The organism is Thermonema rossianum DSM 10300 (genome assembly GCF_000426825.1).
GTDB lineage: Bacteria > Bacteroidota > Bacteroidia > Cytophagales > Thermonemataceae > Thermonema > Thermonema rossianum.
The window spans coordinates 1-57,671 of sequence record NZ_AUGC01000004.1 but is presented as its reverse complement, the minus strand read 5'-3'; the positions used below and the strand labels follow the sequence as shown (position 1 = coordinate 57,671).

Annotated in this window: 48 protein-coding genes (1 of these 48 running past the window's edge); 31 read left to right on the top strand and 17 right to left on the bottom strand. The window is 48.6% G+C overall.

Annotated elements, in window-relative coordinates; genetic code table 11:
- Window positions 1–50: the 5' end (the start) of a hybrid sensor histidine kinase/response regulator gene (locus K384_RS02565; RefSeq protein ID WP_038029133.1), read on the bottom strand. It extends 1,150 nt beyond the left edge of the window; 50 of the gene's 1,200 nt are visible here — the first part of the coding sequence; the start codon lies at window positions 48–50; the stop codon falls past the left edge of the window.
- Between the two features lie 63 nt (window positions 51–113).
- The gene (locus K384_RS02560; RefSeq protein WP_038029132.1) at window positions 114–1,505 is read right to left on the bottom strand and encodes an amidohydrolase family protein; all 1,392 of its coding nucleotides are present in this window, start codon (window positions 1,503–1,505) and stop codon (window positions 114–116) included.
- A 157-nt stretch (window positions 1,506–1,662) separates the two neighbouring features.
- Here K384_RS02560 and K384_RS02555 point away from each other — a divergent pair, with 157 nt between their 5' ends.
- Entirely contained in the window at window positions 1,663–2,088 is a 426-nt protein-coding gene (locus K384_RS02555; protein WP_038029131.1) for a Fur family transcriptional regulator, read from the top strand.
- Here the strand turns inward: K384_RS02555 and K384_RS02550 are convergent.
- Complete coding sequence (locus tag K384_RS02550; protein ID WP_169737600.1) at window positions 2,070–3,143, bottom strand: glycosyltransferase; 1,074 nt, start codon at window positions 3,141–3,143, stop codon at window positions 2,070–2,072. The genes K384_RS02555 and K384_RS02550 overlap by 19 nt on opposite strands.
- Before the next feature lie 104 nt (window positions 3,144–3,247).
- On the opposite strand from K384_RS02550, the gene K384_RS02545 reads away from it, so the two are divergent.
- The 3 genes from K384_RS02545 (at window position 3,248) to K384_RS02535 (ending at window position 5,385) form a co-directional block, all read left to right on the top strand.
- Window positions 3,248–3,994, top strand: coding sequence for a glycosyltransferase family 2 protein (locus tag K384_RS02545; RefSeq protein WP_038029129.1), 747 nt, complete (start codon window positions 3,248–3,250; stop codon window positions 3,992–3,994).
- A 30-nt stretch (window positions 3,995–4,024) separates the two neighbouring features.
- The gene (locus tag K384_RS02540; protein ID WP_157630025.1) at window positions 4,025–4,270 is read left to right on the top strand and encodes a hypothetical protein; all 246 of its coding nucleotides are present in this window, start codon (window positions 4,025–4,027) and stop codon (window positions 4,268–4,270) included.
- A 164-nt stretch (window positions 4,271–4,434) separates the two neighbouring features.
- On the top strand, window positions 4,435–5,385 hold the full coding sequence (locus tag K384_RS02535; RefSeq protein ID WP_157630024.1) for a glycosyltransferase family protein: 951 nt from the start codon (window positions 4,435–4,437) through the stop codon (window positions 5,383–5,385).
- On the opposite strand, the gene K384_RS02530 is transcribed toward K384_RS02535, so the two are convergent.
- Window positions 5,382–6,461, bottom strand: coding sequence for a VWA domain-containing protein (locus tag K384_RS02530; RefSeq protein WP_051633046.1), 1,080 nt, complete (start codon window positions 6,459–6,461; stop codon window positions 5,382–5,384). The two genes, K384_RS02535 and K384_RS02530, sit on opposite strands and share 4 nt — an antisense overlap.
- Window positions 6,424–7,368 carry a hypothetical protein gene (locus tag K384_RS02525; RefSeq protein WP_038029123.1) on the bottom strand — a complete coding sequence of 315 codons (945 nt, stop codon included), beginning with the start codon at window positions 7,366–7,368 and terminating at the stop codon, window positions 6,424–6,426. The genes K384_RS02530 and K384_RS02525 overlap by 38 nt, the downstream gene beginning before the upstream one ends.
- 171 nt (window positions 7,369–7,539) lie before the next feature.
- On the opposite strand from K384_RS02525, the gene K384_RS02520 reads away from it, so the two are divergent.
- On the top strand, window positions 7,540–7,872 hold the full coding sequence (locus tag K384_RS02520; RefSeq protein WP_038029121.1) for a hypothetical protein: 333 nt from the start codon (window positions 7,540–7,542) through the stop codon (window positions 7,870–7,872).
- Between the two features lie 285 nt (window positions 7,873–8,157).
- On the opposite strand, the gene metF is transcribed toward K384_RS02520, so the two are convergent.
- Window positions 8,158–9,111 (bottom strand): methylenetetrahydrofolate reductase [NAD(P)H], encoded by a 954-nt coding sequence (gene metF / locus K384_RS02515; RefSeq protein ID WP_038029119.1) that lies wholly within the window; start codon window positions 9,109–9,111, stop codon window positions 8,158–8,160.
- Window positions 9,112–9,220: 109 nt separating this feature from the next.
- On the opposite strand from metF, the gene ychF reads away from it, so the two are divergent.
- Together ychF and K384_RS02505 are read left to right on the top strand one after the other, a co-directional pair.
- Window positions 9,221–10,321 (top strand): redox-regulated ATPase YchF, encoded by a 1,101-nt coding sequence (gene ychF / locus K384_RS02510; protein WP_038029117.1) that lies wholly within the window; start codon window positions 9,221–9,223, stop codon window positions 10,319–10,321.
- A 180-nt stretch (window positions 10,322–10,501) separates the two neighbouring features.
- Window positions 10,502–11,260: a CRISPR-associated endoribonuclease Cas6 gene (locus K384_RS02505; RefSeq protein WP_051633045.1), complete on the top strand. Its 759-nt coding sequence runs from the start codon at window positions 10,502–10,504 to the stop codon at window positions 11,258–11,260.
- A gap of 479 nt (window positions 11,261–11,739) precedes the next feature.
- On the opposite strand, the gene K384_RS02500 is transcribed toward K384_RS02505, so the two are convergent.
- Both K384_RS02500 and K384_RS02495 read right to left on the bottom strand, forming a co-directional pair.
- Window positions 11,740–12,600 (bottom strand): hypothetical protein, encoded by an 861-nt coding sequence (locus K384_RS02500; protein WP_038029115.1) that lies wholly within the window; start codon window positions 12,598–12,600, stop codon window positions 11,740–11,742.
- Between the two features lie 14 nt (window positions 12,601–12,614).
- Window positions 12,615–13,151, bottom strand: coding sequence for an RNA polymerase sigma factor (locus tag K384_RS02495; protein ID WP_038029113.1), 537 nt, complete (start codon window positions 13,149–13,151; stop codon window positions 12,615–12,617).
- A 205-nt stretch (window positions 13,152–13,356) separates the two neighbouring features.
- On the opposite strand from K384_RS02495, the gene K384_RS02490 reads away from it, so the two are divergent.
- Both K384_RS02490 and K384_RS02485 read left to right on the top strand, forming a co-directional pair.
- Window positions 13,357–14,235 carry a lysophospholipid acyltransferase family protein gene (locus K384_RS02490; protein WP_051633044.1) on the top strand — a complete coding sequence of 293 codons (879 nt, stop codon included), beginning with the start codon at window positions 13,357–13,359 and terminating at the stop codon, window positions 14,233–14,235.
- A 61-nt stretch (window positions 14,236–14,296) separates the two neighbouring features.
- On the top strand, window positions 14,297–14,701 hold the full coding sequence (locus K384_RS02485; RefSeq protein WP_038029112.1) for a DUF1573 domain-containing protein: 405 nt from the start codon (window positions 14,297–14,299) through the stop codon (window positions 14,699–14,701).
- Window positions 14,702–14,718: 17 nt separating this feature from the next.
- On the opposite strand, the gene K384_RS02480 is transcribed toward K384_RS02485, so the two are convergent.
- Together K384_RS02480 and K384_RS02475 are read right to left on the bottom strand one after the other, a co-directional pair.
- Window positions 14,719–15,570: a hypothetical protein gene (locus tag K384_RS02480; protein WP_157630023.1), complete on the bottom strand. Its 852-nt coding sequence runs from the start codon at window positions 15,568–15,570 to the stop codon at window positions 14,719–14,721.
- A 9-nt stretch (window positions 15,571–15,579) separates the two neighbouring features.
- Window positions 15,580–16,788, bottom strand: a complete 1,209-nt coding sequence (locus tag K384_RS02475) for a tetratricopeptide repeat protein (RefSeq protein WP_038029107.1) — start codon at window positions 16,786–16,788, stop codon at window positions 15,580–15,582.
- A 135-nt stretch (window positions 16,789–16,923) separates the two neighbouring features.
- Between K384_RS02475 and nadE the strand changes: the two genes are divergently transcribed.
- Both nadE and K384_RS02465 read left to right on the top strand, forming a co-directional pair.
- Window positions 16,924–18,903: an NAD(+) synthase gene (nadE, locus tag K384_RS02470; RefSeq protein ID WP_038029105.1), complete on the top strand. Its 1,980-nt coding sequence runs from the start codon at window positions 16,924–16,926 to the stop codon at window positions 18,901–18,903.
- 102 nt (window positions 18,904–19,005) lie between these two features.
- Entirely contained in the window at window positions 19,006–24,309 is a 5,304-nt protein-coding gene (locus K384_RS02465; protein WP_038029104.1) for a sacsin N-terminal ATP-binding-like domain-containing protein, read from the top strand.
- Window positions 24,310–24,438: 129 nt separating this feature from the next.
- Here the strand turns inward: K384_RS02465 and K384_RS02460 are convergent, their stop codons facing one another.
- On the bottom strand, window positions 24,439–26,322 hold the full coding sequence (locus K384_RS02460; protein WP_038029103.1) for a putative porin: 1,884 nt from the start codon (window positions 26,320–26,322) through the stop codon (window positions 24,439–24,441).
- Between the two features lie 105 nt (window positions 26,323–26,427).
- Here K384_RS02460 and K384_RS13220 point away from each other — a divergent pair, with 105 nt between their 5' ends.
- Both K384_RS13220 and K384_RS02450 read left to right on the top strand, forming a co-directional pair.
- Window positions 26,428–28,887: a PAS domain S-box protein gene (locus K384_RS13220; protein ID WP_051633042.1), complete on the top strand. Its 2,460-nt coding sequence runs from the start codon at window positions 26,428–26,430 to the stop codon at window positions 28,885–28,887.
- Window positions 28,865–30,304, top strand: a complete 1,440-nt coding sequence (locus tag K384_RS02450; RefSeq protein ID WP_038029102.1) for a pyridoxal phosphate-dependent decarboxylase family protein — start codon at window positions 28,865–28,867, stop codon at window positions 30,302–30,304. Before K384_RS13220 ends, K384_RS02450 begins: the two co-directional genes overlap by 23 nt.
- On the opposite strand, the gene K384_RS02445 is transcribed toward K384_RS02450, so the two are convergent.
- From K384_RS02445 to K384_RS02420, 5 genes are all read right to left on the bottom strand, one after another.
- Window positions 30,276–30,818, bottom strand: coding sequence for a hypothetical protein (locus K384_RS02445; RefSeq protein ID WP_157630022.1), 543 nt, complete (start codon window positions 30,816–30,818; stop codon window positions 30,276–30,278). The genes K384_RS02450 and K384_RS02445 overlap by 29 nt on opposite strands.
- Window positions 30,766–31,854, bottom strand: a complete 1,089-nt coding sequence (locus K384_RS02440; protein WP_038029100.1) for a hypothetical protein — start codon at window positions 31,852–31,854, stop codon at window positions 30,766–30,768. The genes K384_RS02445 and K384_RS02440 overlap by 53 nt, the downstream gene beginning before the upstream one ends.
- Before the next feature lie 65 nt (window positions 31,855–31,919).
- A complete protein-coding gene (locus K384_RS02435; protein WP_157630021.1) occupies window positions 31,920–32,180 on the bottom strand; it encodes a hypothetical protein in 261 nt (86 codons plus the stop codon).
- Between the two features lie 157 nt (window positions 32,181–32,337).
- Window positions 32,338–33,381: a UDP-N-acetylmuramate dehydrogenase gene (gene murB / locus K384_RS02425; protein WP_038029096.1), complete on the bottom strand. Its 1,044-nt coding sequence runs from the start codon at window positions 33,379–33,381 to the stop codon at window positions 32,338–32,340.
- 11 nt (window positions 33,382–33,392) lie between these two features.
- A complete protein-coding gene (locus K384_RS02420) occupies window positions 33,393–36,062 on the bottom strand; it encodes a putative LPS assembly protein LptD (protein WP_157630020.1) in 2,670 nt (889 codons plus the stop codon).
- Window positions 36,063–36,110: 48 nt separating this feature from the next.
- On the opposite strand from K384_RS02420, the gene K384_RS02415 reads away from it, so the two are divergent.
- The 14 genes from K384_RS02415 (at window position 36,111) to K384_RS02350 (ending at window position 53,866) form a co-directional block, all read left to right on the top strand.
- Window positions 36,111–36,920, top strand: coding sequence for an N-acetylmuramoyl-L-alanine amidase family protein (locus tag K384_RS02415; RefSeq protein ID WP_038029092.1), 810 nt, complete (start codon window positions 36,111–36,113; stop codon window positions 36,918–36,920).
- 36 nt (window positions 36,921–36,956) lie between these two features.
- Window positions 36,957–37,871, top strand: a complete 915-nt coding sequence (locus K384_RS02410; RefSeq protein ID WP_051633041.1) for an MlaD family protein — start codon at window positions 36,957–36,959, stop codon at window positions 37,869–37,871.
- Between the two features lie 167 nt (window positions 37,872–38,038).
- The gene (locus K384_RS02405; RefSeq protein WP_038029090.1) at window positions 38,039–39,688 is read left to right on the top strand and encodes a peptide MFS transporter; all 1,650 of its coding nucleotides are present in this window, start codon (window positions 38,039–38,041) and stop codon (window positions 39,686–39,688) included.
- A gap of 220 nt (window positions 39,689–39,908) precedes the next feature.
- Complete coding sequence (locus K384_RS02400) at window positions 39,909–41,435, top strand: peptide MFS transporter (protein ID WP_038029088.1); 1,527 nt, start codon at window positions 39,909–39,911, stop codon at window positions 41,433–41,435.
- A 179-nt stretch (window positions 41,436–41,614) separates the two neighbouring features.
- Entirely contained in the window at window positions 41,615–41,953 is a 339-nt protein-coding gene (locus tag K384_RS02395; protein ID WP_038029086.1) for a hypothetical protein, read from the top strand.
- 118 nt (window positions 41,954–42,071) lie between these two features.
- On the top strand, window positions 42,072–43,550 hold the full coding sequence (locus tag K384_RS02390) for a hypothetical protein (RefSeq protein ID WP_038029084.1): 1,479 nt from the start codon (window positions 42,072–42,074) through the stop codon (window positions 43,548–43,550).
- 8 nt (window positions 43,551–43,558) lie between these two features.
- The gene (locus K384_RS02385; RefSeq protein ID WP_038029082.1) at window positions 43,559–44,005 is read left to right on the top strand and encodes a hypothetical protein; all 447 of its coding nucleotides are present in this window, start codon (window positions 43,559–43,561) and stop codon (window positions 44,003–44,005) included.
- Window positions 44,006–44,040: 35 nt separating this feature from the next.
- Window positions 44,041–45,510, top strand: coding sequence for a hypothetical protein (locus K384_RS02380; protein ID WP_038029081.1), 1,470 nt, complete (start codon window positions 44,041–44,043; stop codon window positions 45,508–45,510).
- A 39-nt stretch (window positions 45,511–45,549) separates the two neighbouring features.
- Window positions 45,550–48,930, top strand: coding sequence for a hypothetical protein (locus tag K384_RS02375; RefSeq protein WP_038029079.1), 3,381 nt, complete (start codon window positions 45,550–45,552; stop codon window positions 48,928–48,930).
- A 14-nt stretch (window positions 48,931–48,944) separates the two neighbouring features.
- Window positions 48,945–50,180 carry a hypothetical protein gene (locus K384_RS02370; protein WP_038029077.1) on the top strand — a complete coding sequence of 412 codons (1,236 nt, stop codon included), beginning with the start codon at window positions 48,945–48,947 and terminating at the stop codon, window positions 50,178–50,180.
- Window positions 50,181–50,210: 30 nt separating this feature from the next.
- Window positions 50,211–52,052, top strand: a complete 1,842-nt coding sequence (locus tag K384_RS02365) for a MotA/TolQ/ExbB proton channel family protein (protein WP_038029074.1) — start codon at window positions 50,211–50,213, stop codon at window positions 52,050–52,052.
- Between the two features lie 14 nt (window positions 52,053–52,066).
- Complete coding sequence (locus tag K384_RS02360; RefSeq protein WP_038029072.1) at window positions 52,067–52,714, top strand: OmpA family protein; 648 nt, start codon at window positions 52,067–52,069, stop codon at window positions 52,712–52,714.
- Entirely contained in the window at window positions 52,704–53,306 is a 603-nt protein-coding gene (locus tag K384_RS13215; RefSeq protein ID WP_051633040.1) for a retroviral-like aspartic protease family protein, read from the top strand. The genes K384_RS02360 and K384_RS13215 overlap by 11 nt, the downstream gene beginning before the upstream one ends.
- 53 nt (window positions 53,307–53,359) lie before the next feature.
- Window positions 53,360–53,866 (top strand): DUF4199 domain-containing protein, encoded by a 507-nt coding sequence (locus K384_RS02350; protein WP_038029071.1) that lies wholly within the window; start codon window positions 53,360–53,362, stop codon window positions 53,864–53,866.
- A 411-nt stretch (window positions 53,867–54,277) separates the two neighbouring features.
- Here K384_RS02350 and K384_RS02345 read toward each other — a convergent pair whose 3' ends face one another.
- Entirely contained in the window at window positions 54,278–54,697 is a 420-nt protein-coding gene (locus K384_RS02345; protein ID WP_038029069.1) for an OsmC family protein, read from the bottom strand.
- A gap of 207 nt (window positions 54,698–54,904) precedes the next feature.
- Here K384_RS02345 and K384_RS02340 point away from each other — a divergent pair, with 207 nt between their 5' ends.
- The 4 genes from K384_RS02340 to K384_RS02325 all read left to right on the top strand — a co-directional run.
- Window positions 54,905–55,630 carry a vWA domain-containing protein gene (locus tag K384_RS02340; protein WP_051633039.1) on the top strand — a complete coding sequence of 242 codons (726 nt, stop codon included), beginning with the start codon at window positions 54,905–54,907 and terminating at the stop codon, window positions 55,628–55,630.
- A gap of 354 nt (window positions 55,631–55,984) precedes the next feature.
- Window positions 55,985–56,161 (top strand): hypothetical protein, encoded by a 177-nt coding sequence (locus K384_RS13705; RefSeq protein ID WP_157630019.1) that lies wholly within the window; start codon window positions 55,985–55,987, stop codon window positions 56,159–56,161.
- A 68-nt stretch (window positions 56,162–56,229) separates the two neighbouring features.
- The gene (locus tag K384_RS02330; RefSeq protein WP_038029065.1) at window positions 56,230–57,060 is read left to right on the top strand and encodes a PP2C family serine/threonine-protein phosphatase; all 831 of its coding nucleotides are present in this window, start codon (window positions 56,230–56,232) and stop codon (window positions 57,058–57,060) included.
- A gap of 8 nt (window positions 57,061–57,068) precedes the next feature.
- A partial coding sequence (locus K384_RS02325) for a protein kinase domain-containing protein (protein WP_038029063.1) occupies window positions 57,069–57,671 on the top strand: 603 nt, incomplete at its 3' end.

The window sequence follows — 57,671 nt, the reverse complement described above, 5'->3', positions numbered from 1 at the left end:
AAATTATAGCGTTCGTCATCTACATATAATATGGTGTGGTGGTCATGCATTGCAACAAGAGCTTACGGTGCTGTAATATACGAAGTTATAAGTATAAAAGTCAATATTCTTGGTCAGTAGCGTATAGCCTGCCCGTTTTGCTTACGCAACAGGCCTCCTTCGTAGGCTACTTCCCCATTGACTACCACCAGTTCAATCCCCTTAGAAAAGCGGTTGGGGTTCGACACGGTGGCCATTCCTTCTATGGTTTCAGGGTCAAAAACGGTAATATCAGCTATTCGTCCATTTTCTATGGCGGCACGCGGCTGCAAAAGCGAAGGCGCCAACGAAGCCGGCAAAGTGGTCATTTTCGTTAGTATTTTTTCCAAAGGCATACCTATGCTCAAAGCATGGCGTATGGCGGTAGCAAAACAGCCGGCACCTCTTGGGTGCGAGTTGGCCCGTGGTTCCCTTTCTATTCCCCCATCAGAACCTATCATACAAAAATCGGTTTGCAGGGCCAAGTCCACCGTTTTATGCAGCGGCATGGTTCCTTCGGGCACAGCCACCAATACGCCAGGGGTCCGCCGCAGCTGTTCAAAGCGGGCAGGCGTCAGCCGCTCACCTGTTCCTACCACCACCAGGTCGCTGTAGTCCAGACCATAATAAGAGCGCCAACCGGGGTCAAAACGCTTAGAGTGCAAATAAGTAGCCCAATAACTATAAGGATACACACAGGTAGTAATACGCAGCCCCCGGGCGCGCGCTTGCGCAATCAGCTCCAAAGCCTCTGCCATATGGTAAGTGCCCCCTGTTGAGTGCAGGTGGGCAATATGCAGGTGCACGCCGGCATCGGCAGCCAATCGAATGGCTTCCCTTACGCCCTCCAGCTCTTTTTCAGGCGAAGAGTAACGCAAATGCAATACAAAAGGGCGCTCATAACGATGTGCCAAACGGGCATACGCCAGCACTTCATCGTAAGGGGTGGGCTGATACTCCAAGCTGTGCGATACCCCCAAAGCCCCGGCCTCCAAAGCCCGTTCTACTGCTTTTAAACGCGCCGCCACCGTAGAATATTTGTAGCGTATGCTCATGACTTTGGTCGATACGCCATAATTCACATAGTGGGGCTTCCGGCCAAAATAATCATAAAAAGCAGCGGGGTCACCACTCCCCCCATGCATTTGCAAGACGGTGGTTAAACCGTCGGTTACTTTGTATTTCTCAAAAATATGATACGTACGCTCCGGATTGGAAGAGTTGTCGCCCAGTATGTCAATAAAACCGGCACTTACCACCTTACCATGCACTTCGTAGAGTGCTTCGGAAGGCAGGACTACGTCCGATACGACCAAGCGGTTGTTTTGGTCTATCCCTACAAAAAGATTTTTAAAGCTCCCGTTATAAAATACCTTGCCCCCCACGATGCCTATTTTCAAAGCGCGGGAGCGCACCCTCACAAAAGAAGGTAAGAGCATAGAAGCCGTGCCGGCTGTAATCAATCGAAGCGCCTCTCGTCGATTCATGGAAACAGTGTTTTCAAAAAATCAGGTATATCGATAATAAAAATATACTTTTTTGCTGAATCCACAAGAAGAGCAGGCAGGCAAAACGGCATAGTGGAAGCAAAGACACAGCTTTTCAGGGAGTTAAAAACGTAAAATATTTTGTATTTTTGTTCTGATGAAAACAGTACGGCAAATATTGGCATCGCGACGATTACGGCGCACGGCAGCGCGCGAGCAGGTGCTCTTGTGTTTTTTGTCCAGTGACTTTGCCCTGTCGCAGCACGACTTGGAAGAAGCTTTGCCTTCTTTCGACCGGGTTACCCTTTACCGTACGCTCAAAACCTTTACCGAGGAGGGTATTGTGCATAAGATACCGGACGACAGCGGCATTCCACGCTATGCATTGTGCAGCAGCTGCGAACCCCACGAACATCATCACCACCATGTGCATTTCAAATGCACGCGCTGCGAGCATACCGAGTGCTTCGACCGGCTGTATGTGCCCAATATTTCGCTGCCCGAGGGCTACCGGGCAGAAGAAGTCAGTTTATTGGTGCAGGGTGTGTGCCCCCGGTGCAGCGATCATTCAAACAGCAAGTAATGCAATATTTCTTCTAACTTGTTCTCCCAAAGAAAGCACTGCCGCACCCGTTCTATGGCAGCTATCCCCATCATATGACGGCGGGCCGGGCTCCGGAGCATACGCACAGCCTCTGCAAGCTGTTCCACCTCGCCCATAGGTACTATGAAGCCGGTTTTTCCGTGCTCCACTATCTCGCCGGTACTGCCCGCATCATAAGCAATTACCGGACGCCCCTGCGCCATGGCTTCCACCAATACAAAACCAAACCCTTCCCAACGCGCCGTATGCACAAGCACATCTATTTCTTGCATAAAGAGCGCCGGTTGGGTCACAAAGCCATGCAAAAAAACCTTTTGCTGAAGGTGTTTCTGCCGGATGAGACGCTCAAGCTCAGGACGTTCCGCCCCATCGCCTGCAATATGCACTTCAACCTCCATACCGTCCTGTATCAAATACTCTGCAAGCTCCAAGAGGTCTTTGTGCCCTTTCTCCGGTGACAAGCGGCCTACACTTCCTATTTTTAAAGGTGGTTGTTCACGGTAGGTGGGGCTCTGCCACAGCCGGGCTTTGGGCACTCCGTTATGAATCACCTTTACGGGCAAGCCGGCCACACAGCTACTTTCCTCTTGAAGCAAACGGGCCGTCCAATAAGAGTTGGTGAGCAAGTGCGTGATATATTTCTTCAACAACCATTTGTTGGGCAAAGAGTCCCGCACAGGCAGGGCACTTCCACGCCGTAAGATACGCCGCCTCACCCCCGCTTTATATGCCGCTGCCCCCAGCACTTTAGCTTCGGTTGGTGTGTTGAACAGTATGCACTCTATATGGTGCGACTCAAAAAAAGTGCGCCACTTTTTCTGCTTGGAAGGGTTCAGCAAATCAGCCAAGGATACACTGCATGGCACCGTTCCCACATTGGCCTCTCTTAGCCGGGCGCTTAAGCGGCCTTCCGGATGCGTCATTACCCAAACAGCTATACGCGGGTCTTTTTGCAAAGCTACTGCCACTTCATAAAACCAATGCTCACCACCGCCCCAATTTTCTTCGGTATTGACCAGTACAATATTTTTCATGAGCATGCAGTTTCTACCCGCCCGCGGGCGGGCTCACCCAATGATCGTTTCACCGGCAAATTAGCAATTATCTGCCAAGACTTATGTATTTTTGAGCCAAAAAGATGAAGCAGGCCGTCAGCGCAGTAGTGATTACCTACAACGAAGCCGATGTAATTGAGCGCTGTTTGCAGAGCATTCAATGGTGCGACGAAATAGTAGTGGTTGATTCAGGCAGCACCGACGGAACGGTGGATATTTGCCGGAAAATGGGCGCCAAGGTAATACATCGTCCGTTCACCAATTTCGGCGAACAAAAGCGCTTCGCTGTTACTCAAGCTACGCACTCATGGATACTTTCGCTCGATGCCGATGAGTATCTGTCTGCTACTTTGCAGGCAGAGATACAAAAAGAGTTGGTTACACCACGTCACCATGGCTACTACCTGCCACGCAGCCTGGTGTTTATGGGCAAAGAGATACGCTCAGAAAGACGCAAGCCTATCTTGCGCTTGTTTGACAAACGGCACGGTAATTTTGTAAACAAAGCCGTTCACGAATATGTGGAAGTAAGCGGAAGTACAGGTTATTTGCGGGGAATACTATGGCATGAAAGTTACCGCAACCTGGAAGACTACTTTACCAAGTTCAACCGCTATACGACCCTGATGGCACAGGGGATTGTAGAGAAAGGGAAAGTAAAACCACCTGCCTATGCCCTCCTCCGCTTTGGTGTTGCTTTCATACAACAGTTTTTATTGAAAGGATGCTGGCTGAATGGCTCAGTAGGTGTCGTTTGGTCTCTCATGGCAGCCTACTACAATGCAGTAAAGTATTTAAAAGCTTATGAAATAAGCACTAAAAAGCAGTGAGCATTGTTTTTGTTCAAAACCGAGAAAAGCATGAAAGACAAAGCACATACCTATAAGCCCATAGCCTGTCATCTGCACGACCACATAGAGAGTAGCATTGTCAAAAAGCAGAGAGTGCACTTGACTTATGACGATCCTGATACAGGTAAAACAATTAGTTGCAATACTTTGCTCACCGACTGGTATGTAAAAGAGGGGGCAGAATATGTAGTCCTTGATAATCATAAGCATCTGCGGCTGGATTACCTGCGGGCATTTCATGTGATAGAGGATTGAAGCTTTTTCGCTATTTTAGCAGCCAAAAATGCCTTCTTCATCGTCTATCCTGTTTATTGAGTTCACGCCTTCGCACACTGAATGCCTGCATGCCGCCGTCGCTTATTTGAAACATCAATATCCCCCTGGCAATACACCACGAAAGGTGTGCTGTTTTTGAGCAAATGCCTGAAGTCAGCGACGTGTTCCCCTGCCACACACAGGGCGAAAAGCTGCTGCCTAACCTACACATGTTTCATGCATTGAAGCAATATATTAAAAACCAAGGCATTCAATACGTGTACTTCAACACGGCGCACGGGTCGCTGTGTCGTAACTTTAGCTATTTTTTATCAAGCACCGGTGTCCGGCAATATGGACTGTTGCATAATGGGGATAAGTTCTTGCGAAAAAGTGGCACCCAACGCATGATTAGCCGCAATATAAAGCGCTACTTTGCGCTGACAGATTACATTGCAGACACCGTGCGCCCGCACTGCCCGGTACCGGTAAGTAGTTACTATGCCACCTGCCTGCCTGCCTCCCTGCAACAACAGTTGCCTCATGTACAAAAACCTGCTCATGAACTATGGATTGCCATTCCGGGTAGCATAGAACTCAAACGCCGCTCCTATGATTCATTGATTCATTTACTCAACCGCCATGCGCTCCCTTCCCATATACGATTTTTGCTTTTGGGCAATGCTACCCACCCCAACAGCAACCTTTCACAACTGAAAGAAATGGCCAATTTTGCATTGGAGGACCACTTTCAGGTGTTTTACCACTATTTACCTTCCGATGAATACTATGCCTACTTGCAAGCTTCCGATGTTATTCTGCCTTTAATACACCCCCACACCCTTTCTGCCCGCCAATATGCAAGCACCCAAATCAGCGGTTCATTCAATATGGCATGGACTTTCCGCAAGCCACTGCTCATGCACAACATGTTTAAGCATATTGAAGACTTTCGGGATACCGCCTTTTTCTACGATGAACACAATTTAGTGGAAACACTTCGGCAACTCCCTGAGCTGCTGACTCACAAAGAAAAGCTTTACACGCTCCCTAAATGGGCATTTGACTACCAAGCGCAACACTTTTGTAAAGCTCTTTTCCACGGCAGCTTTTAGTCTGACAACCAAGAACGCCATGCCCCCAAACGCAAGGCATACCACAACAGCCAACACAGCAACGCCCATCGCAAATAAATAGCATAGTATTCTACCACTATTTTTTTTCGCTTTACTTTGATAGGCGCTTTTTCTTGCTTGTCAATTTCCCGGAATATTTGGCGGAGGGCCTGTTGGTCTTCGGCACGATAATACCGCCCCCCGGTTATACGTGCTATGGACTGCATCACAGCCGGCTCTACCGTATTGTTTACATACACTGCCTGTCCAAAGGCATCTTTACCCTTGAGTATCTGTCCTTCTTTGCCTATCAAGATGCTATAAATCTTTATCCCAAATTCTTTGGCAATCAGGGCAGCCGCTTCCGGTTCCAATGTCCCCGCCGTATTGTCGCCATCGCTCAGCACAAGCAGCACCCTGCTTTTGGTTTTTGACTCTTTAAGCCGGTTCACCCCTACTGCAATGGCAGTGCCCAAAGCGGTCCCGCGCTTTCGAATGGTAGCAAAGCTTATTTCATCGATACGCTGCACCAGCTGTTCATAGTCGGTAGTCAGAGGCGATAAGGTAAAAGCGTCGCCGGCAAACACCACCAAACCTATGGCATCGGTGTGGCGCCCACGGACAAAATCTTTGGCAAGCGCTTTCATAACGGCCAGGCGGTTGGGCGTAAAGTCTTTCAACTGCATGGAAGCCGATACATCCAAAGCCAGCACAATGCTGATGCCTTCTGTTTCCTGCTCTGTGAGCACTTGCTGCTTCTGCGGGCGTGCCAATGCCAGCAAAAAGAAAAAAGCAGCCGGCAAGATGCAAAAAGCACTCAATTTATGCATTAACCATAAAGCAGCAGCGGGCTTGTGCTCTTCCTTCCAATAGCTGTAGCCGGGCAACGAATAAACATACTTTTCTTTTCGCACGATGGCAACCACCACCGCCAACACCAATGCCACTGCTGCAAGCCACCACCACCATGCATACAGGTGCTTCCATTCTACCTGCTGCATAAACTGCGGTGTCAACCAACGCCAGAGCTTCCACCAATCATCGGAATAAAGTAAATCGGACTGCCTTAACAGCATCTTTATCTTTTTTCAGTTTATCGATCATCAACTCATATTCTTGTGCTGCCAAGCGGTGTAAAGTCATCCATGCTTGCGGCAGTTCCGGCTCGAAGTGTCCGCCGTAAATAGCCTTATCCAGGCAGTTGAGCGCCTCCTTCAGGGCTTCGTTTTGCCAGAGAGCGGCCAGTTCTGCCGATGTCAGACTTTTAAGCGCCTGCCCGCGCAGCAGCTCCATGAACTCCATCCACTGACGGCGCGCCTCTTCCATGGCGGTTAAATCAAGCGCGCGAATGGCGGCTTGCCCTTGCCCGAAAACACGTACTTCATAGTCATGCCAGCGCCTGTCCCATTGGTAAAGTAACCATAATTTAATAGCATAGCGCCGCAAAGGCACCAATAAGCGCCACAACAGCCACAAAGAAAGCAGCCCTCCCACAGCCCACCATAAGTACAATGGGCGGGCAGACAAAGCCGGCACAGGCACTTCCATTTTTAGCTCCAAAGTATCGGCTTGTGCATTGGATGGAAGCAGACTTTTGAAGTACAATATTTTAGCAGGGGGCAGAAATTGCAAAGTGTCGGGTAGTGCCAGCCCATAAACCGGAAATTGCAATTTCACTGAATCAAGACGTTCAAGCAAAGTCAGCTCATAGGTCACACTGTCTTTGACAAGCTCCCCCGCTGCCATCGAAGGCGCATAGTGTATGTTTAAAAGTGTCAAGGGGACAGCAAGGCGCCCCACACGCTGCGGAAAAAACAGCTGCATGGTGTCCGGATGGTGCACAACCAGCGAATAAAACAGTCGCTCGCCAATGCTTAATGAGTCGCTGCTTACGTAAGTGCTGAGCAGTACCTTGTTGTTTTGTGCCTGCACCACGCACAAAGACAAGCTCAAAGCGGTCAATATATGAGCTATTCGCCACATTATATCTTTGTTTCACAGAAGCAAGGTAATGAAGCCCGTGCATCATTACAAGCACCCTCGAAAGTAAACAAGCGCCCCGTTTCTTTTATAGACAGGAAAAGACCTTTTTCTGGTTTTCACCTTCAATTTTTTTTTCTACCTTTACACGCAAAAACGAAAACGTAAACAGTTATGCAAAATCTACGCTGGTTGTTTGTACTGATACTTGCACTTGGTTTACAAGCTTGCAACTTGGACCAATATAACAACTCCGATCCGGAAACCTTGACCGACCGCCGTGCCGGTGACCCTTATGTTTATGGTGACCCCGACGGTGAACCGCGTCAAGCATTGCTCGACTACCCCGACCCGGCCGATGGCGCTGCACGTGCCAAGAAAATCCGTGAGAAGCTTTATGCGCCTATGAACCCGGCAGACTTCTACCGTCAATACATTACCATTCAAAAAAATCAGAGCAGCAATCAAGCAGAAGAAAACCAAAACAAAGAAGACAAGCAATCATAAAGCTGCGCATATTCATAAAAGCAAAGGCGGGCTTTTCCAACCCGCCTTTTTTTTTGTTCTTTCCTGTGCTTTGCTTGAGCTGACAAGGAGGTAAATACCCTCGTCCTTTGTCTTGTCGGTTCTCTCTGTTCGAGCGCAGGCGAGGAACCTCTTTTCGCTTCTTGTTGCTTGTCTTGAAGAGATGGCTCACTCCACTCCGTTCCGCTCGACATGGCAAAAAAGAAGCTGGGTTTGGTGGGATTTCGCACTTCGCTTTGCGCTTCGTTCGGCACGCCTCTTACATCCCTAAAAAAGCGCTTCTGCCACTTTGCGCACCGAGTCTGCTTTACTCATGGAATAGTAATGCAGACAAGGCACTTTGTGTTGCATCAGCTCTTTGGATTGTGCAATGCACCACTCCACCCCCACTTCTTTTACTTGCGCATCGGTTTCGCACTTCTCTACTTCTTTCACCAAGTCTTCGGGCAGTTCCACATGAAATACCCGCGGTATCATGGTCAACTGCCTTTTGGAAGTCAAAGGCTTCAAACCGGGCACGATAGGCACATGAATGCCCATGGCACGGCACTTCTCCACAAACTCGAAATACTTGCGATTGTCAAAAAACATCTGTGTAACGATATAGTCAGCCCCTTTATCGACCTTCATTTTCAAATAGCGCAAGTCGCACTGCAGGTTCGGGGCTTCGTAGTGTTTTTCGGGATAGCCTGCCACACCAATGCAAAAGTCAGTAGGCACGGCGTTTTCTATTTCCTCCTCCAAATAAATACCGTGATTCATATTGACCACCTGCTCGATCAGCTCCACGGCATAGCGGTGCCCGCCCGGCTCGGGCGTAAATACTTTTTCTGTGGGAATGGGATCGCCACGCAACACCAAAATATTGTGTATGCCCAGATAGTGCAAATCAATCAATGCATTTTCGGTTTCTTCTTTGGTGAAACCGCCGCAAATCAGATGGGGCACCGGCTCTACCCCATAGCGATGCAAAATGGCCGCACAAATACCTACCGTACCGGGGCGCTTACGAATGGTCTTGCGCTCCAACAGACCATCGGGGCGCTTTTTATATACAAACTCCTCCCGGTGATAAGTCACATTGACAAACTTGGGCCGGAACTCCATCAGCTGGTCCAAAGTATTGAACAGACCTTGAATGCTTTGCCCTTTCATGGGCGGCAGCACCTCAAATGAAAACAATGTTTTGTCAGTATTGCGCAAGTACTCTACAATTTTCATAGCTGTGTCGATTATTTAAAGATGAAAAACAAAAATACAAGGCTGTGTCGAATTCACTATATTTGTGCTCCTTTTCAAAGAAAATCAAAATTTTTAAAAGCCAAGACTCATGGGATTACAATGTGGAATCGTAGGCTTACCTAATGTAGGGAAATCCACCTTATTCAATGCCTTAGCCAACAACAAAGCAGAAGCAGCCAACTACCCCTTCTGCACCATAGAGCCCAATGTGGGCATCATTACAGTACCGGACCCCCGGCTCGACACCCTCGCCGAATTGGTGAAGCCGCAGCGCGTGGTGCCTACCATCATCGAATTTGTGGACATTGCCGGCTTGGTAAAAGGTGCCAGCAAGGGCGAAGGCTTGGGCAACCAGTTTTTAGCCAACATTCGCGAAGTGGATGCCATTGCCCACGTGGTGCGTTGTTTCGACGACCCCAACATTGTGCATGTGCATGGCAAAGTGGACCCCGTAGGCGACAAAGAAGTCATAGACACCGAGCTGCAGCTCAAAGACCTTGAAACCGTAGAGAAACGCATAGCCAAGACCGAGCGTGTGGCCAAGTCGGGCGACAAAAAAGCCAAAGAAGAAATGGAAGTGCTTGCCCTGCTCAAAAGCACGCTCGAAAGCGGCAAAAATATCCGCTCTCTTAGCATTGACGACAACTTTCAGTATTTAATGAAAGAACTGCAGCTGCTCACTGCCAAGCCGGTGATGTATGTTGCCAATGTAGATGAAGACAGCCTTGCAGCAGGCACGAATGAATTTGTGGAAGCCCTCAAAGAGTCTGTAGCTCATGAAAATGCCGAAGTAGTAGTGATTTGCGCTGCTCTTGAAGCCCAGATTGCCGAATTGCAAGACCCCGAAGAACGCAAAATGTTTTTGGAAGAGTACGGACTGAAAGAGCCGGGCTTGCACCGTGTCATACGCACCGCCTATCGCCTGCTTGACCTGATTACCTACTTCACCGCCGGCGAGAAAGAAGTGCGCGCATGGACCATACGCCGGGGATGGAAAGCCCCCCAGGCAGCCGGTGTCATTCACTCCGACTTTGAGCGTGGTTTCATTCGTGCCGAAGTCATCAAGTTCGACGACTTTGTGAAATACAAAAGTGAAGCAGCCTGCAAAGAAGCCGGCAAATTGTCAATAGAAGGCAAAGACTATGTGGTAGAAGACGGCGACATCATGCACTTCCGCTTCAATGTGTAAGGCATTTTTGCTTATTTATCATGGTAAAGAAGGCATATTTTTTTGCAGCTATGCCTTCTTTTTTTATTTTTTATGAATATTCAAACGAAAGAGAAAACATTGCCGGCTTTTAGGCCGTTTTAAACAACAGTCGTTTTTACTGATATTTTTTTACATATGCGTGTAAGAATCATTTTTTCAATGCTCGGGAAAGCCATCGTGCCTTTTCACCATCAGCCGCTGATAGCGCAGATGATTGAGTTCTTGCGACAGCAGCTTCCTCCCGAAGACGCACATTATTTGCATTACCACTTTTCGAGCCTGAAAGGGCAAATCAAAATACAGAAAAATGGGCTGTTGTACCAATCCAAGCATGTCACCTTGGTATTTGCGGCGCTTTCGCCTGCATTTGTGCAAAAACTGCTGAAAGTGTTATTTGCCCAACCTAAGGTGCGTATCGGCAGTCTGTGGCTCAAACCGGAATATGTAGAAGAAGAAGTGGTACCGGAACTGCCCTTCGAATCAAAGATGCTTTGCCTATCGCCCTTGGTGCTTATTGACCCGCGGGCAGATGCTTACAATGCCAAACGCTTGATATCACCTGCCGACAACCTGTTTTCCGATTTGGTATATGAATCCACCATCCTGCGAGCCGAGGCATCGGGGCTTTACGACGAAGCCACACTCAATGAGTTTTACCGTTTTCAGGTAGTGCCTGATGAAGGATATTTGCAACGCTTGGCTGCGCAAGACAAAAAGTATGCACGCCTCTACGAGGTAACTCAAGGTAAAAGCCACTCAGACGTGCGCGGTTACAGCTTTCCTTTTACCTTATATGCCCACCCCCTGCTCAAGCGCTTTATCATGCTGACCGGCTTGGGCGCACTGCCTCACCTCGGATACGGCATGCTTGATTTGGCTTCCGGTCCCATGCCCAAACACCGCATCGATATTCATTAGAGCAAGGGGGGCAAGCCAAAGCTGCCATTTTGAACGAAGCGTAGGCATAGCCCGTCATTTCGCGCCTTACGCAGCTTGTCATTTCGAACGGAGCGTAAGCGTAGTGAGAAATCTCAATCTCATTGCACCAAGCCACAAGAAACAACATAGATTTCTCGCTTGCGCTCGAAATGACAAAAGGAAGGCAGTCGAAAGGACACGGGGCGGTCAAGCTGCCAAAAGAGAGAAGCCGTGCTGCAATAAGGAAACGCAAAGCGATGTTGTGAGTTTTCTTACTCTTCCCCAAAGGGGATAGCAGCAGCATGGTTTGTCATTTCAGACGAAGCGTAGTAAGGAATCCTCCTCCCCCCTCTCTCAAAGCCAACATAGACTTCTCGTTGACGCTCGAAATAACAATATGAGCCTATGAGCTAAAAAAACAAAAAGCCACCCGAAACAGGTGGTTTTTGCCGACTTAACTTAAAACTCATCAGATTTAGTTAAGGGGTTAAATATTTTTTGAGCATTTGAACCTTCGTAGAGTCAGTAACACGGCAATTTTCAAAGTTTTCAATGGAGTCGCCGGTTTCTTTTATCTCATAAAAATGATTGTTCACAAAGATATAGTCTTTTGCTCCATTTCCCAAGTCTATGCCTTGCAATAATTGATAGTCCACTTCTTTAAAAAGCACCAGTACTTTATTGTTGTATTGGTAGAACAGGCTTTGTTCAAAATCACGCAAAGCTTCTTCCTCCTCAGATACCTCTCTTGGTAGAGGCTGCTCAACAGGTTCCGTAATTATCTGCGTCTCTTCTTTTTGGGGAGTAAGCCGGCTTTCCATGCTTTTCTCCTCTTTTTGTTGATGCTGAACGCTTGGCTGCACTTTCTCTATTGGAGGCTCTTGTGTTGCCTGCAGCGGTACATCTGTTTTTTCACGCTCTTCTTCCGGTTTCAGCCCTTCTGTCACCGGTGCTTCATTGCTTTCTATTGAAGGCGCCGTTTGTTCCGTAACGGAAGTAGTGGGCGCAGGTGACTGCACCGGCCATTCTTCTTTTTTATGATTGCTCCATATAGCCAACCAGATGACACTTCCCAGAGCCACCACGCCAACTCCCCAACGCCACCATTGCCCGGCTGACCAGCTGAAAGTAGGCCCGTGAGGCACCGGCGTATTGTCGAGTAACCGTTTAAGTGATGCCTTGCGCTCTGCGCAGATGGCTTCTACCATCAAACGGTGCATTTCAACTTCATCACGCAGTACATGATCTCTTTGTAGTAGTTTTTCGAAGTGAGCCTTCTCCTCTGCGGGCAGGGTTCCCTGCAAATAGGCTTCGATTTGTTCTTGCCGCTGAATGTTCATAACGGAGCATTGATTTAGATTAAGTCACTTTTCTTAAAGTTGGCACGCACGATACGTTCCAGCTCTTGCATACATTTATATTTCTTGGACTTTGCCACATCAGCCGAGGCAAACCCCAGTTGTTCGGCTATTTCCTTCATATTCATCCGGTCGAAGTAGTAAAAGGTAAGCACCTTTTGGCAAGTTTCGCCTAATTGGGCAAGGCACTGACGCACCAACTCTACACGCTCTTTTTCTTCCCAATTTTGCTCTACTATGTCGTCTTTCTCTTCACTGCTCAGACGCCGCTTGCGCTCCAGCTCTTTGCGCCACAGGTTCTGGCAAACGCTATACAGAAAAGTGCTCAGCTTAGACGTGAGCACAAAATCTCCGCCCCGCACTTTCTGCCACAACACAATGAGTGCCTCCTGAAAGATATCGCGCGCTTCCTCTTCGGTACCACTGTTCTTGGTTACCATGCGCAACATCATACGGTAATGTTTTTTGTACAAATATTGAAGCGCAGATTCATCGCCATTTTTTAAACGTCTGAGAATCTCTTCATCTTTCATTTAAAAGCGTGCATTTGGTTGTACATACTCCTTCCTTTAAGAAAGGTAAACATTCATGTATGCTTTAGCAAAAAGTATTCTTAAAATAGAAGAGGCAGGCGATGAGCGTGCACGGTAAAGAGGGGCCTTGTTCATATCCGGATGCTTCTTTGGTGTGGGCATAATTAAGTAATTTAGCGCTCCGTTCAATAAAATCAAAACTTCTATGTGGTTTTTCAAGCTGCTTTCTTTACTTCCTTGGCGTGTTCTGTATGGCCTGTCCGACCTGCTGAGCTTCGTTGCATTCCGGGTGTTGCGCTACCGGGTAGAGGTTGTAAAAAATAACCTGCGCCGGGCATTTCCCGAATTGAGCGAGGCAGATATTCACCGCTTAAGCAAGCGTTTTTACCGCAACCTAAGCGATATATTGGTGGAAACACTGAAGTTGCTGCAGATGAAGGAAACGGATATTCTCAACCGGGTGCATATTCAAAACATGGAAGCCCTGCGGGAAGGCTTACGTATGCAGCGCCCGGTGGTTATTCTCACCACTCATCAAGGCAATTGGGAGTGGCTGCAACATGCCGTTCAGCTGCACTTGCCCGGCACGGCTGTCTATTTTGTATATCAACAGCTGAGCAACCCTTTTTTCGACCGTTTGATGCTGCATTTGCGCAGCCGTTTCGGGGCACAAGGCATTGAAATGAAGCAGGTTTTTCGTAAAGCCTTGATGCTGCGTCGCGAGCCTGTCATCTTGGCATTATTGGCTGACCAAAGCCCACGCCGCGACTCTTCTTTTGAATGGGTGTCGTTTTTTAATGAACCGGTGGCTTTCTTCAACGGGGGTGCCAAGTTGGCTACCAAGCTGCAAAGCCCGGTAGTGCTGGGCATCAGCTATCGCGAGAAACGGGGACATTACCGCTTGGAATTCAGCACATTGAGCCAGCCGCCCTATGATGCAGAAGCTGCATCAAGCATCACACAAGCCTATGCCAAGGCGTTGGAAGATAGCCTGCAACGGCAAGCAGACAACTGGCTGTGGTCTCACAAACGTTGGAAGCTGTCGCCACCGGCAGAGATGACACGCACAAGTTCTATGGAATAGTTTTTGTAAGTTCTTTGTTGTAAGTTTGTAAAGCATGTTTCACCATAAACAACAAGAGGCCATGTATAAGAAGGCATTTTTACTCTTTTTCGCTTTGTTTGCAGGCGTTTTATTTGCGCAAGCACAAAGCCAGGCGTCAAATACCAATCAAGAGAGCGCCTTGAAATTTGAAAAGACAGAACACAACTTCGGTGAGATTCCGCAGAATGTGCCGGCGGTATATGAATTCAAATTCAAAAACACCTCGAACCAGCCGGTGCAAATTGTAAGCGTAAAGACCAGTTGTGGATGTACCACTCCTTTCTACACCAAAGATCCGGTAGCACCCAAGAAAAGCGGCGTGGTAAAGGTAAGCTATAACGCTGCCCGCATGGGTGCATTCACCAAGACCATCACAGTAACCACCAGCGAAGGGGCTACCATTTATCTGACCATTCGCGGCACAGTGGTTGCCAACGAGCAGTAACACAAAGAACGAAGCACTTACATAAGTTTCAAAATTCCTTTCAGCTTGCTGAAGGGGATTTTTATTTCAGGCGTACCGGTTTGCTCCGTAGCCCCGTCATTATAGGAATAGAAAGCAACCAAGTACTCTTCCTGTCCACTACCGCCGGAGAGCGAAGCGTATCCCATTTGAGCCGGCAAAGGCGGCAACTGTCCTTCAAAGCGAAAACCTGCCTTTGAAAGCGGCTCTGCCGGTTTAAGATTGTACATTTTGCGCAGCTCTTCTGCCAGCAGCTGCCGCAAGGCATTTTCTTGGTTTTTTACCAGCCATTCGCTGCGTTCCATGCGGTGCCCGTCTTGCATGTTCAGCATCAAATAATGCACGCCGTCTAACAAAGAGTAACCCACACACAACACCTGGCGGCTGGTGTAGGTAATTTCTGCACCAATGTACACTTCAACAGGCGGAGTGTTTCCCTTAGCCAACAAAGTATCGTAAAGCGAAGGCAATAGCCGGGTAATGTCTGTGCCGGATGCATGCAGCCAGCGGCTTAAGTGCTCTGCCGGATACTGCCGGATATGGTGGTTGAGCAGCTCGCCCACGGCACGTTGTGAGCAGATGAGCGAAGGCAGCGACAACTCAAGCACCAGACAGGGTGCACCACCCTCGCACCGCCCGTGTTCATAGCGTTGGCTGTAGGCTTCTACTTTCAATATTTCATTGGGGGGCGCCTCTGCGGGAAGTTCTACTCTTTCAGGCATGTTCACTTCTTGCGAAGTGGTCGCCCGGGAATTGCTGCCTGATTCCTTCCGGTTCCCGGTCTCTTGTTTGCTTTCACAGGCAGCCAACAACAGCCAGATAAAAAATATCGTGCTCAGATGCTTCATCATGCATTTGTTTTAATCTTCTTCTATCTTACGCAGTTTTCTGCCTTTTTTGCGCGCCTCGCGCCGCTTTTTCCGTTCATTGCCATATTTGGCAAGCTTGGCATAACAAGCCTTTGCCAATTTATAGTTTTTTTGGCTTTCAGCCCATTGGGCTACTTCTTGCAATGCCGCCTGATAATAGCCTGAATCATAGGCTTCTATGGCTTCGGCATAAGCGATGGTTTTTTGGTAAAACTCAACGGCCCGCCGCATATTGTGTTCATAATGCTGCGCTTTGTAGCCTAAAAAATAGGTTGCATAGCGTCCGCTGATTTCTTCATAGCCGGGCCAGCCGTCTTCCACGCGTCGCAGCAGTTCTTGTGCGGGCTGTTCCATTTCCTGCAGGCGCCCTTGCAAAAACAAAAGCATGGTATAAAAACGGTGAAAGTAAGGATTGTTAGGATAGTGCTCATACAGATAGCGGGCATAACGGGTAGCTTTGTGGGGCTGGTTTTCTTCAAGGGCATAGATGCGTATTAAGAAATAATAGGCTTCTATGCGGGTATAAAAAGCATTGCGTGCGACTTCTTCGAGCTGCTCAATGCCTTTTTGTTTATCGCCCTTTTCAAAAAAAACGAGCAACGGACGCAAAGAAGGATAATTTTCAGGTATCCATACCGAGTAATAGTTGTACAGGCCGTCCCCAAAAAGAAACTCCACACTCAAAGAAGTCACCTCCTTCTCGCGCCGCAAGTATTTGATAGCCTGTTTGCCATTCCATGCTGCCTTTACCCAAGACTCACGCTCGGCATACAGCCGCCCTTTGTAGCCATAAGCAGCCGCCAAATAGAACTGATATTCCGGGTTGCCGGGCTCCTGCTTGAGCCGTTCTTCTGCCAGCTCGATGGCTTTATCCAAGGCGTCGAGCAGTTCGTCATCGTAGCGGTACTTGTCAATGTTGGGCATCATCTTCCACCAAACCATCAAGCCCTTGACCAGATAGGGCAACGGATGGTTACGATAACGGTAGTGCAACCACTTCCACTCTTTTTCTGCCTTGGCAAAGTCGTAATTGTAGGTGTAATCGATAAGATCGGAAAGTTCGGTCTGTAGCAAAGGGTCATAAATCAAGCCGGTGTCGAGGCGGGCGGCTTCTGCCGGAGGCAGCTCCTGTGCATATAGTTTGCCGGCAACACAAGCAGTCAGCAACCACAAACAACTCCCAAGAATCAGCGTTCTCATATATTTTTCAAACTTAGGTAAAAGAGGCGCACAACAGTCATATATTTTCATGGTGCAGTGGTTTGTTTTTACTTCATCAAAATTCGTACATTTATTTTATTGTAAAAAAACACCGGCAATTAAACTTTATTTTTTATGAAACTGATAAAAGTAGGTGCGGGCGTCGTAAATCAAACGCCACTGGACTGGGAAGGTAATTTTCAACGTATTGTGGGTGCCATAGAGCAGGCACGCGCACAGGGCGTCAGTTTGCTTTGCCTGCCTGAACTGTGCATTTCGGGCTATGGTTGCGAGGATGCTTTCTTTGCGCCCAATACCTTCCGGCAATCGCTTAAATACCTGCTGGCTTTGCGCCCCCATACGCGCGGCATGGTGGTATCGGTAGGTTTGCCCCTGCTGGTGCAAAACAAAGCTTTCAACTGTGCTTGTTTGCTGGTAGATGGCAACATTGCCGGCTTCGTCGCAAAAAAATTCCTGGCAGGCAATGGCATTCATTACGAGCCCCGTTGGTTTACCCCCTGGACACAAGAGGGCTACACCACCGTACGCATCGAAGGCAAAGACTACAAAGTAGGCGATATTTACTTCCGGGTAGGCGATATCAAAATAGGTTTTGAAATATGCGAAGATGCTTGGGTTGCCAACCGCCCGGGGCGCCAATTGTATTTGCACGGCATCGACGTGATTCTGAATCCCAGTGCCAGCCATTTTGCTTTTGGCAAGCTGGAAGTGCGCAAGCGTTTTATCTTAGACGGCTCTCGGGCATTTGGAGTAACCTATGTATATAGCAACCTGCTGGGCAATGAAGCAGGGCGCGCCATCTATGACGGGGGCGGCATCATCGCCTGCAACGGACAACTCATTGCCGTGGGTGAACGCCTCACTTTCGACGACTACAACGTAACTCCGGCAGTCATTGACGTAGAGCTTTCGCGCCTGGCACAAGTGCAAATGCAAACACAGTTTGCCGTTGATAAAGACTTCGGACACGTAGTGGAAGTGGACTTCAACTTCCCGGACATCCGCCCCGAGGCATGGCATCCCCAAGAAGCCGGCTGGGAACACAGCCCCTTCCTCAAAGAAGAGGAGTTTGCCCGGGCTATGATGCTGGGCTTGTTCGATTATATGCGCAAGAGCCGCTCCCGTGGCTTTGTCATCTCTTTGAGCGGAGGTGCCGACTCTTCTGCCATCAGCGTGCTTTGCCGCATGCTCATCGATGAAGGCATTCGCCAATTGGGCTTGGACGGCTTCAAGCAAAAATTATCATATTTTCAGGCAATACAAGACTGCCAAACGGCCGACGAGATTGCACAAAAGATGATTACGGTGGCTTACCAAGCCACACGCAACAGCTCCGAAACCACACGCCGCGCTGCCGAAGAGCTGGCAAAAGCCATCCACGCCAAATATCATTACTTGGATGTAGATGCCATCATTCAGCAATATATAGACCTCATCAGCCGCAGCATTGGGCGCCCCCTCAACTGGGAGCAAGACGACCTCACCCTGCAAAACATACAGGCACGCGGGCGCGCACCAAGTATCTGGATGCTTGCCAACCTGAAAAATGCGCTGCTGTTGGCAACCAGCAACCGCTCCGAGGCAGCTGTAGGCTATGCCACCATGGACGGCGACACCGCCGGCGGGCTCAGCCCCATCGCAGGCATAGACAAAGCCTATTTGCGGCGCTGGCTGCGTTGGATGGAAACCGAAGGTTTGGGCGGGCGTTACCGCCTCCCTGCCCTGCGCTATGTGAACGAACAACAGCCTACTGCCGAGCTGCGTCCACCCGATAGCAAGCAAACCGACGAAGCCGACCTCATGCCTTATGAGGTGCTGGATGACATCGAAGAGGCAGCCATCCGCGACAAACGCGCCCCGGTAGATTGCTACCGTCTGCTCAAAGAGAAGTACCCGCAATATGATGCCGCCACCATCAAAGAATGGGTGAAGAAATTTTTCCGCTTGTGGTGCCGCAACCAATGGAAGCGCGAGCGCTATGCGCCCTCCTTCCACTTGGACGACGCCAATCTTGACCCCAAGACATGGTGCCGCTTCCCTATCCTTTCGGGCGGCTTTGAAGTGGAACTGCGCGCCCTCGACGAGATGGAATAATTTTTGATGCGCCCTCTGACCAAAGCGGCAGGGGGCGCCCCCCCGCACATGCACTCCGCTTTGGCAATTAGGCAACTTTTAGAAACATAACCACAAACTGCTATGAAAACCGTTAACCTCCGCGCCTTTCGCACTTATTACCGGGAAAAAATAAAAGAGCAACCTCTCGAACGCAACGACGAACATTTTGTAGGCACCTCCATCAGGCTGCCCGGAAGCAACAGAACGACTTTCGGATTTTTTGAGCTGTATCATGGCGACAAAGAAGACATACGCACCTACCTGCCTTCTTTATTGAAGATAGCCGAAGACGAACAGGCCTTTTATGAATTCGCTCAAAATGCGGTAGATGCCCAGTCCACCCATTTCTGGGCATTTTACAACGAGCGCTATTTCATTGTGCTGAACAACGGCGAGCCTTTCAACTTCGAAGGGCTTCGCTCTATCTTAAACATAGCCCAAAGCACCAAAAAAGAGCGGTGCGATAAGATTGGACGCTTCGGCATCGGCTTCAAGCTGGTGCACCGCCTGGTGGGCAAAGGCGACGGCAACCACGAGCTGCTGGAGAAATACAAAGGACCTGTTTTGTTCAGCTGGCACCGCCCGGAGCAACTGCAAAGCCTCATAAACGGAGAGGAAGTCCAATTTGCCGAAGAGCAGACGGCAGATAACTTAGCCGGTACTTTTGCGGATTATCCTCTGCTGACAAAAATTCTTTTGACCAACTTCCCCGCAGGCGTTGGCGAAAGCGTCAAAAACCTCGACCACGAAGACTTTACGCCTTTTAGCCATGAAGAGTATGCACAGATGTGCGCTGCCTTGCAGGAGGTCACCCGGCAATACAGGCTTGACTTCAGCCCCTTCAGCCAAGGCAGTCTGTTCTTTATCGATTTGGGCGAAAACAAGCACGAATTGCTGAAAAGAAACGAAGAAGACCTGCGCATAGGCATGGAATACTCCATGAACTTCTTGAAGAAACTGGAAAATATACGCATCAACGAGTGTTACCTGCACAGGAAAGAGATTCTCACCGAGCATTTTACCATTAAAACAGACGAGGCGCTTTTCCGGGAAATTGAACCCGAATCGAAAGAGTGTGACATACACATTGCTTTCGGCTATCATAAGCAAGAGGAATATGAAGACAAAAGCAAGGTAGATTACATTAAACAAAGCCCCAACTTCTACAAGTTTTTCCCCATGGGGGACGAAACCAACAAATTTGCTTTCATTTTGCACTCCGACGCCTTTGGCATGGAAGCCAACCGGCGCAAGATGCAAAACGACCACGTGAACCGGCATCTTTTGCCTGCATTCGCCGATATGCTGGAGAAACGCATGGACCAACTCACCCAAACGGAGGAAGGTTACGAGCGCTACCGTGCCATCTTTTTGTCCATCTTGCTCTCCGAATCCCCCGAAGAGCAGCGCAACGAGTGGTACAAAAACATACTTTATATTCCCCTGCTCGACGCCATCAAGCAACGGGTGCCTACCACTGAGCGGCAAACACTCAAGAACAGCGAACTGGTCAAAATCAAAGATACACAACTGCAGATACAGCCTGCGGAGTGGGGCGCTGCCGACGCCAACGGAAGACCTTACTTCTGGTTTGCTTGGGAATACCACCGGGGCAGCCATATTATCAAGTATGCCAGAGAGAGGTTAGACTTGGAGCGATGGGATGCACTCGACCTTATCCGGCACGGCGAGGTAAGACAAATCAATATACAACTCAATGTTAAGCCGGAAAACCGGGAGATACTATGGCAGGAGTTGCTTGAAAAAAGTGAAAGCGACTTTTCTGATGAATCCTTAAAAGCAAAGCTGTACGAAATCCACTTGTTCTACGAGGCAGAAGATGATGTATTCTACTCAATCAAACGGCTGTCGGGAAGCACGGATATTTTGCTACTGCCCCACCAATATGCCGGTTTGGAAGCGTTCAAGAAAGACCTCAACTTGAAATGCATACTTTTAAGTGAACAAGAAAGCGAATCAGAATTCTTCAAGGCTGTTATTGCGCCGGCACTTCCCTATTTAAATAACCCGAAGGAACTCAAAGAGCTGCTGTTTGATGGCGAACACATCCTCAAAAAAATTTGTGACCTCTCCTTACCCCTGCGGAGAGACTATGTTTTATGGCTTAAAAGAGTAAATTTATGCAAAATTGATGACCTCAGAGAAAAGGCCATCTTTGAAAACCGGCGGGGCGAGCGCCTGCCTCTTTCGAAAATGTTGCTGCCCTCAGAAGAGACCCCTGATTTTTTGAAGCCTTTTGAAATACATCCCGATGCTTTCAGCGCTGATTTCAAAAGGGAGTTGATTCACAAAGCAGAAGACATTTATACCCACCTCCTTTTTGAACGCTGGGAGGACATCACCCAAGGCATCATAGATTCTGCCGGCAACGACACAGAAGCTACCATCAGCAAGCTCATAGCGCTTTATGAGTACACCCAAAAAACCCATAAGCAGGCAAAAGAAGAAGCAGCGCAAGCAAACAGAATCCCCAACCTTCCGGACTTTAAAAACACAGCCAAAGCATACATTTTGGATTACGACGGCACTCTGAGAGGTGAAAACGAAATTTACTACAACGCACAACTAAGCCGTTTCCACAAAGAGAAAGGCAAAGAAGCTTATGAGCAGTTGCATGTCTTTGTTTTGCAGCATATGAATGTGACCCTGCCGCATCCGCAGATGCTGCGCTTTCTCAGAGAACTATTTGGCACCACACCTTTGGCATTTGAGGAATGGGGCTGGGAAAAGCTTCGTCAATGCCCTACGGAAATCATCGATACCCTCTTTACCCTCCTCGAGTATCAGGGAAAAGACTTGTTCCAATATTTTGTTTTGGCAGAGGTCTCCGGTAGCTATCAGCTACACCAAAGACACGATAACAGCTGCCTAAACTATATCAGCGGATATGACGCTGGGAAACAATACATCCGGGATTATCATGACGACATACTTTATGCTGTACCCCAAGCCTATGAAAGCAAGGCAAAGGCATCGCTGCATGTTCTTCAAGGAGACAAGTTAGGTGAAAAACTTGTGGACTTGCTCCCTCAAAACGAAATAAAGCAGGCTGCCCGGCTTCTACGCAGCTGTAAACTCTCTACGGAGAACACCAAACGGCTATTATGCGAAAAAATCACCCATTTGGAAATTGACTATACAAATCTAACGACACTCACACAGACGTCTCCTGAGCTTATATTAATAAAAGAATATGCCGGATATACCCACGACCCATCAACAACAGAAGCCCTCAGGGAGGCATTTATACTTGCGGCAGAGAATACCGAATACACCATTGATGCCGTGCCCATACAAAACACCGTAAGAGTGGAGTATAAAAAAGACAACAGCTATGAATTTGCTATTTCGGAGCTGCTGCCTGAGCGCAACCAAGAAATCATTCTTTTTCAAGAGGTGGTGCAACACATTGCCCACGTTTTCAAGCCATCCGGGCAACCCTCAGAAGAGCAGTTAAAAAAACTTTTCAATTTCAAAACAGGCGAGGACATAGACCATGAGCTCATCGGTTCGGTAATTTATGACCTGAAACACCACCACGACGGCGTAGTGCAAAACGCTACCCAACTGGCATTCCTGCTGCTGGTGCAAAGTTTGTTCCCGGAGAAAGGTTATTTAGAGGGCATTAAAATAGAAGCTGCCGATGGAGAAAATTATGACATATTACCCTACCACACTTATACCTGTCGCTTTTCGTTCCTTGAATCCGCATATATCCTGGCTGACCACTATCGCGATATCAACAATATCATAAAAGCGGAGGACTTCCCCTTAAAACTGTGGTATTTCAAAAAAGATGAGGGCGGCTCACATCAAAAAAGTTACGTTTACTGGATGCAAGCGCCTTTTTTACGTACTTACACAGAAAACGACGAGGAACTCACAGAGTTGTTCATGCCTAATGTAAAAGAACAGCTTGACGAGGAAGAGCGTATCGATTTGCTGAAATTCCTCTTTTCCCTATGGCACCAAGACAAGGCACGATTTAAAAACGTGGATTGGGATGCTTACTCGCAGCATTTAGGTTTTACCCCCTCAAGTCTGTTTTTGATTGAACAAGAACAACAAGCCTCCCTGATTTGCGAAGAAGAAATGCTTCCTGATTTTGTCAAGCAACATTTTCTTTCCGGCGCCTCCGGTAGCGAACTTGCTCAATGCAAACAGTTCCTATATGCCTTGGGCATTAAAAAAACGAATAGCCAAGAATTTAAGCTAAGAGAGGCATTGAAAGACAAGGAAGCGGACATCCAAAAATTCAAGTCTGTTGTAACGAAGCTGCCTGTCTCTGCCCTAAGTGCCGTCCTATGGTGGATTATTGAGAAGGAAGTAATTGTTAAAGACGAGGAAAAAGCTGATTTAATTCAAACGATATGTGATGTTTACATGCAGCAGATTGACGATGCATCCCATGGGTTTGAAATAAAAGAGCACAGGAACAATGAAAAGATACAGAAAAACAGCCAAGAGTGGGACGCACCTTGGTACAAGGAAGACTTCAAGCCTAAAAAACCCACTTGGTCCATCTACACCTATCGTAACCGATCCTTTCCCATTGTACGTTACCTTCGCTCCTCCGAAGGCGGAAAGTCAGCTTTCTTCTATGGCAGGGAAAAAGAAGCCACAGATGACCTCTTGCTGACTCGGGAGGGCAATGAACTTTTTGTTTACGTCCCGAAAGGCAAAGAGAGTGATATCTATTGGCTTCAAAGAAAACTAAGAGAAGAGGGTTATGCTGAGGTCGCCGATGAGCTCGTAAGTAGTTTTGATAAGTACCGGGGCTATACACCAAGTAGCACACCTCCCTTCTCACCGGCATCTGTTTCTGTCGAAGATAAGCAAAAAGCAGGCAAGGCTATCGAAGCAAAAGTGAAAGAAAAGTTGTACGACCTCTACCCCAGCGACCGCTATGAAATAAAATGGAACAATCAGCATTGGGAAAGCAGCATGTCGTACGACATAGAAGTAATAGACCGATCAAGCGGAGAGCGTGTCAAAAAAATTGAATGCAAAGCTCAAAGTATAGAAAATGCTCTTAGCCTCCTGCTCAGCCGCCGGCAATGGGAAATGTTTCTTACCGACCTTAGAAAAGACGCCCCCCAAGTGGAGCTATGGGTAGGTTATTACATCAAATACGAAAGTGGCAAGATAGACGTTCGCCGTTTACTACGCCTACCTTCCCATACCCTCTTCCATCCGGGAGTGCTGTTTCATGGACTCGAATCATTGCGCAAAACCAGCATGATGGATGAACACGGCTTTGGTGATGACACAAAAAAAATCAAAGTTGAATTGAGCTTGACAGGCTTGAAAAACCTATACGAGAGCACGTCAAAGCCCGATTTCGACCTTTTCGAGTTCGAATAAAGAAAAAACTTGAGAAAGATGAAACCCACCTGTGTTTAAGCTACACGCTCAAAAAACAAAAGAAGGTTGCCCTGCGGGGCAGCCTCTTTGTGTTTCTATGCAAGTCTGTTGTGTATTGCCCGGTTTTGGCTACTCAAAAAACATCCAGCTGAGCACCAGCGATAGCGTACGCCGCATGCCGGCATAGTAGGGCGTCACTTGGTAGCCATTGAAAGGCGGCGGTGCCATATTTTGGTTTACATGCGTAAACTGTATGGCCGCCCGCAGTTGCTTCACTTTGATGTTGGCATACAAGTCGGCCACAAAATAAGAGCGCAGCGCATACTCATCGGCCAGATAAAACACCTTGTGCAGCGGCGAGTAAGCATAAGCTTCATAGGCACTCTGATAGCGCCCGTCCACGCCAACACACAACTGCATGTTGCCCTTAAACAAGTCGCGCTCATAAAACAGCGAAGTAAACCAAAAGACCTCCGGGAAACGCCACACGCTCTGCTCGCCCAAGTCCCTTGACAGATACAATTCGTTTTGCCAATGGAGGTACTTCCATTGCCAGTGGGTTTTCACACCCAGCTGCCCCATAGCCTGCAACGCTTCGGTTTGGCGGGGCTGCACCCTGCCTTCACTGTCTTTTTGGAAATACACCCACGAAGAAGCCTGCACCAGGCGTACGAACGGATGCAAGCGCTGCCGTTTCAGTCGTACCGGTATCCCTGCTTCCAGCCGGTTGCCAAACACAGGCGAAAAGTCATTGTGCCAATAGCCGGTGCTTCCCCAATAGTACTGCTGTTGCCAGGTGGGCGACACATAACTGCTCTGTGCCGAAGCTTCGAACCAAGGCAGGCGCAACGACGCCCGCAGGAGGTAATCGCTTCCCAGGCGGTAAGTCCCTTCGGCATACACATCCATGCGCTCTTTGCGCAGGCGCAGCGCCCCCCCTATGTGGTGTTCCATGCGGGGCTTCAATACCAGGTTCCCCTGCGTGGAGTCGTTGTCCCAACCAAAACGCAAGTCATAAAGCCGGTTGCGGTAGAACAAACGGTACCGGAATGCCTTCGCAGCCCCTTTGATGCCCGCTTCATTGTAGAGCTCCCGGTATATGACATCATCCGAGATTTTATCCGAAGGCAAAGTGCCATAAAAACCGGTCTGAGGGTTGTCCGGTACCTTGTCATCGTGGTAGCGGTCGCGGCGGCGCAAATAAAACCCGCGATGATAGAGTTGAAACAAAGAATCGAGACGGTAGTCATGGTAAAGGTAATAGCGGTTTTGAGTCTGCCAGCTGCTTGCCCCCAACAGCTGTGCCCCCTCTTCGGCATACTGATAAAGGCTGTCGGGGGTGTCGTCTTCGTCCATCAGAATGCCGCCGTACTCCTGCATCGGCGCATTGAAGTGTGCGTAATGCGCCAAAAAGCGATAGCGCCCGTTCTTTGAACGGCGGCTCATGTGAAGCACAAAATTGTACTGTTCAAGAATGGCATCTTCGTTGCGGTTGCCGGTAGCCGCAAACTGGCGGAAAGTGTTTGTACGTCTGTAAAGAAATCCAAAATTCCACAAAGGCGTAATATTACGGCTAAATTCCAGTTCGGCTATTTGCTGCCCTCTTCCCCCCAAAGCATAATAGAAGTGCGTAAAAGGCGATTTGGTGTCGAAATACTTCACCTCTTCGGCTTGCACCACATAAGGCGCATACACATCCCACCCGTAGTGGCGCCCGATGGCACCCGGCAGTTGCGGAAACAGAGGCTGCGTGGCAGTACCTAAGTTATGCCCCAAGTCTTGCAGTAAATAATGACTACGACGCACCGGGTGGTAACGATGAAAGCCACGCACCGTCGTATCGAGCGAGCGCCAAGCGGTAGAGTCCCCCAACCAATCTTTTTCGGTAATAAAACGGGTGGTGGAGGTGCCATACACCTGCTTGGTGCTGTCGTCCAATATCTGCGCCTGCACAAAGCCCGGGGGAGCTATAAATAAAAAGGAGAAAACGAAAAATAAAATACTTTTCTGCATGAGTTTGGCTACTTCTCGCACACAAAGATAGCAAGCTTCATGGAACGAATCATGAAAAAGTGTATCTTTTAGGTATCAAGCGACATACCTAACGCCCGTTCACTTATGGCACATGACAAATATGCCTTATCTCTACAAATAAAAGAGCAAAAAGAGCGTGTCCGAAAAGCTATAGAAGAGCGCAGACAAGCACTTTTAAAACGATTTGCACAAATAACATTTGCCTGTTATATCGGCTTGATTTTAGGATTTTCTCTTATAGAGCAAGGCTTCACTGCCATTGCAGTTTATGGGAGTGGTGGTGCAGCCCTGTTTGGCAGTTTACTTTTTGGGCTTGCTTACAGGCGCTCTTTTCCATGGCGGTTATATGCAGGTTATGCATGCGCACACCTCGGTTTTATTCTGCTCGCCGGCTGGTTTGCCTTCCATATTGACGGTACGCTTCATTTGGCTGCCTTCATGATTTTGAGTGTTGCACTTTACGCCCCCGTGCTTATCAACACATTGTGGCATCCCGGTGTGCTTATTGTTTCCGGTGCTATTTTGCTGCTTACATTGCTGCTACCCGTTTTTCCGCCTCATACCGAGCTGTCTTTGATGGCGTTGGTGTGTAGTCTTCTTTTATGGCTGATTGCCCTGCTGCTGCAAAGGCAAAAACAAAAGGCAATGGAAGAAATGGTCAAAGCACATCTTATCTTTCAAAGTGTGCAACAACGCCTTTTCGAAAAAGAGCAGGCATTAGAAAAGCAGAGCAGCCGTTTGCGTGCTATCTTGGACACCCCCCAAGACATATCGGTATGGGTAGTTGACCGGCACTACCGCCTGATAGAATGCAACGAAGCTTTTCGCTTGGCGCTATCTGCTTACTACGGCGTGGAAGTAGTGCCGGGCATCGAGCTGCTTTCTCTTCCTCGCGACAAGCAGGAAAGCGAAAAATGGAAAGCTTATTATGATCGTGCCCTGCAAGGCCAAACACATACGGTATATGAGTCTTACAACCGGCAATATACCGAAATCACCTTCCGTCCGGTATATGAAGGGAAGGAAGTTACCGGCGTGGTAGTCTTTTCAAAAGACATCACCACAATAAAAGAGTCGGAGCGGCTCTTACAAACCATCATTGAGAGCACCCAAGACGGTCTCATGGTTCTGGACACCCAAGGCAGGTATTTACTCTTTAACCAACGCCATAAAGAGCGTATGCAGGCATTACTGGGCGTAACCCCTGCCGTGGGGCATTCTTTCTTTGCATTACTTCCTGCCCAAAGTCAAGAGCGTGAGCGTTTCAAACAACTTATGGAAACAGTGCTGCAAGGGCACCACTTGCGTGTAGAGATGCGTCTCAGCTGGAACCAAAAAGTATCGGTAGAAGTATCTGCCAACCCACTATTGAACGAAGCAGGCAAAGTCATGGGGGTGGCCGTATTCATCCGGGACATTACCGAAGACAAAAACCGCCAAGAGCTACTGCAAAGCATCAACGAACACCTGCAAGAAGGCATTTACCGTACCACCCTCGAAGGCGATATTTTGTATGCCAACCAAGCCCTGGCTCAACTGCTGGGCTTTGATTCAGTAGAAGCGCTCCGGGAAAGAAAAGTACAAGAGTTTTTTGCCAACCCCGGCGCTGCCCGGCAGGTCATCAAGGAAATACTCAATACGGGGCGGGTATCCAATGCCGAACTGCTTTTCAAACGCAAAGACGGCTCCACTTTCTGGGCACTGCTCAATGCCTCTTTTCATCGCGATACCGACGGGCAGGTTATCTTCGACGGTTCCATGCATGACATCAGCCTGCTCAAGGAAATACAGGAAAAGCTCATCGTTCAGAACGAAGAACTCAAGAAAATCAATGCCGAGCTGGACCGTTTCGTATATAGCGCTTCCCATGACCTGAAAGCCCCACTGGCGTCCATTCAGGGCATCGTGCAGGTGGCACGTCTGGAGAAAGACAAAAACGAGGTGTATCAATACTTGGACATGATAGAACGCAGTACCATACGCCTCGAACGCTTTGTCAAAGAAATCATACAGTACTCACGGAATACACGCACCCGGGTAGAGCCCGCACCTGTGGACTTCCGGCAGCTCATCGAAGAGGTCTTTGAAGACATGAGGTATCTGCCGCAGAGTCAACACATAGAAAAAATCATAGAGGTAGAAGAAAAAGCCCCTTTCTATAGCGACGTCCGCCGTTTAAACATCATTTTAAACAACCTCATATCCAATGCCCTCAGCTATTACAACCCCTACGAGCCGCACCCCTATGTGCGCCTGCTGGTAAGAGCAGATGCGCAAGAAGCGGTCATCCGGTGCGAAGACAACGGCTTGGGCATAGCCCCCGAACATCAAGACAAGATATTCCGCATGTTTTACCGCGCCTCCACCGACAGCAAAGGCTCCGGCTTAGGCTTATACATCGTGAAAGAAGCCGTCGATAAGCTGCAAGGAAGCATAGAATTGCAATCCACCTTGGGCAAAGGCACTACTTTTATCGTAAAAATCCCTAATTTGGCAAACCAAACCGGCAAAGTAAAGCCCCATGAAGATAGAAGAGTTTCGTAAACACGCCCACCGGCTGGTTGACTGGATGGCAGACTACCTCGAACAGGTAGAGCAATACCCGGTGAAGTCTCAAAGCAAGCCCGGCGACCTGCTTGCACAACTGCCTGCACAAGCCCCACAAAAGGGCGAAGCTTTTGAAGATATATTTCGTGACTTTGAGAATAAGATATTACCCGGCATCACCCACTGGCAACACCCTTCCTTTTTTGCCTACTTCCCTGCCAACTCAAGCCCCCCTTCGGTGCTTGCCGAAATGTTGATGGCTACTTTGGGTGTGCAAGGCATGGTATGGGAAACCTCACCGGCTGCCACCGAACTCGAAGAGCGGATGATGCAATGGCTGCGCGATGCCTGCGGGCTTCCCTCCCACTGGCATGGGGTCATTCAAGATACGGCATCTACCGCCTCGCTTTGCGCCATCTTGAGCGCACGCGAACGGGCAACCGGCTTTCAATGCAACGAATCGGGTTTATATGAACAAGCCCGCCTGCGCATATACGCCTCCGGACAAACCCACTCTTCCATAGAAAAAGACGTAAAGATTGCGGGGCTGGGCAAAGAGAATTTGGTGTACATAGATACCGATGAGCGCTATGCTTTGCGCCCCGAAGCGCTGCGCCAAGCCATAGAGGAAGACCTGCGCCGGGGGTATCGCCCCATGATGGTGGTTGCCAACATAGGCACTACCGGCTCTACCGCCATAGACCCGCTGCCTGCCATCGCTGCCATTGCCAAAGAATACGGCTTATGGCTGCATGTGGATGCCGCTTATGCGGGTACCGCCTGCCTCTTGCCCGAGTGCCGTCATATAATAGAGGGTATCGAACATGCCGACAGCTACGTATTCAACCCCCACAAGTGGATGCTTACCAATTTCGACTGCTCGGCATATTACGTAAGCGACAAAGAGACCCTTTTGCGCACCTTTTCCATTCTGCCCGAGTATTTAAAAACGGGACTGGAGGGACAAGTAAACAACTACCGCGACTGGGGCATTGCCTTGGGGCGTCGCTTCCGTGCCTTGAAGCTGTGGTTTGTGCTGCGCAGTTATGGCATCGAGGGGCTGCAGCAGATTCTACGCCGGCATATTATGTTTGCCCAGTGGGTCAAAACATGTATTGAAGGGCACCCTGAATTTGAATTGATGGCACCTGTGCCTTTGAATCTCGTTTGCTTCCGCTACCACCCGCAGGGCGTAGATGACCCGGAAATGCTCAATAAGTTGAATGCGACCCTCCTGCAACGCCTGAATGCCGGTGGCAAGCTGTACCTGTCGCACACCAAGCTGCGCGGGCAATATGTGCTTCGATTGGTGTGTGGGCAAACCTATGTGCAAGAGCAGCACGTACAGCAGGCTTGGCAACTGATTGAAGCAGAAAGCCGGCGAATTATTCGCCAAGCAAGTTTCCGGCAATAGAAACAAGTGTTTGCGTATGCACGGGCTTTCCGAAGGTAATTTTCTCAAATGCTACCACTTTTCCATTCTTGTCTATCAATAGCAACATGGGAGTACTTAGTGTACCTAATTTTTCTTTGTCTTGCGGATTTATATCATTAGTGAGTGATAATCCATGGACCTCTGCATAATGCTTATAGTCTGATTCTTCAAGTGAAAGCCCTATGGCTACCGGCACTATTCCATTTGGCATTTGCTTTTGGAGAAGAAGGAAAGCATCAATGCCTTTATTAATGCAATCGTCGCAATCGTTTTTTTCAAATACGAACCACAAAGAAGGTGCATCTACCTGGAAAGTGTAGCTTTCCAAGGCAACCTTTAACAATTTACTTTTTGCTTCTTCCGCAGAGCTGCGAAGTATTTGATAACTCTCCTCTTCTGTTTTCTTCGCAATTTTGCCTTCCTCTTGTTTTAGTGTACAACTAAAAAGGCCAATCAACAGTGTAAATAAAATGAGAGATATTCCCCTGTACATACGCTTTTTTCTTTTTGTGTTCTACCATTAAGATGTGTGCTCCGGCTTTTTGGTCCTCTTCTATGGGAAGTTCCCACTGAATGTAACCCTCTAATCGTGGTTGACTTATATCACTCATGTCTATCACAAGATAATAAGCGTCTTTAATTTCTTTTTCTGCTTCTTTTGTTTGCTTATTAGGTATCTGCACAAATAGCCGCTGTCCGTCGAAATAAGTGTACTTTACGTATGAAGCTCCAATAAAAGGATTTTGTTCCATTTCCTTTATCATGGGAGCAAAGTCTTTCCACACTTCTTTGAAAAAAGGCCAGTTGCTTATATCGTGTCTGTAAAGTAACCGAGCGCTTTTGGCATCAAACACTTCAATAAAAGGCTGCGCTTTGCCGATAGCTATCACCTTGCCATCTTCAGTGCAATGCAACATCCTTGCTTGGGCAACACTGCTCTCAGGGAGATGAGGTAAAAGCGTGTCAATTTGAGCCACTACCTTACCCGAACATAAGTCCATTCTATTGATCTGTCCCGGCACGTCAAAAGCCGACGTAAGCCACGCAAAAGAAGTACCCGGTTCTTTTGTGATGCTGCCTCCAAAAGAATTTGCTTCTGCTTTTATGCTGATACCCTTTCGGAAGTCAGGTAGTTGGTAGTAATTAATAGTACTATTTGAAAGGCTATAAACCCCAATGGAATCACCCAACTGCCAGGCCAAAACGGGATTTGACACTTCACCCGGCCCTTTCCCTTCTTCTGCTATTTTTTGAATGATACGAAACTGCCTATCGGTAAGGTAAGCCAAATGGTTCGATGCATTCAAGAAAACAAAACCTTCCACATTGGAAACCCTGACGGGAAACAAAAAAACCGGACCTTCAAAAAAGATAGTATCACTTAGCGCCGCAATGTAATCACGATTAACTGCAAGTTTCATCACCTGCAGCTCTTTTGCGCTGTTTTTACCATTGTCCTCATTACTTTGGCAAGCAACAAGTGAAAACAGCAAAATACATAACCAAAAAAAGCATTGTCTTTTATCCATAACTGTTTCATTATGTTTTTGAATTCCCCCTCGGTAAATAAAGCTTGCCAAGGGGGAATCAAGTCCTACATAGCTACTTCAATTTCAGGTTTTGCTTTGCGCTTGATGACGGTTCCGCCACTACACAATTTATAAGTCTCATACTCACCATCATCACAAACAACCCCTCTACCATCCACACCGGTACAACCACCTCCGTTAGCACTGCAAGAAACGGTAGCCCCATTCTCGCATGAAGCAGTTGCAGAACATGCATCTGCATAACTGTAGCCAATAAGGCACAACAATATGCCTAACAAAATTCTGGATTCTTTTCGAAGCAACATGATTCTCAACATTTTTAGGTTACACATAATCAACAAATACGTAGCGCTACCGAAAATCTTCGACTCCCGGGTGCATCGAAAATTTTCGAAGTCAAGAAATAAAAAAAAAAAAAACGCAAGCTTTTCTATGTTTTTTTTAAAAAAACAGAAATAACTTTCACCCTCCCCCCAACACATTCACTTCGGGCTGCAAGCAGATGCCAAAGCGGGCAGCCACATCTTTTTGTATATCTTTTGCCAGCTGCCATAGTTCGGCACCCGTGCCCCCACCGTAGTGTACCAACACCAGTGCCTGGCGCTCGTGTACGCCCACGGCGCCCCGCCGCTTGCCCTTCCACCCACACTGTTCAATCAACCAAGCGGCCGGTATTTTCACCTGCCGTTCATTCACCTCGAAAAAAGGCATGGAAGGATACTGCGCACGCAGACGCTCAAAAAGCGCCCTTTCTACTACCGGGTTTTTGAAAAAACTACCGGCATTACCAATCTGTGCGGGATCGGGCAGTTTGGAACGGCGTATGTCTATGACTGCCTGCGCTACTTCGGCAACAGAAGGCGAAGCGATGCCTTTCTCCTCGAAATATTGCTTTAGCGCATAATAAGAAAGATTAGGCACAGCTTGCTTTTTTAAACGCAAGCGAATAGCCAACACCAAGAAGTCGCCACGGGGCATCTGTTTGAAGATACTATCACGATAATCAAAAGCACAATCTTCGTTTTTGAGCGGCACCACCCCCTTTCCGGCAATCCAAACACGCACTTCGTCCAAGACATCTTTGAGCTCTACCCCATAAGCACCAATGTTTTGAATAGGTGCGGCACCTGCCGTGCCGGGAATCAGCGCCAAGTTCTCTATGCCGCCCCACCCTTGCGCTACGGTCCACATCACCAAGGCATGCCAATTTTCACCGGCAGCCGCCTCTATCAACACCTCGTCTTCCGTTTCTGCCACCACCCATCTGCCTCCGGTGCGCATATGCAGCACGAGCCCTTCCCAATCAGCTGCAAAGAGAAGGTTGCTTCCACCTCCCAGCACCAACACAGGCAAGCCGGCGGCGCGTGCTTCTTTCATGACAGCCATGGCAGCCGCTTCGGTAGTTGCCGCATAATAATAGCGAGCCACGGCCTCTAAGCCCAAGGTATTCCATGCCTTGAGCGATACGTTTTGGGCTACTTGCCAATGTGAAGAAAAAGGTTTCATAAGAAGAATGATTACTGGTTGTCGTACCATGTGCGCTTGCGCTCGAGGCGCAGGTCACGCAAAGTGGAAGCTTTCACCCGGATGGTAAAAGAATAGGACTGAAACTGCCCAAAGGGGCGCCAGTTAAAGAGCATCTCCCAGCAATGCAGGTCACGGTAAAAGTCGAGGCTGGTGGTGCTCAATCTTCCTTGTGTGAAGTCAAAACCCGAGCTAAAGCCAATGCGCCATTTGGGCGTCAGGCTCATGTCGCCCGAAAAAGAAAGGCTTTGGGTGACCGGGCGCTGCGTGCTTAAAAAGTTGTAGGTAAACTTATAATTGAAACGCAGATTCCAAGGAATGTCGAAGTCCACGTATTGGTCGGGGCTGGCTTGATAATAGGCTTCATAAGAAGTTTCGGGCGCCTGCAGGGGGTCCGTGATGGCCGTGGTGGGGTTACGCAGGCTACCCGGCACGGGTTCCGGGGTCGCGGTAGTGGTGCCACGCTTGCCGCGCAACACATCGGGATTGAGCGAAGCACTCACCGACATATCGAAGTTGGTAAACCGCCCGATGCCTTGCCCGGCATCCCATGCATAAGTATAAGACTTGATGCGTGACACCTGTTCACCAATCAAAGTATCGCGGAAGGCATAGGGCGCCAAGGTGGCACTCAAGTTCAGGTCAAACAAACCACCCACACGCGTACGTGCCCGGAACAACAGGTCAGAAAGCGGATACTGCCCTTTGGTTGTGTCTGCCAGCAAATTATAACTGCCAGTTACCGAAAGCTCATCCAACAACTTCACCTTCTCTGCTTTTTTTGCTGCGGCAGTGTCGGACTTAGGACGTAATTTAGCTTCCAAGGTATTGCGCACTCCAAACGAGATGCTGGCCGAGGCGCCCGGGGCACTCACGCCTGAAAAAGTGGGCAAATCTTGGTACACAGGATTGCCGTTGCCATCAATACCCGTTTGGGTACGCTGATAAAAGCCATAATTTTCGCCCGAAAAATCGGGGGCATACCCAAAGCCAATGGTAGGCTGTACGAGGTGCCGGATAGCCGAAAAGCGTCCACGCTTTGGATAAAAGGTACCGTAAATATTGGTGGAAAGCCCCGAAGAAAGGGAATACTGATAACTGCTGCCCCACTCTTTGAGCGTATCGATTTGCACGGCTTGTTCACTGTCGAGCCAAGTGTAGCGGTACTTTTCCCTGTAGAAGCGCTGCGAAAAATTGAACCCTACGCTCGCGTTCAGATATTTCAATACTTTGAACGGCAAGCTGACAGGAATACTATGTTGCAGGTTCATTTTGCCCCGTTCTACAAAAAGGTCGAAGTTTTCGGGGCGGAAAGCATACACAGAGTCAATGCTTTCACCGATGTTGGCTACTTTAAAATTGTAAGAAGGGGAAGTAACACGGTTGGTAATATCAAACGAGCCATTCAAAGTATAAGCCACATTCAATTGAGAGAAGAAGCCCCGGTTGTTGCCTGTCTTGCTTTTAAAAGGATACAGCGGGGTCATGCCTAAGGTAAAGGTGGGCAAGTTGAGATTGACAACCCCTGTATTGTTTTCCTGGTTGTGCCGTGCGCTGAGTGTCAGGGTAAAAGGCGTTCCCCGGAAACGGCGCGAATACGATACATTCGACTGAAAGGTATTGGTCAGCTGATTGGCCAGGTCGAACGATACCCGCCGGTTGAATTGCGAGCTACCAAAATTCAAGGAAGCTGCAAAGCGCCCGTCGCCACGGCTTTCAGGTGTAAAAGAGCCATTGACCCAAAACAGCTTGGTTTCGCTGCGCAAAATACTTTCGGTATTTTCATCGTAGCGCACATTGTAAGACACCGACAGGTTGCCCGAGTATTGATAGCGCCTTTTAAAGTTGCTTACCGCCTGTATGCCCCAGTTGCCGTAGGTATATACTTCTCCCAGAAGCTTCAAATCCATGTAGTCACTAATGGCCCAATAGTAGCCACCATTACGCAAGAAGAAGCCGTTCTGCTGCGATTCGCCATATACCGGCACAATGATGCCCGATTTTTTTTGTCGTGGCTTGGGAAAAATGCCAAATGCAAAGCCCAAAGGTGTGGGAATATCGGCAAGCTCCATATGAAAAGGACCACAAATGACGTTTTGGTTTTTCGTCAGCTTGATTTTGCTTGCCTTGATACGGTAGTGAGGATGCGCCAAGTTGCAAGTGGTGTAGTAGCCCCCGGCAATATAAAATTCATTTTCGGGGCTTCGCTTTACCTTAGCACCGCCCACAAAGCCCTCCGACTGCTCCGAAACAATATTAAAGATGATGCCCCGCTTGCTTTTCAAATTGTAATCCATAGAGTCGGCCACGAACTGTTCGCTACCTTCGGTAAAGACGGGGCGCCCTTCCGGTCTGCCGGTGCTGTCGGGCAGCGGGCGTGCCTGTACGATATTACGCTCCAGGTCAATGCGTATGACGGCCGCCTGCAAGCGGCTGTTGCCATAGTCTATCTGTGCTTCGCGGTAGAGCCACCCGCGGCGGGCATCCATTTCAAATATGGCCGAATCTTTGGCACTAAATGTGATGATATCTTGAATATCGCTCTTTGCTTTGGGCGTATGCTGCAAAGTATCGGGCGGCGTGGTGCGCAGGCTGTCGGTTTGTTGTGCCTGAACGGTCAAGCTCACACACAGCAGCAAAAGACTGTATTGAGCTTTTAGCAAAAAATGCGCAAATTTGTAAAAGTGAACTTTAACCGAATCTTTAAACATATGTGGAAGCGCGTCGTTTCTTTTATGGCAATAGTCTCTTTGTTCCTGGTTTGTGCGCCAATCAGTGCACTCAATACCCATAAATTCGTTCAATATAAGCTCAAAACCGTTGTGATTGATGCCGGCCACGGCGGGCATGACCCGGGCACCTCGGGCAAATTTACAAAAGAAAAGGACATCACCTTAGCTGTAGCTTTAAAACTGGGCGAAACCATCCGGGAACATTTGCCCGACGTGAAAGTCATCTATACACGCACGAAAGATGAGTTCGTGGAGTTGCATAAACGCGCCTCGATAGCCAATGAAAACAAAGCCGACCTGTTCATTTCCATCCACTGCAATGCCATTGACGCCTCGCCTGCCAAGCGTGCCGAAGTAAGTGGCACCGAGGTGTATGTGATGGGGGTGCACAAAACCGAAGAAAACCTGGCGGTAGCCAAGCGCGAAAACGCCGTAATCTATTTGGAAGAAGGCTATGAAGAAGTGTATGAAGGCTTTGACCCCAACTCGCCCCAATCCCACATTATGATGTCTATTTACTCGACCGCCTACCTCGAAAACAGCTTGCGTTTTGCCCAGCTGCTCGACTACCAATTCCGTGAGCGGGCCAAACGCCCCAGCCGGGGCATCAAACAGGCGGGCTTTGTGGTGCTGCATCGCAGTGCCATGCCCAGTGTACTTATAGAAATCGGCTATTTGTCGAACCCCGAAGAAGAGAAGTTTTTGAATGACTCATGGGGGCAAACCCTGATTGCTTCGGCTATTTTCCGGGCTTTCCGGGACTACAAAAAAGAACTTGAATCACTATAAATTCTTAGCTTGCACCTTTAAACAACATCAAAAACTATGAAGCTGAAACTATCGAAAGAAGCCAAAGTAGGACTGCTGGCCATCATTTCTTTGAGCATGCTCTACTTTGGATTTAACTTTTTAAAAGGACGCGGTTTTTTTAGCAGCAACAATACCTACTACATTCCCTACGACAACACCAACGGTTTGATGGTATCTAACCCCGTCACCATTCACGGTGTCACCATAGGCATGGTAACCAAAATGCGGCTCAACCAAGACAAATCGCAGGTGCTCGTGGAAGTGGAAGTAGATGGCGACATAGAAATACCCAAGGGCAGTGTGGCACTGCTGCGCGAAAACGGACTGCTGGGTGGTATGCAGATAGAGCTGCTCCTGAGCCGGTCGCAGGAAATACACCAAGACGGCGACACCCTGCGCAGCAGCAGAGAAGATGGTATGTTCACTGCCATTGAGAAGCAAACCAAGCCCATCATTGAAAAGCTGGACAGCACGCTTACGCTTATCAATAGTCTGCTGATAGATTTTGAAGGCGTCGGTGACATTTCGAAACGAACCCTGCAGCACCTGTCGGCAAGTGCCGCAGAATTGCAGGCCATGTTGCATGAAAACCGCCCTGTGTTGCACAGCACTTTGCAGCAAGTGGAGCAAATGAGTGGCAACCTGAACCAAGCTACTGCCCAGTTGCCGCAGACCATGCAAAAGCTGGATGCCGTAGCCGACAGCCTGCAGCATTTGCCTCTGCAACAAACCATCGAACAAACCCGCCAAAGCTTGGCCGCCCTGCAGCAGGTGCTCGAGCAAGCCAATGACCCTTCGGGAAGCATGGGGGCTTTGCTGCATGACAAGGCGCTTTATCAAAATCTGGTGGAACTGTCTGCCGACCTGGACAAGCTGCTTATCGATTTGCGTAACAACCCCCGCCGTTATATCAAAGTATCTGTTTTTTAAGCTTTTATTTCAGTTCAACCGGATGCCCGGGCGCTCGTTTCAAACAGCATGCCCGGGCATTTTTTTTATAACAACACTGCCCCATTTGCCACACTTTTATTTTTAATTTTTTAAATCCTTTTCATTATCATTGTGCAGATTATAGTAAAAACAAAAATATATTGCATATGAACAATTCTACTTCTGCCAAGCACCCGAAGGGGCTCTATGTGCTCTTTTTCACCGAAATGTGGGAGCGCTTCGGTTACTATCTCATGCTGGGCATTCTTTACTTGTATATGACCGATAAAGAATCGGGGCTGGCTTTCAATGAAGCTTTTGCCAATGATATTTATGGCACCTACATCGCCTTGGTTTACCTGACGCCCTTCTTGGGAGGCTTGCTTGCCGACCGTATCTTCGGCTACCGCTCCACCATCATTGCAGGCGGCTTGCTCATGGCCGGTGGCTATCTGACCTTGTCGCTTCCCGGCGTCATACCTTTTTACACCGCCCTGCTGCTGGTTATTTTGGGCAACGGTTTCTTCAAACCCAATATTTCCACCTTGCTGGGAAACCTGTACAACACCCCTCAAAATGCCTCTTTGAAAGATAAAGGCTACAATATCTTTTACATGGGTATCAATATCGGGGCGTTTGTCTGCAACTTTGTGGCTGCCTATATGCGCAACAACTACGGCTGGGGGTATGCCTTTGCTGCCGCCGGCGCAGGCATGTTGCTTGGTTTGATTATATTCATTGCAGGTCAAAAACATATAAAAGAAGCAGACGTAATACAACCCACACAAGCCGAAGACATGCCTTTGGAGCAGATTTTCGGTTATATTTTTGTGCCTGCCCTGCTTGCCGGTGCTTTGGGTTATTTTCTGCCGCGCCTCGTGGGGGTAGACAACTTCCTGGGTTCTACCACCAACGACATCTTTCTTTTTGCCTGCCTGCCCATTGTTATCTTTTATGTGTCGCTGTATGTCAAAGCCTCTGCTTCTGACAAAGGGGCAATAGGTGCGCTACTCTATATTTTCTTTGTGGTCATTATTTTCTGGATGATTTTCCACCAAAACGGGAATGTATTGACCGAGTGGGCCAAAAGCTATACCGACCGCAGCGTGAGCAGTGAGATGCAGGCAACGCTAAAACCCTTCGGTTTCTTGGAAGAAATAAAGATGCCCGAAAACATAAAAATACCGGAAGCGCCGGATGCCGCGGCCATTGCCCAAAGCATGCAGGAGGACTTGCCTTATTATTTCAAAAACATGCCGCCGCAAGAATGGCCCGCCCCCGGCAGCTCTATTTATGTAATCTCTACGGAGCTGTTTCAGTCGCTCAACCCATTCTTTATCATCATATTCACACCTTTGGTCATTGCCTTCTTCAACTTCCTTCAGGCACGGGGTGTCATCCTTTCAACGCCTGCCAAGATAGCTTGGGGCTTGTTTATCACCGGGCTTTCTACTTTGGTGATGGTAGCAGCCGTATTTGCAAGCCAAAACGGCGCCGTAAAAGTGAGTGCTTGGTGGCTGGTGGGCACCTATGCCGTCATTACGGTGGGTGAACTGTTCCTGAGCCCCATGGGGCTGTCGCTGGTGTCTAAGCTAAGCCCGCAGCGCCTGACCGCCGTCATGATGGGCGGATGGTTTTTGGCTACTGCCATAGGCAACAAGCTGAGTGGCGTGGTGGGTCATGTAGGGGCAGAAAGCAGCAACCTCGCCCTTCCGTTCTATATCAACTTTGCGGGGGCTATGCTGGCGGCAATCCTGCTGTTTGTAAAAGTGCGCTCCATAGCCAAGGTAGTGAAAGACAAAACGGGGCACTATTAATAATTAAAACCTTCTTTCTACTTTCCCGGGGCGGCTCTCTTTTGAGAGAGCCGCTTTTTTATTTGTGTTTGCGGTAAAGACGGGAAAATGCACCGGCTTAGAGGGTGTTTTTTTATATTTATTTTTTTCAAACAGAAGTGGAACTTGCATTATTCCGTCATTTCTTTGAAAGCTTTTTATTATTATTGCGCAGTTTAGTGTAAACCAAAAAATATTGCAGATGGGTATTTCTACGAAAAAAACAACACACCCTTCGGGATTATATGTGCTCTTCACCACTGAAATGTGGGAGCGCTTTTCTTATTACGGCATGCGTGCCCTACTGGTACTCTACTTGGTAGCCAATCTCGATAACTTCGGCTTTGGCATGGGTCGCAAGGAAGCCTTGGCTATCTATGCCATCTTCACAGGCTTGGTATATTTGACCCCCATCATTGGCGGATGGGCTGCCGACCGTTTTTTGGGCAAGAGAAAAGCTGTATATACGGGGGCTGTGATGATGGCTGCCGGTCAGTTTTTGCTGGCTGCCTCTGCTTTCATGGCACACAGCTTGGACCCCGATTTGCGCTTCTTTATTTTTTCTTATGGCTTGGGCTGTTTAATCTTCGGCAACGGCTTCTTTAAGCCCAATATCTCCACTATTGTGGGCGACCTGTATGACGACAACGACCCGCGCAAAGATTCAGCTTTCAATATTTTTTACATGGGCATCAACTTGGGGGCTATTTTAGGTCCCTTCTTGGCAGGTGCCTTGGGCGAACAAGTGCATTGGGGCTGGGGTTTCTTCTCTGCCGGCGTGGGCATGCTCATCAGCATGTTGATTCTCTTTGCCAAAGAAACATCGCTGAATGGGTATGGTTTGCCGCCGCATGCCAAGTTAGGGCAAACCCGTCTGACCAACAAAGACTGGGCAGAGCTGGTTGTTTTGGCGGTCGTGCTTATTTTACTCACCGGCGGCATCATCTGGGGGTGGCGGCAACTGCCCGATACCACCACCGATGTGATTGTAAAAGCAGGCTTTGCCGTCCTCATCTTGGGACTTCTTTGGGTCATTGTGAGCAATACCAAAGGGGCAACCGAGTGGAGCCGCATGGGCGTTATATTGGTGCTGGCATTCTTCAATGTAGCCTTCTGGGCAGGCTTTGAGCAGGCAGGTGGCACTTTCAACCTTTTTGCTGAGGAAAAAACCAACCGTTTCATAGAAGCATTGAACTGGGAAGTGCCCACTACGTGGTTCCAAAACATCAACCCGCTGGCCATTTTGATATTCGCTCCGCTCTTTTCGGTCATGTGGTTGAAGCTGGACCAACGCAAACTCAACCCCCGCACCCCTATTAAATTTGCCTTAGGGCTGCTGCTGGGAGGACTTGCCTTTGCCATCATGACCCAAGCCGATGCCTTGGCAGAACACGGCAAAGTGTCGCCGCTGTGGCTGGTAGCCGTGTATGTCATTCTTACGCTGGGTGAGCTGATGCTTTCGCCCATTGGGCTTTCGATGATTACCAAGCTGGCCCCCCGCAAGCTGGTGAGCGTGGTCATGGGCTTGTGGATGGCGAGCTTCGCTGCCGGCAACTACCTGGCAGGCATGCTGGAGACTTTCTTGGAAGAATTCAATGCCCACCAAGCCGAAACCCAAGGCTTCATGCTTGAGCTATACCCCTTCATTACTTACTGGATGCTGGGCAGTGGCATTGTGCTGATTCTGCTTTCTCCGTTGCTCAACAAAGCCATGAAAGGGATTCACTAAGAAAAAAAGAACCTTTATTACCTGTAATGCCAGACAGCCTTCTTGGAAGGTTGTCTTTTTTTTGACCGCAGTTGCAAGCTTGTAAAAATGTTATCTGCTATCTTTTTGCTTTTATCTTGCTTTGCTTAATAAAATTCCAATATATTTATACAAATGACTTGCCTAAAATAATAACACCCATGACAAAACGCATTGAAGACCCCGAAAAACTTGTGCCTAAGATTGCCGAGGCTCTCCGGCGCGCAGGCATATCCGCAAAGGTATATGCCGAAGGAAAAGTCATACACCTGGAGAAAATTTACTATCCGGAAACACCCGAAACGGATAATTTCATCCGGCAGGCACTCCAGATACCTGCCAATGTAGGGTTTAACGGAGCTATAAAAACTGCTTTCTTGCTGCGGGTGGTACTTGAAAAAGCAGGCATCGGCGGTAAGCTTGGCAGAGGCACCAAACGCAAAACCACCATCCGCTCGTGCTATTACATAGAGCCGGATACCCCACAAGCCAAACAATAGACAAACAGACAGACAGTGATGAGCGCTTTCTTAAGAGTAGTTTAAAATGATTACAAAACTACCCCATCTCAAAACTTTATTTGCTATATTCATAGCCGTGATTTAAAAAATAAAGAATATGATATACCATAAGAAAGGCTTACCCATACTTTTATGCGTGCTGCTATTACAAATCGTCGCTTGTGGAAGCAATCCCATCGAGCACCTGAATGCAAGAATTGAGCGGCTTGTCAGGGATAAAGAATTTTCGGAAGACGACTTCAAAAAGATTCTAAAAGAAGCTGAAAAACTCGATATTCCTGCTTTCAAAAATGCAGAAGGTAACATTGACCCGGACAAGCTGTACCAATACGTAAAAAAATACCTTGAAAGCCGCAGCAACGACCTCACGGTAAATAACCTGTGGACTCCAAGTACTCCCCAAAAAGCCGGCAAGTTCAATGTACATGCCTTTATAGAAAACTCAGCCAGCATGGACGGCTACGTAAACGGCGTTACGCAATTCGAATCGGCCGTCTATAACCTGTTGGCAGACTTCAAGATTGCCGATTTTTGTGACAGCCTTAATCTCTATTACATCAACCAAACCGTACCCTACAAGAAACTCAATGCCCTTCCCGAAGATATTGAGGATTTTATTCAAAAACTGGAGCCGGATGTGTTTCGCTTACGGGGCGGCAACCGCAGTGTATCCGACTTAAAAGAAGTAGTAGAGTATCTGCTCAAGCAGGTGAATGAAAGAAATGCCACCGTGTTGGTTTCGGATTTTGTGTTTTCGCCGGGCCCAAAGTCTAATTCATCACCCCAAGATTATTTGACCAACCAAAGCATCGGCATGCGCATCTTGTTCAGCGAGCAACTCAAAAAGCAGGATTTGGGCGTCATTGTTCTTCACATGGAATCCAACTTCAAGGGCTATTACTACCGGGTAGTCCCTCCGCCAGTCTTGTTTGAAGGCACCCGCCCCTACTACATCTGGATTATAGGCACCGACGAGCAAATACAGCGCATTCTTCAGGAAAAAATAGTGGAAAATATCAAAGGAGGCTATCTGCATAAATATGTGTTGCTGCCCGCCGGCAAAAAAGACCTCCCTTTTAAGCTGCTGACCAACCCTCGTGAAGGAAGCTTTGACCTGGCAGGCTTAAGCACGGGGCAACTGCTGAATGCAAAAGAAGACCCCGAAAAAAAACGTTTTACATTCCATATGAACGTCGATTTGTCGGGCTTGCCCTTTGACGAGGCGAGCCTTACCAACCCATCTGCTTGGCGCATCAGCAACCCCAACTATAAACTGAGCATACGCCCGCTCACCCCACAAGAAAAGAACGCGCAGCAGGCATTTACTCATCGATTCACGCTAACGACCGGCACCCTCGCCGAAGAGCAGCTGCACATAGCTTTTGTTCCTCAATTTCCGGAATGGGTCAAGGAAGCCGGCAGCACCGACGACCGGGACATAGCCAATGACCCCGAAGAGCAAAAAAAGACTTTTGGGTTTTACCATCTGTTCAGTGGCGTGTATGAAGCTTTCTATCCACCGCAAAAAGAGAATGAAGCTGCTTTTATAAATATCAACATTAAACTACAAAAATAGCATAAACTATGGACTGGATAGCTTGGATTTACGAGACCTTTTCCACCTACTCCCGCGATATGGGCGAGCACCTGCGTGGCTGGGATATCACTTGCACCGATTACATGGGCACCTTCTACTACGGCTGGCTTTTCTGGGCATTAGCAGGCATTGTCATTTTCACCTTGCTGCTATACTACAAACTTATTGATTCGCCCCGCTTGGTGCGGGCTTGGCACCTGTGGATGTTTATCGGCGGCGCTACCCTTCTTAACTTCATCGTAGGCTACGGGATTGCCACCTCTGCTACACAAGAAGGCAACTATTGCCCCGAGCTGGTCATTACCAATGGCGATGTCATCAGTGTGGGGCTCACACAAGCCCTGTTGACTTTGATACTGACAATAGCCCTCAGCTTCCTTTTCCGCTATTTCAGCACCAACTGCCGCAACACAACTCCATTACGTCCTTGGTAAACAAAAACACACTTCAGCTAAACCCATAATCCGTCATGCAAAAGAAACTGTATTTATTCGGTATCGGAGGCACAGGCGCACGAGTAATCAAAGCCTTGACCATGCTCATGGCTGCCGGTGTGAAGCCTCAAACAGAAGACGAATACACCATTATTCCTGTGCTTTTGGATCCTCACAAGCATAATAAAGACCTGCAGCGCACCCTGCAATATTTGAAACTATACAGGCAAATCACTCAAGAAACAGGCAATGACAACGGTTTTTTTGGCATACCCGTCAAAGCATTGGACGGCACCAAAGATTTTGCAAGCAGCCTGCAGGAAGTCAGTGCCAAGAAATTCCGCGATTTCATAGAACTGTCTTTAATGGATGAAGATAGCCGTGCCCTGGCAGAATTCCTGTTCTCAGGTTCTTCTGTCGACAAATACGGCAACGAAATACCCATGCTCGACATCGACATGGAAATTGGCTTCGTGGGCAATCCCAACATAGGCAGTGTGGTGATGATGAGTCTGCTCGAAGAGCTCGAAGAAATTCAAGCCTTTGCCAACCAGTTCAACGAACAAGACCGCATCTTTATCATCGGTTCTATTTTTGGCGGCACCGGAGCTGCCGGGCTGCCCAGCTTGGTACGTCTGATCCGGGGCGCCAAAGACACCAACCTGTCCAATAAGGGGCACCTGAGCAATGCCAAAATAGGCACCTTGGTGGTGATGCCCTACTTCAACTTGGAAAACAGCAGCAACAGCCCCATTCAAACCTCTGAGTTCTATATCAAAACCCGCGCGGCACTGAGCTACTACCAAAAACACCTGCGTGAGGAAATTAACGCCTTCTACTATCTTGCCGAAAATAACTACAAAGGCAAAGCCTACAAAAACGACCCCGGCGAAGGCGGACAAAAAAACGATGCCCACTTTGCAGAACTCATCGGGGCGCTGGCAGTGCTCGATTTCATGGAAGCCGGGAATTTATCCTTGGAAGACCGCTATCACCGCGAATTCGGCATCATGGAAGACAGCCGCACGATAGATTTCACCAAATTGGGAAAAATAACCCAAGATAAAATCAAGCTACCCCTGAGCAGTTTCTATCTCATGCACCGCTACTGGAAGGAACGTGCCCCCGAAACACTGGAAGTACAGGCATGGAGCACTACCGACCCCAAGGTAGAGAAGTCATGGCTCAATACGGAATTTTACCGCAATTACCTGGCGCGCTTCTTGGGCGGCTTCGAAGAGTGGCTCGAAGAGATGGCACGTAACGACCGTGCCTTTGCGCCTTTCAACCTCTCGAAAGACGCCTCGTTGGCAAGCTTCATCAGCGGTTTTCATGGCAGCAAAAAGAAAATGCTGGGGCTGGCCAAAGGAGACGTCACTTACACCGACTTGGACGACAAGCTCAACAAAATATCCAAAGGAGCCACCTACAAAAATGTGAATCAGAAGGTGCTGCGTCTGTTCCACGACGCCACCCGCGCTTTTATTGAAGAATACTATAAGTAGTCTATTTCTTAATTACAAACTACTCAAAACATTAAAACTATGGCAGTATTTGGTTATTCAGGCAAGAAAGACGAGCATTGGTTCGATATTGACCCATACAGCGACAAAGACATACTCAACATCAAGGACCCTGAGGGCGGTGCCGTTCAAGTGAAATCCACCGCCATCCCTTCGCCTCTGGCACGCTTTGATTTAGTATATCAAGCTTTCGAAAATATAAACACAGGACAGGGCGGACTGGAAGACGCCCGCTTGGTATCCTATACCTTGGACATCGCGGAAATCTTTTTCAAATACAAGCGTCTGCACCAAACACAAAGCGACCTGCGCATTGTCAGCTGGAAGAAAACCGAATCGCTCGAAACACTCGTATCTTCCGCTCATGAAGGGCATCGCGCTTTGGGCAAGGTATTGAACATATTTTTAAAGCAAGACCAAGAAGATTACCACACCGGACTGTGGAATGCCATTCACCTTATCAAATACAGCGGCAAAATTATAGGTGCCACCTCCCCCCTCACGCTCTTTGCCGTAGCCGGCGATGTGGACGACCTGCCCCCGCTTGCGCTCGACCAGCATACTGCCTTTCAAAAGATTGTACCGCTTCGGAATCGACAAGACGATTTCATCACCTACATGTATTTGCTCAGTACAGACAAATATTTCCGCACCTACTTCCCGGCACTTCACAGGTATATTGAGCGTGAGATAGAACAACTGCGTAAGGAAAGGCGCGACTTTGTGCAAGGGCTGGAAAGCCTGTCCGAAAAAGACATAGAGAAATATCCTGCCTTGGACTTGGGCAACGGTGTGCTGGAAATGTGCAAGGTGGCACTGCGTACGGAAGACCCGCACCGAGGTAACGAAAAAGTGCAAAAAAGTGGGTTCCTGCTCAGCGGTATAAGGAAACGCGTATCCAAAAAACCACTGGTTTTGAAAGAAGGCTATGAGGGGGATGTTATTTACATTGAGGGCAAAATGTGGGACAAACGCATCATAGTGCGCCAATACATATCCGAAGAGATAGACAAGCGCACGCTGCCCGAGCTCAACATCCAATACCCCTTCGTCACAGACGATGATTTCCTGGCTCCTTCTCTCATAGAGCTGCCCGCAGCCCTCAACAAGGAGGCATTCCACGCTTTCAGCTTAAAGCAAGAAGAGGAGGAAAAAACCTATCTGTATCCTTTGAAGAAGGAATTCTTCCGCTTCTTTACCGTAGAAGATTTATTGAGCCCTGACCCCGGCACGCCTTCCATAAAAGCCGAATACGTAGGCTTAGCCGTAAAAGTAACTTTGAGCATACCCATTGCGCAAGGCTTTATTCAATTCGAACGACGCTATAATCCGCCCATAAGTGCTGACTTAAGCGATGATTTTTACATACGGACATTCGAAGCGAACATTGCCATGCTGCCCCCCATACGCTTCGAAGAGGCAGGCATCCGGCCTTTCTATGCTTTGCAGATGGTCAATATGAAAAAAGAAAACGAAGTGAAGCTTCACTTCTACAAAGTAGCACCGGATGCGGACTCGCTGCCCCAAAAAGGCGATGCCATCGAAGTGCAGCGTGCTGATAAACTTTATGATATCAAGCACTATTGGTTAAGTGAGAGCTTCGACTATCTGGAAATAGAAGACCGGCAAGGCAACCGGGGCGTGGCAATTCCCAAATGGAAAGATATAAGCAAACACCGCAGCCGCGAATTTCACTTCTGTATTGACTTCGGCACCAACAATACCCACATAGAATACACCATAGATAATTCCGGTGATCCGAAGCCTTTCGACATCCTCGAGGAACACGACCGCCAGACGGTTTCGCTACTGCGCTTCGACCAAACGCAAGGAAGCATTGAGAGCTTGGTGCTGCCCGGGCGCATAGAGCAGTTGTTTGTACCGCAGGAAATTGCTCCCGGCACGCTGTATCATTTCCCGCAACCCACCATCCTGCTGAAAGACATCCAAAGTACTTACCAAGACACCAAGCCGCTTGTCAATAGCGCCATCGGCTTTGCTTTTGGCAGAAAATCGCTCGAGGGGCTGGGCGTTACGGCGGTAAAAAACTTGAAATGGACCGGCGGCAAAGACACCTCGGATATCAAGCGATTCTTGTCGGAAGTGATGCTGCTCATACGCAACAAAGTGCTTCTGAATGACGGCAATCTGAAGATGACGCGCATCACCTGGTTGTTCCCCAGCAGTATGTCGCAGGGGCGCCGTGAAAGCTTCGAAAATATATGGAAGGAACTCTGTCAAGAATATATCAGCAAAGACTGCGAGCCCAAGCCGGTGCTTGAGTCCGTAGCACCTTTCTATTACTACCGTCAAAAATATCCTGACGTAGGCGGCAGAAGCAACCTCGCCGTATCGATTGACATAGGGGGCGGCACCTCCGACTTGATATTCTATCAAGGCGACAGCACCGCCCAACTCATCAGCTCGGTGCGCTACGCCGGCAACGTGCTCTTTGGCAACGAATACAAGCCACGTGCCACGCCTCAATGGTTTAGCGAGGTGTATGACGAAATCATCAATAAACTGAGAGACGTGCTGCGGGAAAGCAACTCCGATATTAGCGATATCATGAAGCTGGGCAGCGAGGACTTCTGGCTTAAAAACATGATTCTTTTCAGTTTGGAGGACCACCCCGGCCTTCAACAAGTTGATCGCTCCGTTTACTCTTACACCTGGCGCCTGCAAAACCATAAGCGCATGAAGATTGTATTCCTCTACTTCTATGCCGCTTTGGTTTACTATGCTACCAAGCTGGCAAAGCAAAAAGGACTGGGTGTGCCATATACCTTCACCTTCAGTGGCAATGGTGCACGGGTTATCTCCATGATTTCGAGCAAGTGGAGCGAAGGCTCTGCCATCCACAAATTCACCTTGGACTTGGTGCGCCGTGCCTATGGAGAGGAAGTGAATGCACTCAACCTGAAGTTTGAAGAAAGTGTAGCCAAAGAGCTTTCTGCCAAAGGGGTGCTTATGACAAAAAACATTGCCTTTGACCCACAACAAGATGAAGAGCTTATGGTGAGCTACACGCAGCTGCTGCTGAACAAAGTCAAACAAGAGTTCACCTATGAAGAAGTCAAATCGCCCGAAGTAGCCGGAAGGGTTCTACAGGAATTTCAGGATTTCAATGAGTGCTTCATGGCTATCAACCAAACGCTCAATCTCACCAAACAATTCGATGTGCATGCAGAAGCGCTGAAAGGCTTCTTTGAGCTGCTGGAAAAGCCCCTTACCACCGATGCCATCAGCAACGCCATCGAAGACCACGACCAAAGCAGCGAGTATATCTCCAATGACAGCCACTTTGAAAACGACCCCTTCTTTGTGCCGGTAATTCTTAAGCTGCGCGAAGCTTTGTATGCAGACTGGACAAGAGATGTAGCACAATCTAATCAAAAGTAAAACGACGAAAGACTATGCGTATCTTCTTGTATATATGTTTCTTGACCCTGCCGGCATTCTTTGCCGGCGCTCAATCCGACGACAGAGAGGCGCTGGTTTTCAATCAGTTTAAGCGCTATGCTGCCTGCAAGCTCACGCAACTTTCTGTTCAACACGGCTCTGCCTCCTACGTAACCAAAGCAAGCGTGAACAAGGTTTGTGGCGACTGTAACAAACCGCCAACCTTTGAGAGACTAATTGCCACGCTGGAATCCAAAAGAGCTATAGACAACGCCCGGCTGGTGCAGCAGATTCGCGACTTGGAGCTCCCGCCTCAATACCGCCCGCTCAATGAGGCGAGCCTGCTCCGCTTCTTCCGGGAAGGCTTTTTCCGCTCGGGGCAGCTCAAAGAGTTTGCCGGGGACCGGCTGAGTCCCGATGGCAAGTACTCGTCCCAAAAGGAACTGTTCAAACAAACCCAAGCCGACATAGAAGCCTACATCTCGCGGCTTTTTCAAGAGGCAGCCTTGTCGCAAGCGCCCGAAGAGGAGGCAAATGCAGACGAGCCACCACAAGAAGCCCAATACCGGGAGCCGACCGCCGCTGAGGAAGAGGCGCCTGTGAAAGTGCAGTCTCCTGTCATCAGCCAAGCGGGGGACGACCGCCCACACTATTTGCTCTGGGCACTGACCTTGCTCAATACACTGCTGCTGGGATGGCTGCTTCTGCAAAGGAACAAGAAAAGAAAGCAGCGCCATGTTGCCTCCGGCTCATCTTCCACCACTTCAAAAATGTCCATGGCAACAAGTGAGTTGAAACACCTGAAGGAGGAAGTGGAAAAACTGCGCAATGAGCTCATAGAACTGCGCAATGCCAACAACAAAAGCAAAACGGCGGCCCCCGAGGAAAAAGCCCCGAAAGCAACAACTCCTCCCCCTTCCTTCGAACCCCAAACCTATTACTTCGAAGTGCCCAATCCGCAAGGCTACTTTTTGGCAGAGAAAGCCTCTTCACAATACAAAGAAGGGCGCAGCATCTTCGTATTGAACCGCTACAATGAGCAGGAGGCCGATTTCCGGCTGGTAGAAAGCCCCGCTGCCTATGAGCTGGCCATGCAATTCCGCAAAGAAGTATTGCATCCGGTTTCTGTCATAGCCGAAGGCAACGACTGGCTCCACGGCAAGCGGCTGGAGGTGATTCGCCCCGGGCGTGCCCGCCTTGAACAAGGCAAATGGGTAGTCACCGAAAAGATGGTCATTCAATATGTGTAACTCACAACAAACAACATAACTTTATAGCCAATGATACCTTGGATTATCATTTCAATCATATGTATACTACAATTATACTGTGCTTTCATTTTATACCGGCAGATAAGCACCCTTCGCAGCAGCCTGCCGGAAGAAACCGAATTAAGCTTTTTGATGCTTTATGTGTCTCTGGCAGACCTGAATGACGACGGCGCCCTCCATAATATTCTGAAAAAGCCGGAGGTATATACCACGCCGGACGAGGATGCCATCACCATAAGGGTACTGAGTGTGCAAAAGCCCACTGTTCCCTTTCAAGTTATTTTGCAAAACTTGAACGCCTACCTGGCAAGAAACTATCATGTAGCCATCGATTTCGGCATCATGAAAGACATCATCGAGCGCCCCATAGAAACGTGGCAGAAAGGCATCCGGCAACTTATTCCGGTGCCCATCCTGCTCGGTCTGTTGGGCACCATCATCAGCATCATTGTGGGGGTCATTGAATTGAGTGGTAGTCAATCAGCAGCCGACTGGGACATCAACTCCTTCTTAGGCAGCATTGCTTCTGCCATGATAGCAAGCGCCGCGGGGGTGTTGCTGACCGTAGCCGCCAACGTGTATTACCGGGTGGCTGCCCAACAAGCCGAAAAACGCAAAAACGCGCTCTTTGCCTTCATTCAGGTGCAAGTGTTGCCCAAGGTAGATAGCGGCTTGAGCCGTCTCATAGAGCAGATGCATCACCATCTGATGCAATTCAACGAGCGGTTTACGGAAAACACCCGCCGGCTGGATTACATCTTCGACAGAAACGAAAAGCTGCTCAAGGCAGTAAGCCAAATCCTCAACAAAGACAACCTGCAGCAAATGAGCTACTTGGCTGCCGAAACGAAAGAAATCCTTGCCCGAAGCAGGCTACTGGCAGAAAACTTCGAGTCGCTCGGTCATTTCATCAAGTCTCTTGACAAAATGACTCAAAGCAACGAAAAAACAACCGTCGCGCTGCATGCTGCCCTGCAACGCATCGACAACATCGACAAGATAGCCCGTAACCTCGAGCTGCGCCTCAATGAGAGCCAAGCCTTGCTTGAGTTCCTGAGCAAGCACTTCAAGCAGATGGAGCAATACGCCCAAGCCGTGGAGCAAGCCAACCGGCAATACGTGAGCGATATAAAAAGAGTGCTGCAAGAAAATCAAGCAACACAAGAAACCTTTGTCAACAACCTCAATGCTTCCCATAAGAACCATCTGGAAACAATCTCTAAGAACTACGAACAATCCATGAATGCCCTCAGCCAAAGCTATGAAAACCTGCAAGAGCATATATCCAAGCTAATTACCTCACTTGTAGAGCATCTGCACGGACAAATACCGCCTGTACAGGATGCAGTTGAGCAAAACCGCAAAAACCAAGAGGCGCTCAAAGAGAGCATACAGCAGCAGCATCAAGCCATGCTGAAAGACTTACAAGAGGCATTCGAATATTTCAAAAGAGAGAAAAACCTCCTCGAAGAAGAAATCGAAAAACTCAATCGCCTGAAAGAGGGGGTGCCACAGCGCATAGAACAGATAGAAGAACAAACCGGACGCATCAGCCGGCAACAAGAGCAATTCAACGAAGCCATCAAACAAATAACAGACAAGCTGGCGCAGATGAAAACCCTCATTGAAGAGGGCAAACTGGTAGTAAACAATCAGGCAAAAACACGCGAAAATAAGCAAGCACAGCCAAGCAACACCTCCCAAGTCAACAACGGACAGACGGGGCAAGAGTATCTACCCCCCTCTTCGCAAGGGGAAGAGGAAATGGCAGGAGCAGAAGAAAAGGGCATGTCCCCTGCTGCCTCGTGGCTACAAAAAGTGCGCAACTACTTCAAAGGATGGTTTAAATAAAAGAAGCCGCAGTCATGAGCCTATTCGACAACGAAGAAGGGATGTATTGGCCCAGCTTTACCGACTTGATGATTACACTTTTTTTCATCATGCTGGTGCTGTTCGTATGGGCGTATTCTACCTACAACCCCGAGGCAATCAACCGGCTCAAAGAGCAGCTGGAGGTCACGCAACGGCAAGTAGAAAGCATCAAAAAAATAGAACAGGCACTCAAAGAGCTGCCCGACAAGTATTTTGAATATGACCCACGCTACAAACGCTTTTCTTTGAAAAAAAACATAGAGTTTGAAACCAAAAAATACGATATACGCCCCCAGTACTACGGTTATTTGCTTCAGGTGGGGCGCGAAATAGAAAAGCTGATTTCACGACTTCAGGACTTATACCGCGACAAAGACATACGCTATGTCGTCATCATTGAAGGGATGGCATCAAAAGACGGCTATGAATACAACTATGAACTCAGCTACCAGCGCGCCCTTGCCATCTACCGCTTCTGGAAACGCCACGGCATCAAATTCGATGAAAAGATATGTGAGGTGCAAATTGCAGGTTCCGGCACCGGTGGCATCGGGCGTTTTCCGCCTGCCCAAGAAAAACGCAATCAACGTATATTGATTCACATACTGCCAAAAGTTGAATACTTTGCCGATGAAAACTAAGCTGCTTGTCATCACCAGCTTTTGCCTGATGCTGCTTTGCCTAACGGGCTGCAACGATGCCCGGCGCTCGGGCAAGCGCAAACCCAGAACCGCCCAAGAACAGCCGCAGACAACATACAAGCCGGAACGTAAGGCATCTCCCACAAGCCCAATACAAGAAAACAAGGACTATAGCGAAGAGGTAAGCGTAAGCCCCGACACCACCGCCCCGGTAATACTGCCCATTGAAGAAGAGCACGGGGTGCAATACATATGGGTGACGGTCAATGGATTGAAGCTACGCTTTGTGTTCGACACCGGCGCCAGCAACCTGTGTATCTCTGCTGCCGAGGCACTGGTTTTGCAACGCCAAGGCACCCTGCGCAAGGAAGATTTTTTGGAAAAAAGGCAGTTCCAAGATGCCACCGGGCGCATCTCCGAAGCTCATGTGGTGCGTCTGCGGCAGGTAAGCATCGGCAACCGCACCCTCCACGACGTGGAAGCCCTGGTCATCGAAAACCTTGACGCTCCTTTGCTGCTGGGGCAGTCTGCCTTGCAACGCTTCGGCAAAATAGAAATAGACAACCGCCGGAAAGTTATCCTCTTGGAATAAGCAGCCTTTTTTCTGTATTTTAGAAGCAGGTATAACCAAACTATTGTTTCCTTATGGACGAAAAACAAAACACAAGCAGCGTCTCACCGGCTATTGTAGGTGCCCAATATGGTGCCTACGCAGGGCTGGCTTCCGTCATTTACAGCCTGGCAGCCATGACCCTGGGCGTACACGAAAACACTTTGGTGGGCATTCTGGGCGTAGCCGTCCCCGTCATCTTCATGGCGTTGGGTATATTTGCTTACCGGCGGGCAAATGAAGGCTCTGCCTCTTTCGGGCAAGCCTACCTCGTTTGTATCATGGTAGCCTTGCTTACGGCAGTCATCGCTTCTATTTTCACTTATGTGTATTTCTCTTTCCTCAACCCTGAGTTTTACGAAGCAACGATAGAGCAAGCTGTCTTGCGAATGGAAGAGAAAGGAACCCCGGATGAAGCCATAGAGACTGCCAAGCGGTTCATGACGCCCGGTTATTCGGCTGTCTTCGGTTTCTTAGGTAACATTTTCATTTTGGGAATCATTGGCTTGCTCGTAGCCGCTATTTTGAAAAGGTCGGAATAAATGCTACCGGGGGCATAGTCGAACAGTTTCCGCATACAAGGGGGCATCTGCTTTGCCCTCTTGTTTTTTTATCTTGTCTTCCCGGGCATGTCTCCACTATGTTTTTTTGCCATCTTGTGCCTCCCCTTTTTCTTACATTCAAATACCCTCTCTTGGTTATTTCGAGTCCCTTTTTACACTCCCGGCATCCCTCTTTTCGTTCTTTCGGGTCTCTCTTTTTGTTCTTTCGAGTCCCCTTTTGTCATTTCGAGCGCAAGCGAGAAATCTCTTGCCTCAAAGGAGAAGTTTGGTTTGAAGAAAGGTCTCACTGCCTTCGACATGACAAAAGATAAACTTGGTTTGATGAGATTGAGATTTCTCACCTCACTGCGCTCGTTCGAGATGAGAGGCTGTGCTTCTTTCCGGCATTTTTTAAGCTTGCTGCAAGCTGTACTCCAGCGATACCGTGGCGTTCAACAAACGGGAAATAGGGCAGTTCTCTTTTGCGTCGTTTGCCAGTGCTTCAAAGCGACCGGCATCGATGCCCGGCACCTTGGCTTGCATCTTCAGGTGCGAGGCTTCTATGGTGCCATCTTTCATTTCTATGGTGCAGGATACCTCCAATTGTTCGGCTTCAAAACCGGCTTCCTGTAAGTTAAATGCCAGCTTCATGGCAAAACAACCGGCGTGTGCTGCGGCAATCAGCTCTTCGGGATTGGTGCCTTCGCCTTCCTCGAAGCGGGAATGAAACGAATAAGGCGTTTCTTGCAACACGTGGCTTTGGGTGGTTAAGGTCCCCTTACCCGCTTTTCCGCTGCCTTGCCATTGTGCAGTTGCTTTTCTACGTATCATACGAATGTTGTTTTTGATAAACTAAACAAAAGTTAGCTTATTTCGCTAAATTTCACAAAGCCACCCCAAAGAGATGCCTGCTTTTTTTGACTTGCCTTCTTGCCCCTCTCTATGGCATGCTTCTTGTCTGTCATGCGTAAACAGCAGTTTTTTTCAGAAGTTTTTATTTTAGCCTTAAGCAGTCGAAACACATAAAAGAAAGCTGTGATGGAAGAAAATTTATTCAAGAAGACGATCGTAGAAACACCCCGGAATTCGGAGCAAAGATGTCTTTGTGTGCTTTGTTTGGACGTATCGGGATCAATGAAAGGCAAGCGCATTGAAGCCCTCAATGAGGGGCTGCAGGAGTTCAGCAGGGCTGTCAAAAAAGACCCGGTGGCACGCAAGCGCCTCGAAATAGCCATCGTTACTTTTGACAACATCATTGAAATAAGGCAATACCCCGAACTTATCGATTTCTTTGATATGCCAACGCTCCAGGCAGCCGGCACTACCCGGCTGGTCGATGGCGTACGCACCGCCTTGCGCATCATAGAAGAGCGTAAACAATACTACAAAAAGCATGGCTTGAACTACTATCGCCCCTTCGTGATTCTGATGACCGACGGCGAACCCGACATAGGGCAAGACATTCATGGTTTGGCACAAGAAATCAAGGAAGGTGTAGATCAAAAAAAATTCACCTTCTGGGCAGTGGGTGCACAAGGCTGTAACTACAAGGTGCTTAATTACATATGCCACCCGCACATGCCGCCCAAAGCACTGGACGGGCTCAAGTACAAAGAGTTTTTCCAATGGCTGAGTGCTACCATGACCATCGTGAGCAAGTCGTCACCGGAGAAACGCTTTTTGCCCCCACCCATTACTTCATGGGAGTTAAGCGACCTGAGCGCAGAGCCCACTCAAAAGCCCTTCGATGAAACCAATGAATAGAATATAGCTCAAGCAAGCGGCAGCGGCCGAAAGCAAAGCCGTTAAGAACTGATGCTTTTGCCACATACATTTCACAGTGAATATATTCAAGCTGTATTTCCTTCAATATCGAAAAAGAGAATGGAAGACAATCTATTCCAAAAAACCACTGTAGAGGTTCCCCGCAACAACGAACAAAAATGCCTGTGTGTGCTTTGTCTGGACGTATCGGGCTCAATGAAAGGTGCCCCAGGCACTCAACGAAGGGATAAACGTCTTTATCGAAGCAGTAAAAAAAGACAAAAATTCACCTTTTGGGCAGTGGGCTCGGAAAATTACAATCATAGGGTACTTAGCACATTATGTCACCCGTCAATGCCACCCAAAACGCTGGACGGGCTCAAATACAATGAGTTTTTTCAATGGCTGAGTGCTACCATGACCATCGTGAGCAAGTCGTCAAAAGTGGAAGATTTTCAGCCGCCCCCTACCGTTTCTTGGGAAGTAGCTCCCAGTCTGCCATCTCTCACCCAAAGACTCATCGATGGATAAAGGTGTGGAATGGCACATAGGACAACGCACAAAACGGAAAAAGGAATCAACAAAAAAATTACGCACTTATGTGGCTCACTGCGCACGCTTCTGTTGAGGGCAGCTCACATGCAGCTCATAACCTGCCTTGTCAAGATGCTCACTTATGCAAACTCATAAAAGACACAGACGCTCTGCTGTGTGTGGTATCTGATGGAGCCGGCTCATCGCCCTTGTCCCACCTCGGTGCCGGCATCGTGGTAGAAGCTGCCTATAAGCATTTTTCCCGTTTATTGAAGGAAAAAGGATGGCACAACAGCCATACGCCCCCTGCGTCTGCGGCCTGGCATGAAGTAGCCAAACAGGCCTTTCGTGGAGTACGACAGACAATAGAAGCGGCTGCCAAAGAAGCGCGTGTGGCACCACAAGCCATGGCAGCCACTGCCATTGTGGCCATTGCAACCCCCCATTATTTATTGTGTTCTCATATTGGCGACGGCCGGGCCGGCTACAGAACCACCGGGGGCGTGTGGAAAAGTATGATACAACCCTACAAAGGCGAATATGCCAATGAAACCATCTTCATTACTTCGCCTATTTGGGAAGGCAACGCCCCTGACCAATACATAGAAAGCCGGGTAATAGACGAACCCGTAGATGCCGTGGTATTGATGTCAGACGGATGCGAAAACGTATGTTATGAAACGACCATATTCAACCCGGAAAAAGGCGCCTACCAAAACAAGAACACCCCCTTTGCCGGCTTTCTCGACCCAATGATCGATGCCCTGCACCGTATGTATGCCCAAGGCATGGATACGTCTTCCATTAACCGGTTTTTGGAAGAATATCTTGCCCAGGACCCTGTTTTCGCAGAAGAAACTGACGATAAAACGCTCATCTTAATCGCAAAAAAATAAGCCAACCCATGCAACTGTTTACCTCCAACGGAACGCCCGTCCAATTGGGCGAAATGCTGGGCAGCGGCGGTGAAGGAATCGTTTATGAAGTAAACAACCACCCCACCCGCACCTCCTTGGTTGCCAAAGTGTTTTTCTCGCCCGAAAAAGCAGCGCAAAAAGAAGCCAAGCTGCGCTATATGATACAAAACCCGCCCGAAATCATCGAACAGGACGGGCACACCTTCCTTGCATGGCCCATGGACCTGCTCTTCAACGAACAGGGACAATTCACCGGATTCCTCATGCCCAAAGCCGAAGGCGTCGAGCTCGAATACCTCTGTTCACAAGACTTCGAACACTATCCCGAATTTCAGGAGCATGCGTGGAGAAAGTTTTACTTCTCCCACCCCATGGTGGCATACTACCGCCTGCGCACAGCATTCAATATCTGTGCGGCCGTGCATGCCTTGCATCAAAAAGGATATGTCATCGGCGACCTCAAACCCGTCAATATCTTTGTATTGCCCAACGGTCTCATTTCCATTGCAGACCTCGACAGCATACAAATACACACAAAGGAAGGACACTTCCCTTCCATGGCAGTCACGCCGGAATATGCCCCGCCCGAA

Excerpts from the sequence above, each read along its gene's own strand:
- K384_RS02445 (WP_157630022.1), bottom strand. The coding sequence starts at position 30,818 with ATGTACAGGGGAATATCTCTCATTTTATTTACACTGTTGATTGGCCTT.
- K384_RS02435 (WP_157630021.1), bottom strand. The coding sequence starts at position 32,180 with ATGTTGCTTCGAAAAGAATCCAGAATTTTGTTAGGCATATTGTTGTGC.
- K384_RS02460 (WP_038029103.1), bottom strand. The coding sequence starts at position 26,322 with ATGCAGAAAAGTATTTTATTTTTCGTTTTCTCCTTTTTATTTATAGCT.
- K384_RS02505 (WP_051633045.1), top strand. The coding sequence starts at position 10,502 with ATGCTCGGGAAAGCCATCGTGCCTTTTCACCATCAGCCGCTGATAGCG.
- K384_RS02520 (WP_038029121.1), top strand. The coding sequence starts at position 7,540 with ATGCAAAATCTACGCTGGTTGTTTGTACTGATACTTGCACTTGGTTTA.
- K384_RS02550 (WP_169737600.1), bottom strand. The coding sequence starts at position 3,143 with ATGAAAAATATTGTACTGGTCAATACCGAAGAAAATTGGGGCGGTGGT.
- K384_RS02395 (WP_038029086.1), top strand. The coding sequence starts at position 41,615 with ATGACAAAACGCATTGAAGACCCCGAAAAACTTGTGCCTAAGATTGCC.
- metF (WP_038029119.1), bottom strand. The coding sequence starts at position 9,111 with ATGAAAATTGTAGAGTACTTGCGCAATACTGACAAAACATTGTTTTCA.
- K384_RS02345 (WP_038029069.1), bottom strand. The coding sequence starts at position 54,697 with ATGATACGTAGAAAAGCAACTGCACAATGGCAAGGCAGCGGAAAAGCG.
- K384_RS02525 (WP_038029123.1), bottom strand. The coding sequence starts at position 7,368 with ATGTGGCGAATAGCTCATATATTGACCGCTTTGAGCTTGTCTTTGTGC.
- K384_RS02495 (WP_038029113.1), bottom strand. The coding sequence starts at position 13,151 with ATGAAAGATGAAGAGATTCTCAGACGTTTAAAAAATGGCGATGAATCT.
- K384_RS02410 (WP_051633041.1), top strand. The coding sequence starts at position 36,957 with ATGAAGCTGAAACTATCGAAAGAAGCCAAAGTAGGACTGCTGGCCATC.
- K384_RS02370 (WP_038029077.1), top strand. The coding sequence starts at position 48,945 with ATGCGTATCTTCTTGTATATATGTTTCTTGACCCTGCCGGCATTCTTT.
- K384_RS02400 (WP_038029088.1), top strand. The coding sequence starts at position 39,909 with ATGGGTATTTCTACGAAAAAAACAACACACCCTTCGGGATTATATGTG.
- murB (WP_038029096.1), bottom strand. The coding sequence starts at position 33,381 with ATGAAACCTTTTTCTTCACATTGGCAAGTAGCCCAAAACGTATCGCTC.
- K384_RS02555 (WP_038029131.1), top strand. The coding sequence starts at position 1,663 with ATGAAAACAGTACGGCAAATATTGGCATCGCGACGATTACGGCGCACG.
- K384_RS02380 (WP_038029081.1), top strand. The coding sequence starts at position 44,041 with ATGCAAAAGAAACTGTATTTATTCGGTATCGGAGGCACAGGCGCACGA.
- K384_RS02480 (WP_157630023.1), bottom strand. The coding sequence starts at position 15,570 with ATGATGAAGCATCTGAGCACGATATTTTTTATCTGGCTGTTGTTGGCT.
- K384_RS02530 (WP_051633046.1), bottom strand. The coding sequence starts at position 6,461 with ATGCTGTTAAGGCAGTCCGATTTACTTTATTCCGATGATTGGTGGAAG.
- K384_RS02375 (WP_038029079.1), top strand. The coding sequence starts at position 45,550 with ATGGCAGTATTTGGTTATTCAGGCAAGAAAGACGAGCATTGGTTCGAT.
- K384_RS02365 (WP_038029074.1), top strand. The coding sequence starts at position 50,211 with ATGATACCTTGGATTATCATTTCAATCATATGTATACTACAATTATAC.
- K384_RS02390 (WP_038029084.1), top strand. The coding sequence starts at position 42,072 with ATGATATACCATAAGAAAGGCTTACCCATACTTTTATGCGTGCTGCTA.
- K384_RS02340 (WP_051633039.1), top strand. The coding sequence starts at position 54,905 with ATGGAAGAAAATTTATTCAAGAAGACGATCGTAGAAACACCCCGGAAT.
- K384_RS02500 (WP_038029115.1), bottom strand. The coding sequence starts at position 12,600 with ATGAACATTCAGCGGCAAGAACAAATCGAAGCCTATTTGCAGGGAACC.
- K384_RS13705 (WP_157630019.1), top strand. The coding sequence starts at position 55,985 with ATGCCACCCAAAACGCTGGACGGGCTCAAATACAATGAGTTTTTTCAA.
- K384_RS02475 (WP_038029107.1), bottom strand. The coding sequence starts at position 16,788 with ATGAGAACGCTGATTCTTGGGAGTTGTTTGTGGTTGCTGACTGCTTGT.
- K384_RS02440 (WP_038029100.1), bottom strand. The coding sequence starts at position 31,854 with ATGGATAAAAGACAATGCTTTTTTTGGTTATGTATTTTGCTGTTTTCA.
- K384_RS02360 (WP_038029072.1), top strand. The coding sequence starts at position 52,067 with ATGAGCCTATTCGACAACGAAGAAGGGATGTATTGGCCCAGCTTTACC.
- K384_RS02385 (WP_038029082.1), top strand. The coding sequence starts at position 43,559 with ATGGACTGGATAGCTTGGATTTACGAGACCTTTTCCACCTACTCCCGC.
- K384_RS02485 (WP_038029112.1), top strand. The coding sequence starts at position 14,297 with ATGTATAAGAAGGCATTTTTACTCTTTTTCGCTTTGTTTGCAGGCGTT.
- K384_RS02540 (WP_157630025.1), top strand. The coding sequence starts at position 4,025 with ATGAAAGACAAAGCACATACCTATAAGCCCATAGCCTGTCATCTGCAC.
- K384_RS02545 (WP_038029129.1), top strand. The coding sequence starts at position 3,248 with ATGAAGCAGGCCGTCAGCGCAGTAGTGATTACCTACAACGAAGCCGAT.
- K384_RS02465 (WP_038029104.1), top strand. The coding sequence starts at position 19,006 with ATGAAAACCGTTAACCTCCGCGCCTTTCGCACTTATTACCGGGAAAAA.
- K384_RS13215 (WP_051633040.1), top strand. The coding sequence starts at position 52,704 with ATGAAAACTAAGCTGCTTGTCATCACCAGCTTTTGCCTGATGCTGCTT.
- K384_RS02415 (WP_038029092.1), top strand. The coding sequence starts at position 36,111 with ATGTGGAAGCGCGTCGTTTCTTTTATGGCAATAGTCTCTTTGTTCCTG.
- K384_RS13220 (WP_051633042.1), top strand. The coding sequence starts at position 26,428 with ATGGCACATGACAAATATGCCTTATCTCTACAAATAAAAGAGCAAAAA.
- K384_RS02535 (WP_157630024.1), top strand. The coding sequence starts at position 4,435 with ATGCCTGAAGTCAGCGACGTGTTCCCCTGCCACACACAGGGCGAAAAG.
- K384_RS02490 (WP_051633044.1), top strand. The coding sequence starts at position 13,357 with ATGTGGTTTTTCAAGCTGCTTTCTTTACTTCCTTGGCGTGTTCTGTAT.
- nadE (WP_038029105.1), top strand. The coding sequence starts at position 16,924 with ATGAAACTGATAAAAGTAGGTGCGGGCGTCGTAAATCAAACGCCACTG.
- K384_RS02350 (WP_038029071.1), top strand. The coding sequence starts at position 53,360 with ATGGACGAAAAACAAAACACAAGCAGCGTCTCACCGGCTATTGTAGGT.
- K384_RS02330 (WP_038029065.1), top strand. The coding sequence starts at position 56,230 with ATGTGGCTCACTGCGCACGCTTCTGTTGAGGGCAGCTCACATGCAGCT.
- K384_RS02450 (WP_038029102.1), top strand. The coding sequence starts at position 28,865 with ATGAAGATAGAAGAGTTTCGTAAACACGCCCACCGGCTGGTTGACTGG.
- K384_RS02560 (WP_038029132.1), bottom strand. The coding sequence starts at position 1,505 with ATGAATCGACGAGAGGCGCTTCGATTGATTACAGCCGGCACGGCTTCT.
- K384_RS02405 (WP_038029090.1), top strand. The coding sequence starts at position 38,039 with ATGAACAATTCTACTTCTGCCAAGCACCCGAAGGGGCTCTATGTGCTC.
- ychF (WP_038029117.1), top strand. The coding sequence starts at position 9,221 with ATGGGATTACAATGTGGAATCGTAGGCTTACCTAATGTAGGGAAATCC.